The following is a 52,030-nucleotide window of genomic DNA, read 5'->3' on the forward strand; positions in this document are numbered from 1 at the left end:
TCATCGCCCTCAAATGGGCCGTGCGCGAGATGGAGGAGCGCTACAAGAAGATGTCCAAGATCGCCGTGCGCAACATCGACGGCTACAACGCGCGCATGGCGGAGGCCCGGGCCAAGGGCGAGGTGATCACCCGCGAGGTCCATACCGGCTTCAATCGCGAGACCGGCCAGGCCGTCTACGAGAGGGAGGAGATGGACCTGTCGGCGCTGCCCTACATCGTGATCGTGGTCGACGAGATGGCCGACCTGATGATGGTGGCGGGCAAGGACATCGAGGGCGCGATCCAGCGCCTGGCGCAGATGGCGCGCGCGGCCGGCATCCACCTGATCATGGCGACCCAGCGTCCCTCGGTCGACGTGATCACGGGCACGATCAAGGCCAACTTCCCGACCCGGATCTCCTTCCAGGTGACGAGCAAGATCGACAGCCGCACGATCCTGGGCGAGATGGGCGCCGAGCAGCTGCTGGGCCAGGGCGACATGCTGTTCATGGCCGGCGGCGGGCGCACGACGCGCGTGCACGGGCCGTTCTGCTCCGACTCGGAGGTCGAGAGCGTGGTCGCCCACCTCAAGCGCCAGGGCCGGCCGTCCTACCTCGAGGCCGTCACGGCCGACGACGGCAGCGGCGACGAGAAGCCCGCCAAGGGCTCGAAGGCCGACAAGGCCGACCGGGCCGACCGGGCCGAGAAGGCCCAGGCCACCGAGATCGAGGACATCGACGCCCCGATCTTCGATGCGGGGGCCTATGCGGGCAGCGGCGGCATCGATCCCGGCGCCGAGCTCTACGACCAGGCGGTGCAGGTGGTGATGCGGGACCGCAAGGCCTCAACCTCCTACATCCAGCGCCGCCTGCAGATCGGCTACAACCGCGCCGCCTCCATCATGGAGCGGATGGAGATCGAGGGCATCGTCGGCCCGGCCAACCACGCCGGCAAGCGCGAGATCCTGATGGAGGGCGGCCACGCCGCCTCCGGCATGATGGACTACGACGACTGAGCCGGATGGCACGGGTGGGGCGGTTGCCGTCCCACCCGTCGCATATTCGCCACAGGGCGGGCTTCTAAGCGGGCACCACCCGCACTCGACCCGCACGCCTTCGCATCGCCTCAAGGGAGCGTCCCGATGATCGGCCGCCGTCACCGCCTCGCCGCCGGTCCGCTGCTCGTCCTGGCGGCCAGCCTCGCGCAGCCGCAGCCCGCCGCCGCCCAGGTCTCCTCGTTCCTCGACGGCCTGTTCGGCCGCAAGGAGCAGCCGGCCCCCGCGCCCGAGCCGGAGCCCGCCCCGGAGGCCGCGCCCCCGGCCGCCGCCCCGAAGAAGCCCGTCGCCCAGGCGCCGAAGACCACGAAGCCGTCCGCCAAGGCCGACGCGAAAGCCCCCAAGGGCGAGGCCAAAGGTGCGGACGGGAAGGCTGCCGACGGCAAGGCTGCGGATGGGAAGACTTCTGACGGGAAGGCCGCGAAGGTCGCGGCCGTGGGTGCGCCCGCCGCCGCCGCCGTCGCGGGCGAGGCCGACGACGCCACCGTGATCGCGCAGGCCAATGCCTACTTCAACGGCATGACCACGCTCACCGGCAACTTCGTCCAGGTCGGCCCGGACGGGCGCCGCATCGGCGGCAAGCTGACGCTCGCCAAGCCCGGTCGCCTGCGCTTCGACTACGACCAGCCCTCCCCCCTGGAGATCGTGGCCGACGGCACCTCGGTGGCGGTCAAGGACCGCAAGCTCGGCACCCAGGACCTCTACTTCATCTCGCAGACGCCCCTGAAATTCCTGCTCCGCGAAAAGATCGACCTCGCCCGCGACCTCTCCGTCACCGACGTGGCGAACGATCCGGGCGGCCTGCGGATCTCCCTGGAGGACCGCTCGACGCTGGGCGGCACCTCGCGGATCCAGCTGTTCTTCGACCCCGAGGTGAAGACCCTGAGCCAGTGGCGGATCACCGACCCGCAGGGCTACCAGACCACGGTGCAGCTCGCGAACCTGCAGAAGGGCCGCCCGGTCGAGGGCAGCCTGTTCTTCATCAATTACGGACGCAGCGAGGACAAGGCGGCCGAGCGCCAGATCCGCGCGCAGTAGCGCCGCGTCGGACGTCCGGGGCGGCGCCGCGCTTGTCCCGCCGGTGCCGAAGCGGCTAAGCGTCGGGCTCGCATCGTACGAGCCGAGCCCATGCACGACATCCGCGCCATCCGCGACAATCCGGACGCCTTCGACGAGGCCCTGCGCCGCCGCGGGCTGGCGCCGCTCGCCGCGGACCTCATCGCCCTGGACGACGCGCGCAAATCCGCGATCTCGGCCGCGCAAGCCAACCAGGAGCGCCGCAACGCGCTCGCCAAGGAGATCGGCGGCGCCAAGAAGGCCAAGGACGAGGCCAGGGCCCAGGACCTCATGGCCGAGGTCGCCCGCCTGAAGGACGAGGCCCCGGCCCTGGAGGCCGCCCAGGCCGAGGCGGGCAAGACCCTCGACGACCGTCTCGCCGCGATCCCGAATCGCCCGAACCCGGACGTGCCGGAGGGTGCCGACGAGCACGGCAACGTCGAATACCGGCGCTTCGAGGCCCACCGCCCGCAACTCGCCACCGGTAAACAGCACTTCGAACTCGGCGAAGCCTCCGGCCTGATGGATTTCGAGGCCGCCGCCCGGATGTCCGGGGCCCGCTTCGTGGTGCTCAAGGGCCAGCTCGCCCGCCTGGAGCGGGCGCTCGGGCAGTTCATGCTCGACCTGCACACCGGCGAGCACGGCTACACCGAGGTGGCGCCGCCGATCCTGGTGCGCGACGAGGCGATGTTCGGCACGGCGCAGCTGCCGAAGTTCCGGGACGACCAGTTCCAGTCCGGCGAGCACTGGCTCATCCCCACGGCGGAAGTCCCCCTCACCAACCTCGTGCGCGAGAGCATTCTTCGCGAAGAGGAGCTTCCCCTCCGCTTCACCGCCCTCACCCCGTGCTTCCGGGCGGAGGCCGGCTCGGCGGGCCGCGACACCCGCGGCATGCTGCGCCAGCACCAGTTCAACAAGGTCGAGCTCGTCTCGATCACCACGCCGGAGCAGTCGGCCACGGAGCACGAGCGCATGCTGGGCTCGGCCGAGGCCGTGCTGAAGAAGCTCGACCTGCCCTACCGGATCATGACGCTCTGCACCGGCGACATGGGCTTCGCCTCCCAGAAGACCTACGACATCGAGGTCTGGATGCCGGGCCAGGAGACCTTCCGCGAGATCTCGTCCTGCTCGGTCTGCGGCGACTTCCAGGCGCGGCGGATGAACGCGCGCGTCCGCGCCCGGGATGGCAAGGCGGTGAATTTCGTCCACACCCTCAACGGGTCCGGCGTGGCCGTGGGCCGCGCGCTCATCGCCGTCATGGAAAACTACCAGAACCCGGATGGCAGCGTCACGGTGCCGTCGGTGCTGAAGGCCTATATGGGCGGGATCGAGCGGATCGAGGGGTTCAAGAGCTGATGCGCATTCTCGTCACCAACGACGACGGCATCCACGCGCCGGGGCTCGAGACCCTGGAGGGGATCGCCCGGGCCATCTCGGACGACGTCTGGGTGGTGGCGCCGGAGACCGACCAGTCCGGCGTCTCGCACTCCCTCTCGCTGAACGACCCCCTGCGCCTGCGCCAGGTCGCCGAGAAGCGCTTCGCCGTGAAGGGCACGCCGTCCGACTGCGTGATCATGGGCGTGCGCCACATCCTCAAGGAGCACGGTCCCGACCTGGTGCTCTCGGGGGTCAACCGCGGCCAGAACGTCGCCGAGGACGTGACCTACTCGGGCACCATCGCGGCGGCCATGGAGGGGACGATCCTCAACGTGCGCTCCATCGCGCTGAGCCAGGCCTACGGGGCCGGCGGGCGCGGCGCCATCAAGTGGCACTGCGCCGCCGAGCACGGGCCCGGGGTGGTCCGCAAGATCCTCGACATCGGCATCGAGCCCGGCATCGTCGTCAACGTGAACTTCCCCGACTGCGAGCCCGAGGAGGTCCTGGGCACGGCGGTGACGGCCCAGGGGTTCCGCAACCAGGCCCTGCTCCAGATCGATGCGCGCCAGGACGGGCGCGGCAATCCCTATTTCTGGCTCGCCTTCGCCAAGGCCACCTTCCAGCCCGGCCACGGCACCGACCTCAAGGCCATCGCGGAGAAGCGCATCTCGGTCACGCCCCTGCGCCTCGACCTCACCGACGAGCCGAGCCTGACCCGCTTCGCGCAGGGCTTCGCGCCGTAGGGCCGGTCACCGCGGAACCGATCGAGGTCCAGCCATGATGCACGAGGGCTCGATCGAGGATGCCGCCTTCGTCATGGCCCTGCGGGGCCGCGGCGTGCGCGACACCGACACCCTGCGGGCGATGGAGCGGGTGCCGCGCGAGCGCTTCGCCCCGGCCCGGCACCGCGACCTCGCCCGGCGCGACCTCGCCCTGCCGCTGGCCTGCGGCCAGACCATGACGGCCCCGACCACGGTGGCGGCGATGCTGAAGGCGCTGGCCCTGCGCCCGGGCGCCCGCATCCTCGAGATCGGCACCGGCTCGGGCTACGTCACCGCCCTGCTGCTGCGCCTCGGGGCGGCCCATGTTCACAGCGTCGAGCGCTACGCCACCCTGGCGGACGAGGCCCGCGACAACCTCGTGCCGGAGGACCGGCCGCTCGCCGAGATCGCCGTCGGGGACGGGCTGCACCCGGCGACCCTGCGGGGGGCGGAGCCCTTCGACCGCATCCTCCTCAACGGCACGGTGTCGGCGATTCCGGATCACCTCGGCGACCTGCTCGGCCCCGGCGGCCGCCTCGTCGCCCCGGTCGGCCGGCCCGAGGCGGCGGGCCTCGTGACCTGGACGCGGGGGCCGGACGGCACCCTGGACGCGCGCCCCGGCGCGGCCGTCCGGCTGGCGCCGCTCACCCCGGGGCGCGCCCGCGTCCTGTAGAGCGAAAGGTTCCCGCGAGAGCCCGGCGCCGGCGCAAACGTGGTGAATCGGAACGGTTGCTTAACCTGAATCGGGTTTGAATGACGTCATCAAGTTGCGTCAGGCAAACAGGTGCGTCGATGCGGGTTCGCGGGACTGGTCGAGGGTTGAGGACGCTGTCGCGTTTCGCGCTCATCGGCGTGATTGGAGGCGGTGTGGCCGCCTGTTCTTCGGATGCGTCCCGATTGGGCGATCCCTTCGGCAATCCATTTGCCTCGAACCTGTCGAGCGAGCCCGCCGCGACGGGCAGCCTGCCCGACGGCGAGATCGCCCCGGCACCGGTGGTGCGCACCAGCCGCATCCAGTCCCAGGCCCTCGGGGCTCCGGGCGCGGCCACCTCGGCGGCGGCCATGTCGCCCCGCCCGATGGCGGCGGCCCCCGTCCCGGCCCGGCCCCAGACCACCCGCCTCGCCTCCACCGAGCCGGTCTCGGGCGGCATGACGGCCTCCGCGGTCTCGGGCATGAACCCCGATGCGGCCCGCATGAGCACCCGCGCGGTGCCCGCCGCGCCGGCCCCGAAGATGATCGACCGGGCCGCCGAGAAGCGGGCCGCCGACGCCCGCCGCGAGGCGGAGGCCCGCGAGGCCGCCGAGGCCAAGGTGGAGGCCAAGCGCCAGGCCGAGGCCGCCAAGCTCGCCGAAGCCCGCAAGGTCGTGGAAGCCGCCAAGGCGAACGAGACCAAGGCTGTCGAGGCCCGCAAGGCCTCGGAGAAGGCGGCCAACGCCGCCAAGCTCGCCGAGACCAAGGCCGCCGACGCCCGCAAGGCCCATCTCCGTCCCGGCCAGGCCGTCGCCAAGGCCGAGGACAAGGCGGTCCGCAAGATCGAGATCAAGGAAGCCAAGGCCGAGGTGAAGGCCGAGGCGAAGGTGGACGCCGCCAAGGACGCGGCCAGGAAGGCCGAGGCGGCCCGCAAGACGGCCGAGGCCGAGGCGGCCAAGCTGGCCAAGGCCGACGCCGCCAAGGAGGCGGCCCGCAAGGTCGCCGAGGCGAAGGCCGCGGAGGCCGCCGCCAAGGAAGCCAGCAAGGAAGCCAGCAAGGCGCCCGTGAAGGTCGCCGCGGTCGAGGCCCCCAAGGCCGAGCCCGCCAGCACCGGGTCCGTCGCGGCCGCCGCGGAGCAGTCGTTCCGCTGGCCCGCCAAGGGCCGGGTGATCTCGGGCTACGGCACCTCCGGCAACGAGGGCATCAACATCTCGGTGCCCGAGGGCACCGCGGTGAAGGCGGCCGAGGACGGCACCGTGGCCTATGCGGGCTCCGACGTGAAGGGCTACGGCAAGCTCGTCCTGGTGCGCCACTCCAACGGCTACGTCTCGGCCTATGCCCATAACGGCGAGCTCGACGTCCGCCCCGGCGAGAAGGTGAAGCGCGGCCAGACCATCGCGAAGTCCGGCGCCTCCGGCAACGTGACCTCGCCCCAGCTCCACTTCGAGATCCGCAAGGGCGCGACCCCGGTCGACCCGATGCCCCACCTCGCCAGCAACTGACCCTGCGGTCGGAAGCCCGCGATCCCGAAACGGCGGCCCCTCGGGGCCGCCGTTCTCGTTCGGGGGGGCGGTCGGCGACGGCCTCAGCGGCCGGTGCGCACCCGGGTCCAGCTCCGGGTGACGAAGCGCTGGGTGCGGTCGTCCCAGGCGGTGTTGCTGGCCAGGCGCTGCATCGTCGCCTCGTCCGGGTAGATGCCCGGATTGGCCAGGATCTCGGGCTTGATGAACTTCCGGGCCGCGGCGTTGCCGCTGGCGTAGGAGACGAAGTTGGTGTTGGCCGCCGCCACCTCGGGCCGCATCATGTAGTCGAGGAACTGGTGGGCCTCGGCGGGATGGGGGGCGTCCTTCGGGATCGCGAAGGCGTCGAACCACATCAGCGCGCCCTCGCGGGGAATGACGTAGCCGATCTCGACCCCGTTCTTGGCCTCCTCGGCCCGCTTGCGGGCCTGCATGATGTCGCCGGAATAGCCGACCGCCAGGCAGAGGTCGCCGTTGGCGAGCCCGTTGATGTATTCCGAGGAGTGGAACTTGCGCACCGAGCCGCGGACCTTGAACAGGGCGTCGGTGACCTGGGTGATGTCGTCCCAGCGCTTGGAATCCGGCTTGAAGCCGTAGAACGGCAGCAGGCTCGGGATCAGGTCCTCGGGGGAATCGAGCAGCATCACCCCGCAATCCTTGAGCTTGGCCATCAGGCCCGGATTGAGGACGAGGCTCCAGGTGTTGAGGGGCTGGCTCGCCCCCAGGCGCTCGCGCACCTGGGCCAGGTTCACGCCGATGCCGGTGGTGCCCCACATGTAGTCCACGGCGTAGGTGTTGCCGGGGTCGTAGGTGGCGAGCCGCGCCGCGATCTCGGGCCAGGCATGGACCAGGTTGAAGATCCGGGCCTTGTCGAGGGGCTGGAACACGCCCGCCCGGATCAGCCGCTGCAGGAACGGCCCGGAGGGCGCCACCACGTCGTAGCCCGAGCGCCCGGCCAGCAGCTTGGTCTCGAGGATCTCGTTGTTGTCGTAGGTGTCGTACACGACCTTGATGCCGGTCTCCCGGGTGAAGGCCTCGAGCATCTTCGGGTCGATGTAGTCCGACCAGTTGTAGATGTTGACCACGCGCTCGCCCTGCGGCGCGGGCGTCTCGGCCCGCGCCCCGGGCAGGCCGAGCGCCAGGGCGGCGAACGCCCCGGCGACCAGCCCCCCGGACAGGAGCGCGCGGCGGCTGCCGGCTCGGATCATGCCTGTCCTTTCGCAGCCACCACCACGATCTCGACGCGGTATTCGGGGGCGGCGAGCTTGGCCTCCACGGTGGCGCGGGCCGGCGGGTTGTCCTGGGGCACCCAGGCGTCCCACGCGGCGTTCATCTCGGAGAACGTGGCGATGTCGGCCAGGTAGATGGTGGCGGTGAGGATGCGGCTCTTGTCGGTGCCGGCCGCCGCCAGCAGGCGGTCGATCTCGCCCAGGATCTCCTGGGTCTGTGCGGTGACGCCGGCGCCCACCACCGTGCCGGCCACCTGGCCCGCGAGGAAGACCATGTCGCCGTAGGTGACGGCCTGGCTCATGCGGGGACCGGATTCGAAGCGCTGGATCGTCATGGCGGGGATACGTGCCTCTCGCGTGTCGGCCGCGGGATGCCTCGAGGCACCCCTGGGATGCCCCCTTGGCATCCCGGCTCGGGGCAAGCGTTGTGCCGCGTCGGGGACCCGAACGTAAAGGCCCCCCGGCGCCCGGCGCACGCGGCGATCCGGCCGCGCCGGATCGGCTTCGCCGGCGCCGCGACAAAGTCGCTGCGTGCAGCGCAACCCATCCCACCGGTGCGGCGTTCTCACCCCATGCGCTAAGGCCAAGGCTAGAAAGCCGGTCGCTACCGCCAGTGACGTCCGACCCAGAGGGTTCGGCCAAGTTCGAGGATCAGCTCATGGGTATCATCTGGACCATCATCATCGGCTTTCTGGCCGGTGTCATCGCCAAGTTCATCATGCCGGGCAGCAACGAGCCGGGCGGCTTCATCCTGACCACGATCCTCGGCATCGTCGGCGCCTTCGTCGCCACGTTCCTCGGCCAGGCGCTCGGCTGGTACGGTCCGAACCAGGGTGCGGGCCTGATCGGCGCCGTCGTCGGCGCGATCGTCGTGCTGGCGATCTACGGCTTCATCCAGGGCCGTCGCTCGACCACCTCCCTGTAAAATCCACGCCACGCCTGCGCTCACAGCGCAGGCGCAACGGTGAAAGGGGCGCCTCAGCGAGGCGCCCCTTTTTCGTGTCCGGTTGGGCGCGAGGCCGGTCAGGCCTCGGTCACGGCCTTGACGGCGCAGTGACCGGTGGCGCCGCGGATGGCGAGGCCAGCGCCGACCACCAGGGCCGCGAGGCTGAGCCACTTGTTCGGGCGCGGCTGCGCGGCCGCCGCGGCGATGCCGAGGCCGAGCACCACCGAGACGGCGCGCTCCGTGGTGGTGAGGTTCGGGGTGCCGCTGAAGATATCTTGGATCATCGCGTTGGCCATGCGGGCGTCTCCTGTGCTGCGTCGCGGGGCGAACGCGGCGGGGGAACGGGCGTTCCACCGCGCGGGTGTGGCGCGGCACCGGGCCGCCGACCGCGCCGGCCGCCCCGCCGGGATCCGGCGCGCGATCCCTGTGTATATCGGAAGTTGTGATCGGGGCGGGATCTTGTTCCTGCGTGCAGAGGGCGTGAAACCGGCTGGGCCGTCACAGAATACGGCTCGGGGGGACGACATGAGCACCATGAGCACCAGGATCACGGGCACGCGGACACTCACCGCCGCGATGCTGATCGCGGTGAGCGTCGGGGCTTGCGGCAGCATCACGCGCGGCACGACGGAGAAGATGGCCTTTCTCACGGAGCCCTCCGGCGCGACGATGACGAGCACCAAGGGCTATGCCTGCCCGGCGACCCCGTGCTCCCTCGAGGTGGATCGCTCGGACGCGTTCGACGTGACCTTCGCCAAGCCCGGCTTTCAGCCCGCGCTCATCCCGGTCCGCACCCAGGTGGTGGGTGCGGGCGCTGCCGGGATGGCGGGCAACGTGCTCGCCGGCGGGGTGATCGGCATCGGCGTCGATGCCTATACGGGGGCGGCCCTGGACCATACCCCGAACCCGGTCAGTGCCGTGCTGGTGCCGGAGGCCCGGCCGGGGGCCCCGCACGCCCGCCGTCGCCGCGCCCCCGACGCCTAGGCGGTGGTCGCGCGACCGTCCGAGGCGAGAAGACAGGCAAGCAGAGCCGGGCCGGCGTCAGGTTCTCGACGCGTCCGCGACCCGCGCGATCCCGATGGCCGCGACGGCGGGAAACCGTTGCCGCGCCCCTAGTGGGCATTGGGCAGGCGCACCGTCACGCCGGCCTTCGCCGCCGGGGCTTCCGGGCCGGGCGGCGCCCCGCCCCAGCGGGTGGCCTCGATGCGCACCGTGCCCCATCCGGTGGCGACCGTGATCGACAGCGGCAGCAGCAGCGTCCCGTCGAGGATCGGGGCGAAGCGCACCTGCATGTCGTCGTTGGCGGCCATGCGGCGGACGTTGCTCCCGCCGGAGCGGTGGCCTGAGATCGGCACCCAGCGCACCCGGCAGTCGAGGGCGGGGCCGCGATAGGCGCCCTCCGTCACCGTCGCGAGGCGGCCCCGCGACAGCACGAGGTCGGCCCGGCTCGCCCCGTCGAAGACCGGGATGCGCCGGTCGCACAGGGCGACGTCCAGGGGGGCGGCCCCGAGGGGAATCGTCAGCATGGTCAGGGGGTCGACCACGCCGACCTTGTCCTCCGGCGCCACCGGGACCCGGTCCTCGCGCGGGGTCGGGGGCGGCGCGACGCTGGCGCTGCGCACGCGCCCGCCGGCAAGGTCGAGGGCCACAGCGATCGGCTTGCCGCCGTAGCGGCTGTCGATCCGGAAGGTGGCGGTCACCGCGCCGGCCCGGGTCGCCGATCCGGCGACGGTGGCCTTGCCGGCCCCGTCGAAGAAGACGCCGGCGAGGCCGCGCAGGCCCGCCTCGAGCTCCAGGGCGTAGCGCTCGCCCGACCGCTCGACCGCGAGGCTCGCCTCGCCCGCCGGCAGGTTCAGGAAGCTCAGGCCGTAGGCCGCCGTGAAGCGGGCCGCGGGTGCCTCCCCCGCGGCCTGCGCGCCGGCCCCCAGCACGGCGGTCGCCAGGGACAGGGCGATCAGGGCCCGGATCTGTCTGTGCCTGCGAGCGGACACGGCCATCGCCTCATCGCGCCCCGAACGGCGCTCAAGCTGTCATATCGGCGTCGGAAGCCCGTAGTATGCGCGCTTCGGCACCTCGCGCGCAGGCTCAACCCCGCGCGACTCACCCATCCCCTCGCGTGCCGCCAGAACACGCGCCCTTGCCGGACACGCTCCCCTTGCCGGACAAGACTGCCTTGCCGGACACGCCCCCCTTGCCGGACACGCCCCCCTTGCCGGACACGACTGCGTTGGATCGACCCGCCCGATACGCCCTCTACTTCACGCCCGCCCCCGGCTCGGCCCTGGCCGCCTTCGGTGACGCGATCCTGGGTTCCGGCCCGGCGCCCGGCCCGGAGGCGCTCCGGGCGATCCTGGCCGCCCACACCGCCGAGCCGCGCACCTACGGGTTCCACGCCACCCTGAAGGCGCCGATGCGCCTCGCCCCCGGCGCCACCGAGGCCGATCTCCTGGCGGCGGCCGAGGCCCTAGCGGCGCACCGGAGCCCCCTGCCCGTCGGCCCCCTGCGGGTCACCGCCCTCGGGGCCTTCGCCGCCCTGGTGCCGGAAGCGCCCCCGGCCGCCCTCGGCCTCCTGGCCGCCGAGTGCGTCGCGGCCCTCGATCCCCTGCGCGCGCCCCTCACCGAGGCCGAGCGGGCCCGCCGCCGCCCCGAGCGTCTCGATCCCCGCGGCCGGGCGCTGCTGGAGCGCTGGGGCTACCCGCACGTCTTCGAGGCCTTCCGCTTCCACATGACGCTCACCGGCCCCCTCGGGCCGGAGGACGGGGCGACCGCCCTGCCCCTCCTGGCCGCGGCGGCCGCGGGCCTGCCCGACCTGGCGGTCGATGCGGTGAGCGTGGTGGTCCAGGACGGCGCGGCGCCGTTCCGCCTGCTGCGCCGCCTCCCCTTCTCCGCCTGACATCCCTTCTCCGCCCGACATTCCTTGCCCGCCCGACAGGATCCCGCGATGGCCTCCGATCGCCTCGGCCTCGAACCGGCCGTCCACCCGACCGCCCAGACCTCGGGGGGCCGCCTCGGCCGCTACACCGAGGTCGGTGCGCGCACCCGCCTCCGCGAGACCAGCCTCGACGATTACTCGTACATCGTCGAGGACGGGCAGGCGGACGACACCACCATCGGCAAGTTCTGCTCCATCGCCTCCCACGTGCGGATCAACCCCGGCAACCACCCGATGGAGCGGGCCTCGCAATCCCACATCACCTACCGGGCCAGCGCCTACTGGCCGGGGGAAGCGGACGAGGCGGCCTTCTTCGCCCGGCGCCGGGCCCTGCCGGTCAGCATCGGCCACGACGTCTGGATCGGGCACGGCGCCGTCATCCTGCCCGGGCGCCGCATCGGCACCGGGGCGGTGGTGGGCGCGGGCACCATCCTGACCCGCGACGTGGCGCCCTACACGATCGTGGTCGGCAATCCGGGCCGGGTGGTGCGCCGCCGGTTCCCGGAGGCGATCGCCGAGCGCCTGCAGGCGCTGGCCTGGTGGGACTGGGACCATGCGCGCCTGCGCCGGGCCCTGCCGGATTTCCGTGCCCTGTCGATCGACGCGTTCCTGGAGCGCTACGAAGCAGAGGCATAAGAGTTCCGGCTATCGGTTAGCCGAACAACTGTCATGATGCTGTCGTGCCCCGCGGGTTTACCGGCGCTCATCGTGAAGCGCCGGGTACCCGCATGCTGATCCTCGAAGATCTGACGCGCCGTTACGGCGACCGCCGTGCCGTGGAGCGCGTCTCCCTCGCCATCCCCCGCGGCCGCTTCGTGGGCGTGATCGGGCGCTCGGGCGCCGGCAAGTCGACCCTGCTGCGGATGATCAACCGCCTGGCCGAGCCGACGGGTGGCCGCATCCTGTTCGACGGCCTCGACGTCACGGCCCTGCGCGGCCGCGAGCTGCGGCGCTGGCGGACGCGCTGCGCCATGATCTTCCAGCAGTTCCACCTCGTCGGCCGCCTCGACGTGCTGAGCAACGTGCTGATGGGCCGGCTCTCCGAGGTGCCCCGGCACCGCGCGCTGCTCAAGCTCTGGTCCGAGCGCGAGCGCGCCCTGGCCCTGGCCGCCCTCGACGGGTTCGGCATGGGCGACTTCGCCGGGCACCGGGCCGACCAGCTCTCCGGCGGCCAGCAGCAGCGCGTCGCCATCGCGCGGGCGATGATGCAGGCCCCCGACCTGATCCTCGCCGACGAGCCCGTGGCCTCCCTCGATCCGCGCAACACCCGCATTGTCATGGACGCCCTGGCCGAGGCCAACCGGCGCCACGGCATCACGGTCCTGTGCAACCTGCATTCCCTGGATCTGGCCCGCCGCTACTGCGACCGCCTCGTCGGCCTCGCCGACGGCCGCCTCGTGTTCGACGGCGCCCCCGCCGACCTCACCGAGGCGGTGGCCCGCCAGCTCTACGGGCTGGAGGCCGGTGAGGTCCTCGATGCCCCCGAGCCGGTGCGGCCCCCGACCTATCCCGCCGCCCTGGTTGCCTGATCCGCCGGCTCGATCCTCCGCCCTGATCCTTCGCCCCGATCCTTCGCCCTGATCTTTCGGCCCGATCCTGCGGCCCGATTTCCCACCCCCACCGGGAGTTTCCCATGCTGACCCGTCGATCCCTCGCCGGCGCCGTCGCGCTCGCCCTCCTCGCCCTCCCGGCCGCGGCCCAGGACTGGAAGGCCGCCTATCCGGCCCTGACCCTGGCGGTGATCCCGGCCGAGAACGCATCGGGCACCACCGATCGCTACGCGCCGATGACCGCCTACCTGTCGAAGGCCCTCGGCGTTCCGGTGACGCTGCGCATCGCCAACGACTACGCCGCCGTGATCGAGAGCCAGCGGGCCGGCAACGCCCAGCTCGCCTTCTACGGCCCCGCCTCCTTCGCCCGCGCGGTGATGACCGGGGTCAAGGTCGAGCCCATCGTCAACCAGCGCCACGACACCGGCGCCTCGGGCTACTACTCGGTGATCTACGTGCGCGCCGACAGCCCGTACAAGACGATCGAGGACCTGAAGGGCAAGAACCTTGCCCTGGTCGACCCGAACTCCACCTCCGGCAACCAGGCGCCGCGCTACTTCCTGCACAAGGCCGGCCACCCGGTCGACACCTACTTCGGCAAGACCGTCTATGCCGGCAGCCACGAGAACGCCGTCCTGGCCCTGGTGCAGGGCACCGTGGACGCGGCGGCCAACCTCTACAACACCGACACCGACACCATGGTCACCCGCATGGCCGCCAAGGGCATGCTGAAGAAGCCCGACGGGACGCCCCTGACGCAGGCGGATTTCCGGGTGGTGTTCAAGTCCGACTTCCTGCCCGAGGGGCCCTTCGCCATGCTGGCGAGCCTGCCCGACGCCCTCAAGGCGAAGATCCGCGAGGCCCTGGTGGCGATGCCCACGGCCGACAAGGCGGCCTTCGACCGGCTCTCGGACGGCAAGGATCTGGGCCTCACCCCCGTGACTCTGAAGGACTACCAGCCGATCATCGACATGCTGAAGTTCAACGACGACCAGCGCCGCAAATCTTGATCCCGCCCCTCCTGACCTGCCCCGTCCCGGGACGCGGGCGCGCGGGCGTGCCGGTGACGACCGATGCCTGAGCGGATCACGCCCCTGCCTCCGGACCGGGCCGCCGCCCTGGCGGGGGCCTACGAGGCCGCCATCGCCGCGACCCGGCGCCGGACCTGGGCCGGCCTCGCCGGGCTCGTGGTCCTCACCGGCCTCGCCGCCTGGGCCGCGGAGGTGCGCCCCTGGGTGCTGGCGACCCATCTCGGCCGCTTCACCGACTACATCGTCCAGATCCTGCCGCCCCTGACCCTGGCGAACCTGCCGGGGGACCTGGCGGACTGGTACTGGGGCGGGCCGAAATGGCTCGGGCTCCTGGGCGAGACCCTGCTGATGGCCTATCTCGGCACCCTCCTGGGGGGCATCGGCGGCTTCCTCCTGTGCTTCTCCGCCGCCGCCAACGTGGCGGGCAGCCGGACGGCCTGCATCCTCGTGCGGCGCGGGCTGGAGGTCTGCCGCACCGTGCCGGAGATCGTGTTCGCGCTGATCTTCGTCATCGCCTTCGGCCTGGGGCCGATGGTGGGCGTGCTGGCCCTGGCGATCCACACCACGGGGGCGCTGGGCAAGCTGTTCGCCGAGGTGGTCGAGAACATCGACATGAAGCCGGTGGAGAGCCTCACCGCCGCCGGGGCCGGGCGGATCGAGATCCTGCGCTTCGCCGTGCTGCCGCAGGTGCTGTCGAACTTCGCCTCCTACGGGCTGCTGCGCTTCGAGATCAACGTGCGCGGCGCCGGCGTGATGGGCTTCGTCGGGGCCGGCGGCATCGGGCAGGAGCTCCTCGTGGCCATCCGGAACTTCTACTACGCCGACGTCAGCGCCATCCTGGTCCTGATCATCCTCACCGTGATGGCGATCGACCTCGGCACCGAGCGCCTGCGCCACGGGCTGCTCGGAGGCCTGCGATGACCGGCCCCGACCTCGGCCCGGCCGAGATCGCCGCCCTGCGCCGGCGCTTTCCCGACAGCTTCCGGCCGGCCTGGCGGGGGCGCCTCCTGGGGGGGCTCGCCCTCGCCGGCCTCCTCGCCCTGGCGGGCTACGCCCTGGTCCGCCTCGACGTCTCCCCGGCGCGCCTCCTCGCCGGCCTCGGCCGCCTCGGCGAGTTCAGCCTGCTGATGCTGCCGCCGGAGACCGGCGGCCGGGCCTGGGCCTTCCTGCAGGCGCTGGCCGAGACTCTCGGCATCGCCTTCATCGGCACGCTGACGGCCGCGCTCCTGGCCTTCCCGGTGGCGTTCCTCGCCGCCCGCAACGTCGTGCCGAACCCCTTCGTGCACTTCGCCGTCCGGCGCGGCCTCGACGTGATGCGCTCCGTCGACGTGCTGATCTGGGCCCTGATCTGGATCAACGTCGTCGGGCTCGGCCCCTTCGCCGGGGCCCTCGCCATCGCGTGCGCGGATGTCGGAGCGCTCGGCAAGCTGTTCTCCGAGGCGGTGGAGACCGCCGACGCCAAGGCCGGCGAGGGCGTCGCCTCCTCCGGCGGCACCGCGCTGCACCGCGTCCGCTTCGGCCTGATCCCGGCGGTGCTGCCGGTGCTCGGCAGCCAGGTGCTGTACTTCTTCGAATCGAACACCCGCTCGGCCACCATCATCGGCATCGTCGGCGCGGGCGGCATCGGCCAGTATCTCAGCGAGCTGATCCGCGTTCTCGAACTGCGCCAGGTCGCCTTCCTGATCCTGATGATCCTGGTCACGGTGGCCCTCATCGACGCCGTTTCGGGGCGCCTGCGCCGGGCCCTGATCGGCGGGGCCGCGCGCTAGGGCGCCGGCGCGGCTACTTCGCCGCGTGGAGGGTCGGCGGGCCGAGATGCTGGAGGTAGTCGACCTTGCCGAGGCCGACGCCGGCGCTGCGCAGGATTCCGTAGGCCGTGGTGACGTGGAAGAAGAAGTTCGGAAGCGCGAAGCCGGTGAGGTAGGCCTGGCCGCTGAAGCGGTATCCCATGCCGTTCGGGAATTTCAGCTCCACCGTGCGCTCCGCGCCCGCGGCCAGGGCGGCCGGATCGACGCCCTCGACGAAGGCGATCGTCCGGGCGCAGCGGGCCTGGAGTTCGGCGAAGGTCGCCTCGACGTCGGGCATCGCCGGCGCCTCGATCCCGGCGAGCCGGGCCACCGCGTTCTTCGCGCTGTCGGACGCCATCTGGTACTGGGCCGGCAGCGGCTTCATGTCCGGCGCCAGCCTCCGGCCGATCAGCGCGGCCTCCGGCTGCTCCGAGGCCGCCTTGTCGAGCCACGCGCTCATGGCGCGCAGGGCGTTGACGAAGACCGGGACGCTGACGTCGTGGAGGGGGATGCTCATCCGGCCTGCGTAAGGCCCCCGTCCCCGAAGCGGGGTGAGACGGCGCACATGGCGCGCGGCCGTCATCGGCCCGGGGCGGTCACTTGCGCAGCGGCACGCCCTTCGTGGTGAAGCGCGGTGCCCCCGGATGGCGCGCAGGGTGCGGCTGGCCGCGCCCCTTGCCCGCCGCAGGGCCGGTTCCGGAGGGCTGCGAGACCGGAATCAGCTGGTCCGGCCGCGGCCCGATGAGATCCGCCCGGCCCATCGCCCGCAGCGCCTCGCGCAGCAGCGGCCAGTTCTCGGGGTCGTGATAGCGCAGGAACGCCTTGTGCAGCCGGCGCTGCCGCATCCCCTTGATCGCGTCGACCGGCTCGCTGCCGCCGCGCCGCACGCCCTGCAGCGGGTTGATCTCGGTGTGGTACATGGTCGTGGCGGTCGCCATGGGCGAGGGCAGGAACGTCTGGACCTGGTCGGCCCGGTAGTCGTTCTTCTTCAGCCACAGGGCGAGGTTCAGCATGTCCGCGTCGGTCGTGCCCGGATGCGCCGCGATGAAGTACGGGATCAGGTAGTACTTCTTGCCGGCCTTCTGGGCGGCGGCGTCGAACATCTCCTTGAAGCGGTCGTAGGTGCCGATGCCCGGCTTCATCATCAGGTCGAGGGGCCCGCGCTCGGTGTGCTCGGGGGCGATCTTGAGGCGGCCGCCGACGTGGTGGGTCACCAGCTCCTCGACGTATTCGGGGCTTCGGACCGCGAGGTCGTAGCGCACGCCGGAGGCGACCATCACCTTCTTGACGCCCTTCACCTCGCGGACCTTGCGATAGAGCCGGATCAGGTCGTCGTGCGAGGTGTTCAGGTTCGGGCAGATGTCGGGGAAGACGCAGGAGGGCAGCCGGCAGGCCGCCTCGATCTTCGGGTCCTTGCAGGCCATCCGGTACATGTTGGCCGTGGGCCCACCCACGTCGGAGATCACGCCCGTGAAGCCCGGGGTCTTGTCGCGGATGTGCTCGATCTCGCGCAGGATCGAGCCTTCCGAGCGGTTCTGGATGACGCGGCCCTCGTGCTCGGTAATGGAGCAGAAGGTGCAGCCGCCGAAGCAGCCGCGCATGATCGTCACCGAGAACTTGATCATGTCCCAGGCGGGGATCTTCGCGTCGCCGTAGGACGGATGGGGGGCGCGGGCGTAGGGCAGATCGTAGACCGCATCCATCTCCGCGCTGGAGAGCGGGATCGGCGGCGGGTTCAGCCACAGGTCGCGGTCGCCGTGGCGCTGGACCAGGGGACGCGCGTTGCCGGGGTTGGCCTCCCGGTGCAGCACACGGCTTGCGCGGGCATAGGCCTCCTTGTCGTCCTTGACCTCGTCGTAGGCGGGGAGCCGGATCACGGTCTCGCCGGGACGGCGGCTCGCGGCCTCGTCGGCCGAATCGAGGTCGTCGGCGGGCAGTTCGGTGTAGCCCTCGGGCACGCGGCGGAACAGGGCGACGCCCCGGACCGAATGGAGATCCTGCGGCACCTCGCCGGCCGCGAGGCGGTTGGCCACCTCGACCACGGCGCGCTCGGCATTGCCGTAGAGGAGCAGGTCGGCCTTCGCATCCGCCAGGATCGAGCGGCGCACCTTGTCGGACCAGTAATCGTAGTGGGCGATGCGGCGCAGGGAGGCCTCGATGCCGCCGAGGATGATCGGCACGTCCTTGTAGGCCTCGCGGCAGCGCTGCGTGTAGACGATGGTGCAGCGGTCCGGCCGGGCGCCGCCTTCGCCGCCGGCCGTATAGGCGTCGTCGCTGCGCAGGCGCCGGTCCGCCGTGTAGCGGTTCACCATCGAATCGAGATTGCCGCCGGTGACGCCGAAGAACAGCGTCGGCCGGCCCAGCGCCTTGAACGGCTCCGCCGATTGCCAGTCGGGCTGCGCGATGATGCCGACCCGGAAGCCCTGCGCCTCGAGCAGCCGGCCGATGATGGCCATGCCGAAGCTCGGATGATCCACGTAGGCGTCACCCGTCACCAGGACGATGTCGCAGGCGTCCCACCCGAGCGCGTCCATCTCGGCGCGACTCATGGGCAGGAACGGCGCCGCCGTCCTGTTCAGCGGCGGCGTGCAGGCGAGGGGAGCCACGGATCGACTCACGGAAGCTTGGAGGTCCATGGGGCCCGTGCATAGACCGACCGGGCCGCGAGCTCAACGAAGCGCGCGGGGACCGGATGCCGCGACAGCATCCGGGCGGCGGCGAGGGGCTGTCCGTCCGCCTTGCCGCTTCCCTTGCCCTCCGCCTTGCCGCGTCCCTTGCCGCCTCCCTTGCCGCGTCCCGCGCCCGCCCCTTGCCGCCGGCGCCTCGCCCGCCCCGGCGGGGGGCCTCACTCCACCACCAGCTCCACCCGGTCGGCGGCGAAGAGGCTGCGGGTGGCCTGGATGCGTGTGCCGGCGCCGTCCACGTTCACGCTCGACAGGGCGATCAGGGTGCGGCCGGGGGCGATGTCCAGGCGCTCCGCCTCCTCGGGGCTGGCCGGGCGGGCGCCGATCCGGGTCGAGAGCCGGGTGTAGTCGGCCACGCCGAAGCCCGCATAGGCGCGGGTGAGCGAGCCGCTGGCGGCGTAGGCGGCGTCGAAGCCGGCGAAGCGCGGCAGGGGCAGGCAGGTCCGGGCCGTCGAGATCGGGGCGCCGTCGGCCCGGTGCACGGTGAGGAGTTCGAGGATCGGCGCGCCCGGGGCGATCCCGAGGGCCTCGGCCCAGTCGGCATCCGCCGGGACGGTGGCGGCCGTGATCAGGTCGCCCCAGGCCTCGCGCCCGGTGCGCGAGACGATCTCGGAGAAGCGGGTGCGCGGGCCGATCGGGTAGGCAATCGGCCCCTGCTCCACGAAGCTGCCCCGGCCCTGCGTGGTCCGCACCAGCCCGCCCTCGGCCAGCACGCCGAGCGCCCGGCGCACCGTGTGCCGGTTCACGCCGAAGCGCGCTGCCAGGGCCGATTCGGCCGGCAGCTGCGCCCCGGCGGCCGGGGTCCCGCTGCGGATCTCGCCTGCCAGAGTGTCCGCGATCTGCCGCCAGGCGGCGAGGCCGCCCCCGCGCTGGAGCGCCGTCACGCGGGTGTCGCCCGCCTCGGTCATGGATGTCTCGCGTGGGTGGCCTGCATCACGTCCTCGATAGCCTTTGGATAGCCCTTCGATAGCCCTTGCGCCCGCCCATCCACTTGTCTATACATATAGACAGGTTTGGAGACCGATCGATGCCGAGCGCCAGCCAAACACCACCTGAGCCCGGGATGCCAGACCTCGCCGCGCGCCGGCAGGCGATGGCGTGGGCCGGTGCGGCGACCGCCGACGAATTGCGGGACGCCCTGGCGCAGGCCGGCGCCCTCCCGGAGGCGGAGGACCTGCGGGCCCCCGAGACGGGCCTGGTCATGGTTCGCGGCCGGATCGGCGGCGACGGCCGGGCCTTCAATGCCGGCGAGGCCACGGTGACCCGGGCGGCGGTGCGCCTGCCCGGCGGCGAGACCGGCTTCGCCTATCACCTCGGCCGCGACCGGGCCCGCGCCCGCCTCGCCGCCATCCTGGATGCCCACTGGCAGCGCCCGGAGGCGCGCCCGGTCCTCGCGGCGGCCCTGGCCGAGATCGCCGGCCGCCGGGCGGACGCGGCGCAGCAGGCCGCCCGCAAGGCAGCGGCCACCCGGGTGACCTTCTTCACCCTGGCGCGGGGAGAGGATTGATGGCGCCCACGCTCGCCCACGGCTTCGCCGACCCCGTCCACGCGGGCCAGGCCGTGTTCCGCGCTGCCATGGAGGCCCTGAGCCGGCCCGGCCGGATCCGCCCCCTGGTCACCGCCCTGGTGCCCCCCGCCCCCCTCACCCCCGAACTCACGGCCCTGGCCCTGGCGCTCACCGACGCCGACACGCCGGTCTGGCTCGATGCACCCCTGCGGGCGGACCCGGCGGTCGCCGGCTTCCTGCGCTTCCACACCGGGGCGCCCCTCGTCGCGAACCCCGGACAGGCGGCCTTCGCGCTGATCGCCGATCCGGCCCGCTGCCCGCCCTTCACGGATTTCGCGCCGGGCACCCCCGCCTACCCGGATGCCTCCGCCACGCTGATCCTGGCCGTCGACACCCTCTCGGACGCGGATGGGGGGGACTTCGCGGGACAGGCTTGCGCGAGACAGGTTTTCGCCGGGCCTGGCATCCGCGGCACGGCGCCGTTCGCCGCCGGGCCCCTGCCCGCCGACTGGACCGCGCGCTGGGCCGCGAACCATGCGGGCTTCCCGCTCGGGATCGATTGTCTCTTCGTGGCGCCGGGCCGCCTGGCCGGGCTGCCCCGCTCGGCCCGGCCCGTCGACGCTGAAACCGTGCCGGGGTCGGACGGGTCTGGGGGTTCGGAGGCACTGCCATGTACGTCGCGGTAAAGGGCGGCGAGGCCGCCATCGACAACGCCCACCGGCTCCTGGCCGAGGTCCGGCGCGGCGACCCGGCCGTGCCCGAGCTCACCGTGGCGCAGATCCGCGAGCAGATGCGCCTCCTCGTCGACCGGGTGATGACCGAGGGCTCCCTCTACGACCCGGACCTCGCCGCCCTCGCCCTGAAGCAGGCCCGGGGGGACGTGGTCGAGGCGGTGTTCCTGGTGCGGGCCTACCGCACCACCCTGCCGCGCTTCGGCGCCACCGAGCCGGTCGACACCGGCGCGATGACGCTGGCGCGGCGCATCTCCGCCACCTTCAAGGACCTGCCCGGCGGACAGGTGCTCGGCCCGACCTTCGACTACACCCACCGCCTCGTGGATTTCGGCCTGGCCGACGCAGGCTCCCCCGACCCCGCCGCCGAGGCCGAGCCGGAGGCCGATGCCGCCGCCTGCCCGCGGGTCACCGATCTCCTGGGCCAGGCCGGCCTGCTCGAACCCTCCCCCCCGGACGAAGGCGCCCCCGTCGGCGACCTCACCCGCGAGCCGGTGGACTACCCGGCCGACCGCGCGGTGCGGCTCCAGGGGCTGGCCCGGGGCGACGAGGGCTTCCTCCTGGCCCTCGGCTACTCGACCCAGCGCGGCTACGGCCGCACCCATCCCTTCGTCGGCGAGATCCGGGTCGGGGCGGTGGAGCTCGCCTTCACGCCGGAGGAACTGGGCTTTCCCGTCAGCCTCGGCACGGTCGCGCTGACCGAGTGCCAGATGATCAACCAGTTCCACGGCCACGGCGCGGTGCCGCCGCAATTCACCCGGGGCTACGGCCTCGTCTTCGGCCAGGGCGAGCGCAAGGCCATGGCGATGGCGCTGGTCGACCGCTCGCTCCGGGCCGCCGAACTCGGCGAGCCCGTGGCGGTGCCGGCCCAGGACCAGGAATTCGTCCTCGCCCATTGCGACAGCCTGCAGGCGACCGGCTTCGTCGAGCACATGAAGCTGCCGCACTACGTCGACTTCCAGGCCGAGCTCGAACTGGTGCGGCGCCTGCGGGCTGAGCACGCCGCCCGGGCGGCCGCGCCGGCGCCCGCTTCCGACGAATCCCCCCTACGGGAGGCCGCCGAATGAACCCGCCAAATCCTGCCGTCGCCCGCGCGACCGTCACCGTCTCGGCCGGCGCCGGCTACAACTTCGCCTATCTCGACGAGGGCACGAAGCGGATGATCCGCCGGGCCATCCTCAAGGCCATCGCGATCCCGGGCTACCAGGTGCCCTTCGCCGCCCGCGAGATGCCGATGCCCTACGGCTGGGGCACCGGCGGGGTGCAGGTCACCGCCGCGATCCTCGGCGCCGCCGACGTGCTCAAGGTGATCGACCAGGGGGCGGACGACACCACCAACGCGGTCTCGATCCGGCGCTTCTTCACCGCCACCGCCGGAATCGCCACCACGACGCGGACGGCCGAGGCCACGGTGATCCAGACCCGCCACCGCATCCCGGAGGCGCCGCTCGCCGACGGGCAGGTCCTCGTCTACCAGGTGCCGATCCCCGAGCCCCTGCGCTTCCTCGAACCGCGCGAGACCGAGACGCGCCAGCTCCACGCGCTGGCCGAGTACGGCCTGATGCACGTCAAGCTCTACGAGGACATCGCCCGGCACGGCCACATCGCCACCACCTACGCCTACCCGGTAGAAGTGGCCGGCCGCTACGTGATGGACCCCTCCCCGACCCCGAAATTCGACAACCCCAAGATGGACGACTGCCCCGCCCTCCAGCTCTTCGGGGCCGGCCGCGAGAAGCGCATCTACGCGATCCCACCCTACACCCGGGTGCGCAGCCTCGACTTCGAGGACCATCCCTTCCGGGTCCAGCGCTTCGATCGCCCCTGCGCCCTCTGCGGCGCCGAGGACGTCTACCTCGACGAGGTCGTCCTCGACGATGCCGGCGGCCGGATGTTCGTCTGCTCGGACACCGACCATTGCGAAACCCGCCTTGCCGAGCCCCGTCTTGCCGAAACCCGCCTTGGCGAGACCCGCCTTGCCGACGGCCACACCGGGGAGGCCGCGTGATGGAACCGCTCCTGAGCGTCGCGGGCCTGACCAAGCGCTACGGCGGCCGCCTCGCCTGCGACGGCATCGGCTTCACCCTCGACCCCGGCGAGGTCCTGGCGGTGGTCGGCGAATCGGGCTCCGGCAAGTCGACCCTGCTCTCGCTCATCGCCGGCGAGGTCGCGGCCGATGCGGGGTCGGTCGCCTACCGCATGCGCGACGGGGCCACGCGCGACCTCGACACCCTGAGCCTGGTCGAGCGGCGCGCGCTGATGCGCACCGACTGGGGGTTCGTGCGCCAGGACGCGACCCAGGGCCTGCGCATGGCGGTCTCGGCCGGAGGCAATGTCGGCGAGCGCCTGATGGGGGTCGGCGACCGCCATTACGGCCGCATCCGCGCCACCGCCCTCGACTGGCTCGCCCGCGTCGAGATCGCCGCGGACCGGATCGACGACCCGCCCACCCGGTTCTCCGGCGGCATGCGCCAGCGCCTGCAGATCGCCCGCAACCTCGTCACCGCGCCCCGCCTCGTGCTGATGGACGAGCCGACCTCGGGCCTCGACGTCTCGGTCCAGGCCCGGCTCCTCGACATGATCCGGGGCCTGGTGGCCGAGCTCGGCCTCGCGGTCATCATCGTCACCCACGACCTCGCCGTGGCGCGCCTGCTCTCGCACCGCGTCCTCGTGATGCGGGCCGGCCGGGTGATCGAGACCGGCCTGACCGACCAGGTCCTCGACGACCCGCAGGCCGCCTATACCCAGCTCCTCGTCTCCTCGGTGCTCGCCGCATGACGCCCGCTCCCACCCCGTCTTCTCTCCCCCTCCTCGTCTTCGAAGACGTGGCCAAGAGCTTCACCCTGCACCTGCGCGGCGGGGCCGTGCTGCCGGTGATCGCCGGCGCCATCCTGGCGGTCCACCCGGGCGAGTGCGTCGTGCTCGGCGGGGCCTCCGGCGCGGGCAAGTCCTCCCTGCTGAAGATGGCCTACGGCAACTACCGCTGCGCCGCCGGGGCGATCCGGGTCCGCGACGGGGACCGCAGCGTCGACCTCGCCACGGCCGCGCCGCGGGAGATCCTGGGGCTGCGCCGCACCACCCTCGCCTACGTCTCGCAGTTTCTGCGGGTCATCCCCCGGGTCGGCGCCCGCGCCGTGGTGGAGGCCGCCGGGATCGAGGGCGGCCTCGCCCCCGCGGCGGCCCGGACCCGGGCGGCCGACCTGCTGGCCCGGCTCAACCTGCCCGAGCGCCTGTGGGCGCTCCCGCCCGCCACCTTCTCGGGGGGCGAGCAGCAGCGGGTGAACATCGCCCGGGGCCTCATCGCCGACCGGCCGATCCTGCTCATGGACGAGCCCACCGCCTCCCTCGACGCGCAGAACCGCGCCGTGGTGGTGGACCTCATCGCCGAGAAGCGGGCCGCCGGCACCGCCATCCTCGGCATCTTCCACGATGCGGACGTGCGCCAGGCGGTGGCGACGCGCATCGTCGACGTCTCGGCCTTTCACGGAGCGCTGGCGGCATGACACCGGATCGGGAACAGGCGAGCATGCGGAACCAGGCCAGCGTACGGGATCAGGCAAGCATGCGGGACCAGGCAAGCCTGCAAGATCAGGCAAGCCGCACGGATCGGGTCGAGATCCTCGAGAACGCGCGCCTGGTCCTGCCCGACCGGGTCGAGGATGGCTGGCTCGCCGTGGTCGACGGGCGCATCGCCGAGATCGGCACCGGGCGTGCCCCCGGGCGCGGCCTCGACTGCGCCGGCGACATCCTCATCCCGGGCCTCGTCGAGCTCCACACCGACCACCTGGAGAGCCACTACGCCCCGCGCCCCGGCGTGCGCTGGCATCCCCTCGGGGCGGTGCTGGCCTACGACGCGCAGATCGCGGCGTCCGGCATCACCACGGTGTTCGATTCGCTGCGCGCCGGCACCGATCCGGACGGCAGCGGCCTCGGCACCGAGCTGGAGCTGCTCGCCGCCGCCCTGGCGGAGGCGCAGGAGGCCGGCCTGTTCCGGGCCGAGCACCGCACCCACCTGCGCTGCGAGATTCCCTCCCCCGACGTGGTCGAGACCGTGCGCGCCTTCGCCGGGCGCTACGCCATCGGCCTGCTGTCGCTGATGGACCACACGCCGGGCCAGCGCCAGTTCCGTGACGTCGACAAGTACTACGTGTATGCCGGGCGCGGCGGCCGCTCCCTGGAGGAGATAAAGCGCAGCACCGCCCGCAAGATGCGCGACGGCCATGCCCTCAACGCCGTGAACCGGCCCGCCCTGGTGGCACTCGCCCACGCCCACGGCATCCCTCTGGCCAGCCACGACGACACCACCCTGGCGGACGTCGCGCTCTCGCGGGAGGAATCCGTGGTGCTCGCCGAATTCCCCACCACCCTGGAGGCGGCCGAGGCCTCGCACGCGGCCGGCATCACCGTGATGATGGGGGCGCCCAACCTGATCCGGGGCGGCTCGCATTCCGGCAACGTCGCGGCTCACACCCTGGCGGAGGCCGGGACCCTCAGCATCCTGTCCTCGGACTACGTGCCGGCGAGCCTGCTGATGGCGGCTTTCGGCTTGCCCGAGCGCGTCCCCGGCATCACCCTGCCAGAGGCCCTTGCCACCGTGACGGCCAACCCTGCCCGCGCCACCGGCCTGACCGATCGCGGACGGCTCGCGCCGGGCCTGCGCGCCGATCTCGTCCGCGTCCGCCTCGCCCGGGGCGTGCCGGTGGTACGCCAGGTCTGGCGCGCCGGCGAGCGGGTGGTGTGATGCCGGGCGGCTTCGTTCTCGTGGTCGGCCCGAGCGGCGCCGGGAAGGATACCCTGCTGCGGCTCGCGCGCGATACGCTCGGCCCGGACCCGCGCTTCGTCTTCCCACGTCGCCTCGTCACCCGGGCTCCCTCGGCCCACGAGGACAATGTCGCCCTCACGGAGGAGGCCTTTACCGCGGGCGCCGCCGCTGGCGCCTTCGCCCTGCATTGGCGGGCGCACGGTCTCGGCTACGCGATTCCCGGCGAGACCCGGGACCAGGCGCAGGCGGGACGGGTGGTGATCTGCAACGTTTCCCGGCGCATCGTGGCGCAGGCTCGCGAGACCCTGCCGCATGTCGGCGTCGTCGCCATCACGGCGGCTCCCGCGGTGCTCGCCCAACGCCTCGCCGCCCGCGCCCGGCCCGAGGATGGCGACCTGCGCACCCGCCTCGACCGCGTCGTCCCAATTGCCGCCGAGTACACGATCTGGAACGATCGCGATCCGGACAGCGCCGCCGCCGTGTTGGTCGCGCACCTACGGGAGCGAGCGGCCTGAGCCTCGGCCGATCGCAGCTTCAGTCTTGCTCTCAAAACGAAGAAGAGCGCGGCCCTGACGCGACCGCGCTCTTCTTCGTTTTGATCGGTTCGGCCGAGCGCTGACGCACCCGGCCGGAACTGGTCGCTTACGCCTCCTGGCGGGGTCCGCGGGCGCGGTCCTGCTCGGCGTTGCGCTCGGCCTTGAGCTTCTCGGTGATGTCCTCGCCGGTCTCTTGGTCGACGACCTTCATCGAGAGGCGGATCTTGCCGCGATCGTCCTGACCGAGGAACTTCACCTTGACCTTCTGGCCCTCCTTAACGACGTCCGTCACCTTGGCGACCCGCTGGGCGGCGAGCTCCGAGATGTGGACGAGGCCGTCCTTGGCGCCGAAGAAGTTCACGAAAGCGCCGAACTCCATCGTCTTCACGACCGTGCCATCGTAGATCATGCCCGGCTCGGCCTCGGCCACGATCGAGCGGATCCAGTTGTAGGCGGCCTTGATGGCCTTGCCGTCGCTGGACGCGATCTTCACCGTGCCGGTGTCGTCGATGTTGATCTTGGCGCCGGTCTTCTCGACGATCTCGCGGATCACCTTGCCGCCGGTGCCGATCACTTCCCGGATCTTGTCGGTGGGGATCTGCATCGTCTCGATGCGCGGCGCGTACTCGCCGAGCTCGGGACGGGCGTCGGTCAGGGCCTTCGCCATCTCGCCGAGGATGTGGACACGGCCTTCCTGCGCCTGGTGCAGGGCGACCTTCATGATCTCCTCGGTGATGCCGGCGATCTTGATGTCCATCTGCAGCGAGGTGATGCCGGACTCGGTGCCCGCGACCTTGAAGTCCATATCGCCGAGGTGATCCTCGTCGCCGAGGATGTCGGACAGCACGGCGTAGCGCTCACCCTCAAGGATGAGGCCCATGGCGATGCCCGCCACCGGACGGCGCAGCGGCACGCCGGCATCCATCAGCGACAGCGAGGCGCCGCAGACGGAGGCCATCGAGGAGGAGCCGTTCGACTCGGTGATCTCGGACACGACGCGGATCGTGTACGGGAACTCGTGGGCCGGCGGCAGCACGGGATGCACGGCGCGCCAGGCGAGCTTGCCGTGGCCGATCTCGCGACGGCCCGGGGAGCCCATGCGGCCGGTCTCGCCCACCGAGTAGGGAGGGAAGTTGTAGTGCAGTAGGAAGGTCTCCTTGTAGGTGCCTTCCAGTGCGTCGATGAACTGCTCGTCCTCGCCGGTGCCGAGGGTGGCGACCACGAGGGCCTGGGTCTCGCCGCGCGTGAACAGCGAGGAGCCATGGGCGCGGGGCAGCACCCCGACCTGGGACTCGATCGGTCGCACGGTGCGGACGTCACGGCCGTCGATACGCGAGCCGGTGTCGAGGATGTTCCAGCGCACGACCTTCGACTGCGCTTCCTTGAACGCGGCCTTGACCTTCTCGGCCGGGAAGCGCGCCTCGCCCTCGGCGGGGCAGAGCGCGGCCATCACCTTCGCCTTCACAGCATCGACGGCGGCGTAGCGCTCCTGCTTGACGGTGTTCTTGTAGGCGGCGCGCAGGTCGGCCTCGCAAACCTCGAGCACGGCGGCTTCCACGTCGCCGTTCTCGGGGGCGGAGAAGTTGCGGGGCTCCTTGGCGGCCTTCTCGGCGAGGCGGATGATCGCCTCGATGACCGGCTGGAAGTGCTTGTGGCCGAACATCACGGCGCCGAGCATGACCTCCTCGTCGAGCTCCTTGGCCTCGGACTCGACCATCAGGACGGCGTCCTGGGTGCCGGCGACGACGAGGTCGAGGGTCGAGGCCTCGAGGTCGGCCACGTGCGGGTTTAGGGTGTACTGGCCATTGGTGTAGCCGACGCGGGCGGCACCGATCGGACCCATGAAGGGCACGCCCGACAGGGTCAGGGCGGCGGAGGCCGCGACCATCGCGAGGATGTCGGGATCGTTCTCGAGGTCGTGGGTCAGGACGGTGACGACGACCTGGGTGTCGTTGCGCCAGCCCTCGATGAAGAGGGGGCGGATCGGACGGTCGATGAGGCGGGAGACCAGGGTCTCCTTCTCGGACGGACGGCCCTCGCGCTTGAAGTACCCGCCGGGGATGCGGCCGGCGGCGTAGGCACGCTCCTGGTAGTTCACCGTGAGCGGCAGGAAGTCGATGCCGGCCTTGGGCTCCTTGGCGGACACGACGGTGGCGAGCACCGAGGTCTCGCCGTAGGTCGCCATCACGGCGCCGTCGGCTTGGCGGGCGACCTTACCCGTCTCGAGGACGAGCTTGCGGTCGCCCCACATCAGCTCTTCGCGTTGGATATCGAACATAGTGTCTAGCCTTCCTGCGATCGGGCGAACCCGGCGCCGTCAGGGGCAAGATGGCGGGGGGCGCCGCACGCCGTGCCCCCCGCGATCCTGTCCCCGACGCATCCGCCTTCAAGTCGCCCGGGTCTTCGGGTGGCCGGACCCATTCCGGCCGCCCGAACTGTCAAAACGCGGCCCCGGGCCGGGCCCGGAACCGCATGAGAGTGCTGTGCTTAGCGGCGGATGCCGAGACGCTCGATGAGGCTGCGGTAGCGGGCCTCGTCCTTGCGCTTGACGTAGTCGAGCAGCGAGCGGCGCTGCGAGACCATCTTCAGAAGGCCGCGGCGGGAATGGTTGTCCTTGCCGTGGGTCTTGAAGTGGCCGGTCAGGTTGGTGATCCGCTCGGTCAGGATCGCCACCTGGACCTCCGGAGAACCGGTGTCCTTGCCGCCGGTCGCGTATTCCTTGATGAGCGCGGTCTTGCGCTCTGCCGTGATCGACATCGTAGTGCCTTTCGGTACGGGTTTTCGGAAGGGGCGGCCTCGTCGCGAGGGCCGCGCCACGCTCGTGGAAGGCCGGTGCCGGGATGTCGTCCAGCACGGTCAGACCCACAAGCAGCTTGTGCCCCGGCCCCGTTCGCACGGGTCGGAGCGGCGCGGACCATACACGAAACCCGCTCCGACGCCAGCCCTCGGGGTGTCGCGGTCCCGTACGGGGACGTTGGAAGAGGGAAGCGCTCAGGCCGCGGCGGCCTCGCATCCGGCCACCGCGCGGATGTCCCTTGCGAGCGCCTCGATCCGTGCCGGATCCGAATCCCAGGCGAACATGAAGCGCGCGCCTCCACCGATGAAGGTGTAGAAGCGCCAGCCCCGGGTGCGCAGGGCCTCGAGGTGCTCGGGTGCAGCGCGCAGGAAGACCGCGTTGGCCGCCACCGGGAACATCAGCGCGAAGGCGCTTACGTCCGCCACGGCGGCAGCGAGGCGTTGCGCGCAGGCATTGGCATGGGCGGCGTGGCGCAGCCAGGCACCGCCCTCCAGCACGCCGACCCAGGGCGCCGAGAGGAAGCGCATCTTCGAGGCGAGTTGGCCCGCCTGCTTGCAGCGATAGCCAAAATCCTCCGCCAGGGCGGCATCGAAGAACAGGATCGCCTCGCCCGCCGCCATGCCGTTCTTGGTGCCGCCGAAGCACAGGAGATCGACGCCGGCCTTCCAGGTCATGTCGGCGGGGCTGCAGCCGAGGCTGGCGCAGGCATTGGCAAAGCGCGCTCCGTCCATGTGGAGGCGCAGGCCCAGATCTCGGCATGTGGCGGCGATCGCCCGGATCTCGGCGAGGCTGTAGAGCTGGCCCGTCTCGGTGGGCTGGGTGATCGTGACCACGCGAGGCTTCGGAAAGTGGATGTCCGAGCGACCGGTGGCGACGCTTCGAATCAAGGCCGGGTCCAGCTTGCCGTCGGGGCTCGCCACCACGAGCAGCTTCGAGCCGTTGGAGAAGAACTCGGGCGCGCCGCACTCGTCCGTCTCGACATGGGCCGAGGCCGAGCAGATGACGCTGTGGTAGGACTGGCAGAGGGAGGCCAGGGCCAGGGCGTTGGCAGCCGTCCCGTTGAAGGCGAAAAAGACGTCGGCGGCGTCGGTCTCGAACAGGGTCCTGAAGGCATCGGCGGCCCGCTTCGTCCACGGGTCCTCGCCGTAGGCCGGCACCGAGCCGCGATTGGCCGCGTCCATGGCGGCCCAGGCCTCGGGGCAGATGCCGGCGTAGTTGTCGCTCGCGAATTGCTGGGGCTCGGGGGGCATCGGTCGCTCTCGTCTGGTCAAGGTCCGCATCAGGAGTGCAGCGACTGACCGGATAGAGATATGGCGAAGCCCGTTCGGTTGCCGGTCCGGCCACATCCCCGCCGATTGCCGGAGGGTGCCACCTTGCCCGGGAGAGCAGGTTGGCGTCAGGGATCGCCCCGACTCTTGATGCTGTTCAAGATCTACCAGAGGGGACCGGCGCTGACAACACGGCCAGGTTGCTGCCTGGCGCGAGAGCTGATCCTGGCGAGAAAGTCTGGACTGGTGTTCGGCACGCAGGCCTTGGTGCGGGAGAAGGCCTTGGCGCAGGAGAAGGCCTTGGCGCGGGACTTGCCCCGATTGGCACACGATCCACCGTCATGCGAAGGTCCGGACGATGACGGGCAACCGCCTCACCGCGCGAAAATCCATCGCCGACATCCTGGCGGCCGACGCCGATGGCGATGGGACCTCGCGCCTGCCGCGTTCGCTCTCGGCTTTCGACCTCGTCGCCCTCGGGGTCGGGGCGACCATCGGGGCGGGCATCTTCGTCCTCACCGGTACGGCGGCGGCCAATTATGCCGGTCCGGGCCTGACCCTGTCCTTCGTGCTCGGCGGCATCGCCTGTGGGTTCGTCGCGCTCTGCTATGCCGAACTCGCCGCGATGGTGCCGGTCCCGGGGAGCACCTACACCTACGCCTACGCAACCCTAGGGGAGGTCTGCGCCTGGATCATCGGCTGGGACCTCGTCCTCGAGTACGCCATGAGCGCTGCGACCGTGGCGGTGGGCTGGTCGGGCTATGCCCGCTCGCTCCTCGCCGATGTCGGCCTGCATCTTCCTCCATTCCTCTCGGCGGCGCCCTTCACCCCCCTGCCCGGCGGGGTCGACGCAGGGTTCGACCTGCCGGCGGCGGCCATCATCGGCCTGCTGACCCTGCTCCTCGTGCGCGGCAACCGCGAATCGGCTCGGGTGAACGTCCTAATGGTGGCGATCAAGGTTGCGATCATCCTGGCCTTCATCGGCGTCGGTGCGGCCCACGTGAATGTGGGCCTGTGGTCTCCCCTGGTGCCGGAGAACACCGGCACCTTCGGTGCGTTCGGCTGGAGCGGCGTGCTGCGCGGGGCCGGCGTGGTGTTCTTCGCCTTCATCGGCTTCGAGACGATCTCGACCGCGGCGGGCGAGACGCGCCGTCCCCAACGCGACGCACCGATCGGGCTCCTCGGGTCGCTGGCAATCAGCACGGTGCTCTACGTGGCGGTGGCGGCGGTACTCACCGGCCTCGTCCCCTATCGGGCCCTCGACGTGCCCGACCCCATCGCCAAGGCGGTGGAAGCGATCGGCTTCGGGGCTTTCGCGGTTGCGATCAAGTTCGGGGCGATCCTCGGCCTGACCACGGCGGCGCTCGCTGCCCTCTACGGGCAGGCCCGGATCTTCTATGCCATGGCGCGCGACGGACTGCTGCCGCCGGCCTTCGCGCGGGTGCATCCCCGCTTCCGGACGCCGGCTACCAGTCAGATCACCATCGGTGCCGTGACGGCCCTGGTGGCGGGGCTGGTTCCGATCGACCTTCTGGGCGAACTGGTGAGCATCGGCACACTCTTCGCCTTCGTGGTCATCTGCACCGCCGTCCTGGTGCTGCGCCGGACGGATCCTGGGCGCCCTCGCCCCTTCCGGGTGCCGGGCATGCCGGTGGTGCCGATCCTCGGCATCCTATCCTGCCTCGGGCTGATGCTCGGCCTGCCCGGGGACACCTGGCTGCGGCTCGCCCTATGGCTCGTCGTGGGGCTGGCGATCTATGTCGGCTACGGTCGACGGGCGGCTCGGCTCCGCCGGATGAGCGCGCCGGGACTGCCTGCAGTCCCGGCGCGCTGAATCTTAGGAGTAGTGACGCGGGCTCGGACGGCCGGAATAGCGCCGGCGCAGATAAGAGACGAGCTTCGGGAGCAGGAAGGCGACGAGGAGCTTGCGCATGGGGAAACCTCCGGTTGGGGTGGGCGGCCTGGAAGCCGCCGCGTCGGAAACCCAATGCGGGGTCGCGCCAGGGCGTTCCGCCGAAGCCGGCTGAATCAATCTCTGCGATCGGCGCTCGCCAGGCGGATCCTGCGCCCTCAGCGCGTGATCACCGCGTGCACGCAGTAGCCGCGGAAGCGCTGGTGCACCCGCGCCTCGGCGTCCAGGGTGGTGGCCACGGCCGCCACCGCCTGCGGCAGGGTTGCGCGCGGCGTCACCGCGAAGGCCGCGAGCCATCGGTTGAGGAGGCTGCGGGCGGGGCGGGGCAGGCCCGCCTGATCGCCGAAATCCACCACATGGAGACGTCCGCCCGGTGCGAGGTGTCCGGCGGCCTCGGCCAGCACCCGCTCCCAGGGCGGGATCATCGACAGGGCGTAGGAGATTACGATCCGGTCGAAGCTTGCCCGCCCGAACAGGGCCTCCGGGTCGAAGGCCGTCGCATCCCCGCGCGCGAGGCGAATGCGGGACTCGAGCCCGGCGCGTGCGACGCTGCGGGCGGCCGTGGCGAGCATCGCCGCCGAGACGTCGAGGCCGTGGCAGGCGGCCTCCGGGTAGGTTCGGGCGATGCGCACGAGATTGCGTCCGGTGCCGCAGCCGATCTCCAGCACCGTACCGCCCGCCGGAACGGCGAGGTCCGCGATCGCCCGGTCGCGCCCGAGGAGATAGAATTTGCGGCTGGCGTCGTAGAGGTGGCGCTGGCGCCGGTACATCCGGTCCATCGCCTGCGCGGCATCGCTCACGCGGCCCGCCGACGGTAGAGATGGAAGCCGCCGTAGATGGCGGAGCGGTCGCGGGCCTGTCCTGCGCGGCTCTCGGTCTCGGCATAGTCCCAGGCGGAGAGGATCCCGTCCGGCACCCGGCCCGGCAGGCAGCGCTCGTCGGCGGCCGTGCGGAAGATGACCCGTGCGCCCGGCCGGGCGGTGCGGGTGATCTCGGTCCACAGGGCGGTCAGGTCGGCGTCGCTCATCCAATCCTGCGCGTCGAGGAGCACGTAGGCATCCGCGCTCCTGTCCGGGCTGGCCGCCAGGAACGCCGTCATCGACTGCTGGCGGTAGCTCACGCGTCCGGCCCGGGCCCGCAGGGTCTCGAAGTGGCGCGGCTGCAGGTAGGGCGGCAGGGCCGCGTCCGGACCCGGGGCGTAGCCCCGGCCGAAGGCCTGCCAGGCAAAGTAGTTGTCGGCGAGGTCGAAGTCGCAGGCGAGGCGCTCCAGGCGGTGGCGTAGGACGTCGACCATGCCGCCCGGGTGGTCCTGGGCGAGGGCCTGGTACTGGGCCGGGGGGATCCCGAGGCCGTAGAGGGAGGCCGGGCGCCGGATCAGCCAGCGCACGAGGCGCTTCTCGAACAGCGGCGCCACGTGTGCCGCGAACAGGCTGCGCTGTTCGGCGCGGTCGCGGGCCTTGAGGACGGCGGAGAGGTCGCAGCCGTAGAGCCGGGCCAGCCGATGCCCGGTCCCGATGAAGCGCCCGAGCAGGCCGTGGCGGAAAACGTTCTCGGAGAAGGCTGCGATGCGCCGGCGCCCGTCCAGGCGACGGGCCTCCCAATACGCGCGCGCGGTGGCGTCCAGATGGGGCGCGATTCGCGCATCGTAGGCGGCGATGTTGCCGGCCGTGTCGGCACGCCCGAAGAAGCGCAAGTAGGCTGCCGAATCGGGCAGCCGCATCAGGGCCGCGAGCTTGAGGCGCCCCAGGGCGATGTGCGCGCCGTTCAGATCGACCGCGCTGATCCGCGCCGGATCGGCGGTGAGGTAGGACAGGACGTTGCAGCTGCCCGACGCGATGGCGACGACGTGGTCCTCCGGCCCCAGCGCCAGGGCTTCCAGATCGACCGCCGGATCCTCCCAGATCTGGGGATAGACCAGCCCGCTGAAGGCCAGGGTGAACAGCCGTTCGGACAAGCCGGCGCGGGACAGGGCGCGGCTGCGATGCACGGCCTGGGTCAGGCCGAGGCTGGTTTCGCGGCGGACCGCCCGTGCTGCGGGATTCATGCGGGCTCTCGGACTGTCCATCGGGGATGATGGACGCCGCCCCTACGCCTCGCGCATGACCGGCCGGTGACAGCCCTTAGAGTTCCAGGGTCAGCGTCACCGGCGCATGGTCGGAGGGGCGGTCCCAGCCCCGGACGTGGCGGGCGACCGTCATGTCGCGCACCGTGCCGGCGAGGTCGGAGGAGACCCAGGCATGGTCGAGGCGCCGGCCCTTGTCGGCCGCCGCCCAGTCGGGAGAGCGGTAGCTCCACCACGTGTAGATCTTCGTCGGCTCCGGCACCAGCAGGCGGGCGGCATCGACCCAGCCGGCCTCGCCCCGCAGGGTCTCGAGCCGCTCGGTCTCGATAGGGGTGTGGCTCACCACATCGAGGAGCTGCTTGTGCGACCAGACGTCGTGCTCCAGCGGCGCCACGTTGAGGTCGCCGACCAGGATCGCCGGGCCCGTGACCCGCCGCCCACCCCAGGCGCGCAGTTCGTCGAGGAAGTCGAGCTTGTGCGCGAATTTCGGATTGAGGCCGCGGTCGGGGACGTCGCCGCCCGCCGGCACGTAGAAATCGTGCAGCACGATCCCGGCCGCCTTCCCGGCTTCGGGCCCCAGGACCGCCGAGATGTGACGCGCGTCCTGGCGCTCGCAGAACGCCATCACGTCGCGCGTGAGGAGGGGAAAGCGCGAGAGGATCGCGACGCCGTTATAGCCCTTCTGGCCGGCGAACACGACGTTCTCGTAGCCGGAGCCCCGCAGGGCCTTCAGCGGAAACGCGTCGTCCGGGCACTTCGTCTCCTGCAGGCAGAGCACGTCCGGCTGGGCCTCGGCGAGGAAGCGCAGGACCGAATCGATGCGCAGGCGCACCGAGTTGATGTTCCAAGTGGTGACGGTGAGGCGCACGGCGTTCGGCTCGCGTGAAACTGGAAAATGTTTAAAGGATCGTGCGCGCGTCGGCGCGGCGGGCCGGCATAGACCGGATCGCCGCCGCCGTCGCCGGGGAAATGCCGCGCCTGGGGCTCCTGATCCGCGAGGGATCGCACCCGGGGCGAGATCGAGGGATCGTCACGTGTCGCGCATCCGTTCCGCGCTCTTCAACGCCTACTGGGCCGCCTGGACCGCCCTGTTCATCCTGCCGCTGGCAGTGCTCGCCCTGCTGGGCGCGCCGGCACGGCCGATCCGGGCCTTCACCCGCCTGTGGTCCCGGGGCATCCTGTTCGGCCTCGCCCGCATCGTCGGGCTCACCTATGTCGAGGAGGGCCGCGCCCGCATTCCGGCCGAGCCCTGCCTCATCGTGGCCAACCACCAGTCGGCCTGGGAAACCCTAGCCTTCCTCGTTCTGGTGCCCAACGTCGCCATCGTGGCCAAGCGCGAGTTGGTGGCGATCCCCATCGTCGGCTGGTTCCTGCGCCGCTCGCCGATGATCATCATCGACCGGGCCAACGGCACCCAGGCCCTGCGGGTGATGATCGACGAGAGCCGCGCGGCGATCGCGCAGGGGCGTTCGGTGCTGATGTTTCCGGAAGGCACCCGCGGCGGCATCGCTGAGCCGGTCCAGTTCAAGCGCGGGGTCGAGCTGCTCTACGCCAAGCTCGGCCTGCCCGTGCTGCCGGTGGCGGTGAATTCCGGCCTGTACTGGCCCCATGGCGGCGCCCGCCACAGCCCCGGCGCCGTGACTGTGAGCTACCTTCCGCCCCTGCCCCCGGGGCTGAGCGGCGCTGAGTTCATGCGTGGGACGCAGGGGGCGATCGACGCCGAGCTGAACCGCTGGCGTGATCCTGCCGCGCCCGTCGCCTCGGCCGTGACGGCCGAGGCCCCGTAGGGGCGGCGTTTTACGGGTCGAGCCCCTCGGCCTTGCGCTGGGCGGCTCGACGGCGCTCGACGCGGGCCACCGAGAAGATCGAGGCCTCGTAGAGCAGCAGCATCGGGATTGCGAGCGAGAGCTGCGAGATCACGTCCGGCGGCGTCAGCACGGCGGCGGCCACGAACACCAGGACGATGGCGTAGCGGCGCTTCTCGCGCAGGAACGCCGTGTCGATCACGCCGATCTGCCCGAGCAGGGTCAGGATCACCGGCAGCTGGAAGGCGATGCCGAAGGCAAAGATGAGCGTCATGATGAGCGAAAGGTACTCGTCCACCTTCGGCAGGAGTGCGATCGTCGCCTCGCCGGGCTGGCCGATCTGCTGCAGCGAGACCGAGAACTGGATCAGCAGCGGCATCGCCAGGAAGAACACCACCAGGGCGCCGAGGATGAAGAAGATCGGCGTGGCGATGAGGTACGGCAGGAAGGCCTGGCGCTCGTTGCGATAGAGGCCCGGGGCCACGAAGGCGTAGATCTGCGTAGCGATGACCGGGAAGGCCAGGAAGCCGGCCCCGAACACGCTGAGTTTGATGTTGGTGAACACCTGCTCGAGGAAGTGCGTCGCGATCAGCTTCGCGTTCTCGACACCCACCACGGAGACGTAGGGGTAGACCAGGATGTTGTAGATGTGCCGCGAGAAGAAGAAGCACCCGAAGAACATCACGACGAACGCAGCCAGCGACTTGATCAGCCGCGACCGCAACTCGATGAGATGATCGAGGAGCGGGGCCCGCGAGGCTTCGATCTCGGCTTCGTCGGTCTCGTTGATCATCGGCCGGAATCAAGCTGGGGTTTGGCCGGCGTCTCGGAGTGAGGCGACGCGCTGGGAGCTGGGTCGGGGGAGCCGGGCGGCGGTTCGGCGGTCCAGGCGTGGGTCGCAGCCGGACCGGGCGCCCCCGAAGACGGGTGCGGCGGCAGGTCGGGCAGCGCTTCCACGGGGGCTGGCACGGGGTTTGGCATGTCTCGAACGGGCTCGGACGACGAAGTCTCGCGCTCGGCCAGCTGGTCGGCGACGTTGGCGAGGCCCTGGGTCGGCGAAGGGGTCGTCTTTGTCTCGGTCCGACCGTCGACGGCCCCCTTCAACTCGTCGCGGATGGTCTGCACCGGGTTGAATGTCGGCCCCATCGTGCTCGCCGAGCGCTTGACCCCATCCACCTCGCGGCGGATTTCGTCGAACTCCGCCTCACGGATCGCCTCGTTGAACTGCGACTGGAACTCGCCGGCCATGCGGCGCATCTTGCCGGTGATCTGCCCCACCGTACGCAGGGCCTTCGGCAGATCCTTCGGGCCGATGACGATGAGGGCGACGCCGCCGATCAGCATCACCTCGCCCCAACTCATGTCAAACATGGTGTCGACTGTCCCGCGACCGTGCGCCGTCCATCAACAGCGCGCCGCCCATGGCAGGTCGTGGCGCCCTGCGCCAGACCCGCGATCGGCCGCAGCGCCCGATTCTCGCGTAGGGGATCAGACGACCTTGCGGTCGGCCGACACCGTATTGGCGGTGGCGGGCTCCCCCTGATGGGGCAACGTCCGCACCGGCTCGCCCGCGCTCGGCGGCGGCACGGCCGTGGTGGTCGGCGTCTCGTCCTCGGCCATGCCCTTCTTGAAGGCCTTGATGCCCTTGGCGACATCGCCCATCAGGTCGGAGATCTTGCCGCGACCGAACAGCAGCATCACGATGCCGGCGACGATGATCCAGTGCCAGATACTCATGCTGCCCATGGCAACCTCCCGCGCCGCAGCTCAAACACCGCGCTGCGCCGTCTCGTGTGTCGGTTGAGGGCGAACCTAAGGATCGGGTACCCCGAGCACAAGAAGTGCGGGTGACTCTCGCTCCGTTCCGATCGCCGCATCGCGGGCATGCAAGTTTCCGGCCCGCCGCCGGTTCATAGACCAGCCACGCGCCGTTGTCGCCTCATCCGGCGCGCGGTGCGCAGGATGGCGGGAGAGTGGGAATTCATGCGGCCATCGACAGGGCCGCCGCAAACCGGGCCCGGGCCTCTTGCACGTCGAAGGTGTCGGTCCCGGCGGGCAGGCGGGCCAGGGCAGCCTCGGCCCGACGCAGGGCCGCGCCGGCCAGGGCAGGCGCACCCTCGGCGACGCCCTGCATCTCGTCCGGATCGCCGTTGCAGTGCAGGCCGATATCGACGCCGGCAGCGAAGCAGGCCTCGGTCCGGCCCCGGAACGTGCCCTGGAGGGCGTGCATCGAGAGGTCGTCGGTCATCAACAGCCCGTCGAAGCCGATGGCGCCGCGGATGATGTCGCGAATCACGATGGCCGACTGCGTCGCCGGGTGGGCGGCATCGAGGGCGGTGAGCACCACATGGGCACTCATGGCCATCGGCAGGTCGGCGAGCGCCCGGAAGGGTACGAAATCCTGGGCGCTCAGGGTAGCGAGGTCGGCCTCCACCACCGGCAGGCCCTTGTGGCTGTCGCAGCCGGCGCGGCCATGCCCGGGAATGTGCTTCATGACAGGCAGCACGCCGCCCTGCATCAGGCCCTCCGCAACGGCCCGGCCGATCTCGGCCACGCGGTCGGGCGTGGTGTCGTAGGCGCGGTCGCCGATCACGTCATGGGCTCCGGCCACCGGCACGTCGAGGACAGGGGCGCAGTCGACGTTGATGCCGACGCTGGCAAGGTCATGGGCCATCAGCCGGGCGCCCAGATGCGCGATCGCCGCGGCCGAGCCGTTGAGCCCGCCGAAACGACGCCCCGCCGGATAGGCCGGCCAATGCGGCGGTCCCATGCGCTGAACCCGGCCGCCCTCTTGGTCGATGAGGATCGGGGCGTCCGCGCGGCCGACCGTCTCCCGGAGGGCGTCGGTGAGGGCGCGGACCTCGTCGGGCGTCCCGATGTTGCGCTTGAACAGGATGAAGCCCCAGGGCGCCACGTCCCGGAAGAAGGCGGCCTCCTGCGCCGAGAGGGTCTTGCCGGCGCAACCAAGGATCAGGGCACGGGAGGTCATGATCGGGGACGCATCCTCGGTGGATTGGCTCGGGGAGTGGACTGGCGGGATGGGACGGCCGCCGGAAGGGCTCGGCGACGAATCGACCCCACGCCAATCGGGGCAGGATGCGGCCGGAAAACGTCGAACGGAATGGGGGGTGCACGGGAGAACGCACGCGTGGCCTGGTGGCCACAGGGTGCGATGGGCTCCCGGAAGGCGCCGCGCTCGCCGCCCGGCCGGGCGACCGGGCGCGCGCCGGCGCCCGGTCATTTCAGGGGCCCGGATTGGACCTCAGTTCTTGGCCACGAAGCACTGGCCGCCCGCGCCCTGGAGCTGGGTGCACAGGCTGGTCGCCTCGGTCTTGCCGAGGGGCCCGACACGGACGCGGTAGATCGTCTTGCCGTTGACCTCGGCCTGACGGATCAGGGCCGGCTGGCCGGAGAGCTGGCTGTACTTGCCCTGCATCTGGCGGAAGGCGGCCTGGGCCTCGCTCTCGCTGGTGCGGACGCCGAGCTGGACGGCGTAGCCGCCACCGCCCGCGGAGGGTGCTGCCGCGACGGGCGGCGGGGCGGCGATGGCGGAGGTCGCCTCGGGGGCTACGGCGGCCACGCGCTGGGGCGCCTTGACGCGGGGGGCGGGGGCCGGCGCAGGCTCTGGCGGGGCCGCGGCGGGCGCTTCGGCCACCGGGGTCGTCGCGACCGGAGGCGGCAGCCGGGTCGCGCGCTGGCGCAGGGACGGGCTGGCGCTGGCGCCGTCGCTGGTGGCGCCCGGTAGGGTCATGGTGGGGATCACCGACGGTGTCGTGGCTTCGGCGGACGCCTCGCGCTGGGGCGGCGGTGGGGGCGTATCGGGCTTCACCGAGACCGTACGGACCCGACGGGGCTCACCGAGCGAATCGCCGAGGCCGCCTTGCTGGGCCGGCTGCGGGGCCGCTGCCGGAGCGGCGCTGCCCGGGGTCGCCCCGCCTTCGCCGTTCCCGAGGGCCGCCCGGGCGGCCTGGGCCACGTCGAGGGGCTGCTCCTCGCGGTTGACGATGCGGATCTGGCCATCCTTGGCGGTGCGCTCGTAGATCTGCTTGTTCTGGTCCGGGATCTCGACCCCATCGGATTTCTGCGGTGCGATTTTCAGGGGCGCGGTGTCGGCCAGGATGGTGGGGACGCCGCCGCTGCTGCCGGACTGGCCGTGCAGGCCGCGCCAGGCCAGGGCACCGGTGACGCAGAGGGCGAGGACGCTGAGGCCGGCGCCCACCGATACCAGGCGGTTGCGCTTGCGCGGCCGCTCCAGGGAGCGGACCCGGTCATCGGCGTCGTTGGGGGCGAATTCGGCCGCGTCGGGGTCCGGATAGGCGCCCTGCGAATCGGCATAGGCGCCGTGATCGACGGAGGCGAGATACTGGTCGAAGGCGTCCGTGGGCGAGGCCGGCTGCTGAGCCGCCTGGTGCGCGGGCGCCTGGGCATGAACGGGTGTGTGAGCCTGGACCTGGGCGGAGCGGGCCTGGACCGGACCGTCGCCGAAGCTCGGCTCGATGCGGCCCCGCGCGGCCGCATCGACGCGGGAATCGCGGGCCTGGAGCAGGGCGCGGAACGGATCGTCCTGCCCGACGATGCGGGCCAGTTCGGCCAGGGGGTCGGCCTTGGCCGCAGCCGGAGCCTGGACAGGCGCAACACCCTGGACGGGCACTTGGGCCGGCGCCGGAGGCTGCTGCAGATCCCGCGCAAAGGCGTCGAAATCGACCGTCGCCCGCGAAGCGTTCGTCGTCATGGCAGCATCCCTCTTCACGCCGAGATCACCTCACCGCATTTCGTCCGGCGCGGTGACGCCCAACACCGCGAGGCCGGAGGCGACAACGCCCCGCAACGCCTCAACGAGGGCCAATCGAGCCCGTGTGGAGTTTCGGTCGTCAGGATTAATAAACCGTAATTGCGGCAAGTCTTTGCCTTTGTTCCACAAACCGTGCAGCGACGAGGCCAGTTCATAGAGGTAGAACGCCACCCGATGCGGTTCATGGGCGCCGGCCGCCGCCTCGAGGACGCGCGGGTACTGCGCGATCAGCCGCATGATCTCGACCTCGCTCGGATCGGTGAGGCGCGACAGGTCGGCCTCGCCCAGGAGGCCGGCCCGGGACAAATCCTCGCCCGGCATCGCCTGCGCGGCCTGGCGGAACACCGACACGCAGCGCGCGTGGGCGTATTGCACGTAGAAGACCGGGTTTTCCTTCGACTGCTCCACCACCTTGGCGAGGTCGAAGTCGAGGGTCGCGTCGTTCTTCCGGTAGAGCATCATGAAGCGCACCGGATCGCGCCCGACCTCGTCGACCACCTCGCGCAGGGTGATGAACTCGCCGGAGCGCTTCGACATCTTCACGGGCTCGCCCGCGCGCAGCAGCCGCACCAGCTGGCACAGCTTCACGTCGAGGGTGGCGCGGCCGTCGCTGACCGCCTTCACGGCGGCCTGCATGCGCTTGACGTAGCCGCCGTGATCGGCGCCGAGCACGTCGATGAGGTCGGTGGCGCCCCGGGCGATCTTGGTCCGGTGATAGGCGATGTCGGAGGCGAAGTAGGTGAAGGAGCCGTCCGACTTCAGCAGCGGCCGGTCGACGTCGTCGCCGAACTCCACGGTACGGAACAGGGTCTGCTCGCGATCCTCCCAGTCCTCGGGCAGCTGTCCCTTGGGCGGCGGCAGGCGCCCCTCGTAGACGAGACCCTTCTGGCGAAGCTCCGCCAGCAGGACGGGCACCTCCCCCTTGAGGGTGGCTTCGGAGAAGAACACGTCGTGATGGATGCCGAGCCGGGCGAGGTCGTCGCGGATCAGGTCCATCATCGCCGCGATGGCGAAGGCCCGCACCGTCGGCAGCCACTCCGCCTCCGGCTGGTCGAGGAGGGCACGGCCATGGAGCTCGGCCAGCCGGGCGCCCACCGGCACGAGGTAGTCGCCCGGATAGAGTCCCTCCGGCACCGGGCCGACCGGCTCGCCCAACGCTTCGCGGTAGCGCAGGAAGGCCGAGCGGGCGAGCACGTCGACCTGCGCGCCGGCATCGTTGATGTAGTATTCGCGCGTCACGTCGCGCCCGGCCGCCACCAGCAGGTTGGCCAGGGCGTCGCCGAACACCGCCCCGCGCCCGTGGCCCACATGCATCGGGCCGGTGGGATTGGCCGAGACGTACTCGATGTTGACCCGGCCCCCCGGCATGGCGCCGCGCCCGTAGGCCTCGCCCGCGGTGAGGGCCGCCCGGACGACGGCGTGGAAGGTACCCTGGGCCAGCCGGAGGTTGATGAAGCCGGGGCCGGCGACGCTCGCCTCCGTCACGTCGGGGTCGGCGCGCAGGGCTGCGGCGAGGGTTTCGCCCAGGGCCTTCGGGTTGGTCTTCGCCTCCTTGGCCAGCACCAGCGCGGCGTTGGTGGCCAGGTCGCCATGGCTCGCATCGCGCGGCGGCTCCACCACCACTCGGGCGAGGTCGAGCCCCTCGGGCAGCTGCCCGGATTGGATGAGGGCCTGCACGGCGCCGCGCACGCGGGCCTCGAAGGTGGCGAAGATGTTCATGGTGCCGTAAAATTCCATGTCCGGGGCTCGGCGGGGACGTCCGTCCCGCGGGGAACGCTCCGCCCCCTCGCCCAGGCCGCGGCATAGCAAGGGCGCTCCCGGGTGTCACGGCGGCCCCGCCCGCTCCGCTTCGTGAAGGACCTCTCTGCAAGCACGGTTACCGGCCGGTTGGCGGAACCGCGCCGTTTCGCGCCATCGCCGAGACGGCGCATTCGGCCTGTCGCGCGAGAGCCGCAATCCCGCCGGCGAATCGATAAAATTGCGCGGATCGGCTTCAGCGCGGAACAGGTCCCACGGCGGCACCCTAGCGGCATAGGACGTGAGGACGCCGCCATGGACCGGACGAAGACGATTGCGCTGATCCTGCTCGCGGTGCTGGCCGTCCTGACGAGCGGTCCGTCGTCGGCCCAGACCCTGGCGGCCCTGCCTACGCCCTCACCCGCCGCCCTGACCCTGGCCGAGGCCCGTCCGCTGCCGGCTTGGGCCGCCTTCTGCCAGCTATATGCCGCCGAATGCGCGATCGACGCGAACGAGCCCAACCGCATCGCGCTCACCCCGGCCATCTGGAACACCGTCGTCGCGGTCAACCGTCGCGTGAACAAGTCCCTGCACGCCGTGACGGACCAGGAGCATTGGGGCGTACCGGATCGCTGGGACCTCGCCGAGGACGGTTCGGGCGATTGCGAGGATTACCAGCTGCTCAAGCGCAAGCTCCTGGCCGAGGGCGGCCTGCCGCGCCGGGCGATGCGGATGACGGTCGTCATCGACGAGAAGGGCGAGGGCCACGCGGTGCTGACCCTGGTCACCGACCGCGGCGACTTCATCCTCGACAACAAGACCAGCGAGATCCTGGCTTGGTACCGGACGGGCTACGTCTTCATCAAGCGGGAGTCTGCAGATACGGTGGCATGGGTTTCGCTTGGTGGGGTCACCTCGCCCGTCACCACCGCCAACCGCTGAGCATCTCGGCGGAGACCGAACGGGCTCGAGAGCACCGGCCGTTCCGGTGGCGCGGCACGATCCGTCGGCATCCTCACGTCGCACGAACCTGTGTGGAACCAATGCGCCCCAGTGCGCGTTAACGCGGGTTTAACTTTCCGATTGAGCCCGGATCGTTCCCGTGTAAACCTTATCGCTCCACCAGGGGATGGCAGGGCGACCGGCATGCGGCACGCGAGACTGCGAAGCGTCGAGGGACTGCCGCACGGGCCGCGCGGAAGACTTTGGCGACGCTTCGCCCGCACGCTGCAGTTCGGCCTCGTCGGGACCATCCTGCTCATCGGTGGCGCCAGCACCGAGGCCCAGACCGTCGCGGCCTTGCCCGATGCCTCGGCCCTCGAGGAAGGCGTCCCGGCCCGCCCCGTCGCCGCCTGGACCGCCTTCTGCGCCCGGATGCCCGCCGAATGCGCCGTCGACACGACGCAGCCCGCCGTTATCGCCCTTACGCCGCGCATCCGCGACCTGCTCAACCGGGTCAACCGACGGGTCAATGCCCGGATCAAGCCGATCACCGACCTCGCCCATTGGGGGGTCGTCGACCGCTGGGATTATCCCGACGACGGCTTCGGCGACTGCGAGGACTACCAGCTCCTCAAGCGCCGGATGCTCGTGGAGCGCGGCCTTCCGCGCCGGGCCCTGCGGATGACCGTGGTCATCGACGAGATCGGCGAGGGCCACGCGGTGCTGATGGTCCGCACCGATCGCGGCGACCTGATCCTCGACAACAAGACCAACGCGGTCCTGTCCGGCCCCCGCACCGGCTACACCTTCATCAAGCGCGAGGGGCAGGACGGTTTGGCCTGGGTCACCCTGAATGGCGGGGCGTCCCCGGTGGCCACCGCCAATCGCTGAGGGCGGATCCCGCCATCGCTGTACGCGCGAAAGGCCGCCTCCAGGGCGGCCTTTCGTGTATCGGCGGTCCAGATGTTGGCCGGGACCTCGGAACAGGAAGGCGTGTGCTCAGACGCCCGCGATCAGGTGAGCGAGGTCAAGGGCGACGCGGCCCGACATCAGGCTCCAGCCGCAGGCGATCATCGTGGCGATCATCACAAAGGGGATCGGGCGGCGCTCCAGTCGGCGGCCGCGGACGGTGTTGCGCAGAATGATGAAGGGCGCGCCGAAGGCCAGCATCGGCAGGGCCGCCACGGCCGTCACGCCGCCGCGCTCAAGCAGGCTGAAGCTCGCGCGACGCTCCGTGAACAGTTCGAAGGCGCTGGCGAGCAGGCCCGAGAGGGCGAGGCCGACGCAGAGGGTCTGCAGGGAGTCGAGGGCCGAGGGGCTGAGGGTCATGACGCGAACGCTCCACCATCGAGAGGCGATGTGGCGTCCACTGTGCCGCGTCGTTTACGAAACGTTAAGGGTTTCCTGCCGTCAGGGTTAAATCCACGCACAGGCCGGTGCGACCTGCAGGGCCCCGCGGCAGGTGGGAGCCCTCAGTCTTCGAGGTCGATGTCCAGGATCGCCATGGCGAAGTTGAACGAGCGGTCGCCGTCCTCGTCGTCGACCGAGACCACGCCCAGGAACTCCTCGCCGATATAGACCTCCGCCGAATCGTCCTTTTTGGGACGGGGAACGAGGCGGATGTTGGTGTTGGCGAAGGTCCGGCGGAGGTAATCCTGCACCTTCACAATGTCGGTCTTGTTCACGCTGATCGCCTCTCGCGTTCGAGTCGTTTTCCGGCTCATCGCCAGTCGCGCGCGGCGGCCTCGTGAGCCTGCCGGCGGCGGCCGGGGCCGGGCTGGCCCCCGCTTGCCACGCCATCGGGGGATGGGCAAGCGGGGCTCCGAGCCGATATCGGCATGCCGGGGGCGCCGTTAGATGCCCTCGGCCATGTGGATGAACTGATCCATGGCGACGAGCTGGTCCATGGCCCGCGACGGCTCGGCGCAGCCGGCGGTGCCGACAACGCGGGCGGGAACACCGACCACGGTGGTGTTGGCCGGCACCGGGCGCAGCACCACCGAACCGGCAGCGATGCGGGCGCAGGCCCCGACCTCAATGTTGCCCAGGATTTTGGCACCGGCGCCGATCATCACGCCGTGGCGGATCTTGGGGTGACGGTCGCTGCCCTGCTTGCCGGTGCCCCCCAGGGTAACGGCGTGGAGGATCGAGACATCGTCCTCGATCACCGCCGTGGAGCCGACCACGAGGCCGGTGGCATGGTCGAGGAAGATGCCGCGCCCGATCCGGGCCTGCGGATGGATGTCGGTCTGGAACACCTCCGAGGACCGGCTCTGGAGGTAGAGTGCGAGGTCGCGCCGTCCCGCCGTCCAGTACCAGTGGGCGAGGCGATGCGCCTGGATCGCGTGGAAGCCCTTGAAGTACAACACCGGTTCGATGGCCCGGCTGGTGGCGGGGTCCCGATCGAGCACCGCGGCGATGTCGGCGCGAAAATCCTGGCCGAGGCTCGGCTCGGCGGTGATCGCCTCGAAGAAGCCGTGGGCGATGAGCTCGGCCGGCAGGGAGGCGTGTCCGAGGCGGGCCGCCACGCGGTGCGCCACGGCGCCCTCCAGCGAGGTATGATTGAGGACCGTCGCCACGATGAATGAGGCGAGTTGCGGCTCCTCGCGGACGATCGCCTCGGCCTCGGCCCGCAGGCGCGCCCAGATCGGATCGCACACCGCCAGCGGTTCTGCGCCTTTCGCGGCGATGGGGAAGGGGCTGGCGGACATCGGGTCCTCCTCTGGGCCGGGCGCGTCGCGGCGGGCCGGCGTATACCGCGAGTCGACGTGGAGGTCGTGCCGCGTCGGCGGGATCCTGCCCCGCCCCGCGCCGCTCCAGTAGGGTATGTCTGTCGTCACGCGGGCCGGCAGAACAAAACCGCTCCGGACCGCATGTCCCATAGCTTGGTGTGCATCGCACGCCCGATCAAGGCCGCGCGGCGACCGACCCGATCGCGCGGGCCGCGACCGTCAGGCGCTGCGGCGGTGATCGAGGGTGCCGAAGCGCGCCTCGATGGCTTCGGCGAGGCGGTCGACCATGACGTCGACGGGCACGTCGGAGGTGTCGACGACCGACGAGGCGCGGGCGTAGAGGGGCTCGCGGCTGGCCAGGACGGCGCGCAGTTCCTGCATGGCCGAGGGGTGGTCGCCGGTGGTGGTGAGTTCGCCCTGGTCGCGCACGCGCTGCATGTGCTCCTCGGGCCGGGCCCGCAGCCAGATCGTGAAGAAGGCCTGGAGCAGCAGGTCGTAGGTCAGAGGTTCCGCGACGATGCCGCCGCTGGTCGCCAGCACGAGGGGCCCGGGATGCTCGGTGAGCCGGCGCAGGGCCGCCTGCTCCAGGCGGCGATAGCCCTCCTGTCCGTAGATCGCGAAGATCTCCTTCACCGAGAGTGCGTTCTCGCGCTCGATCTCGGCGTTGAGTTCGACGAAGGTCCAGCCCAGGCGATCGGCGACCCGGCGGCCGAGGGTCGATTTCCCGGCGCCGCGCAGGCCGATCACCGCGACGCGCGGCTGTGGCGCCTCGCCGCTGGCCGAGGACTGGCCCGACAGGATGCCCTTGGCCAGGGCGATCTGCTCCGGCGACGCGTTGCCGAGGAGATCGCGGATCACGTGCCAGTCCGGCAGGGTCTCCTGCCCGGCGATCAGGTCGTCGAGGCGCACGCCCATGGCGTTGGCGACCCGGCGCAACAGGATGATCGAGACGTTGCCCTGCCCGCTCTCGAGCTGCGCGATGTAGCGCTCCGACAGACCGGAGGTCTGCGAGAGGAGCTTGCGCGACAGGCCCCGCACGGTCCGGGCATGACGAACCCGCCGGCCGAGATCAGCCAGGAAGGTCGATTCTTGTTCTACCGCGCCGGCCATGCCGTCGTCCGTTTCCTCGGTTCGCGGTCGGGCCGAAGCCCACACGCAGGTTGCCACAACAGGCGGTCGATCCCGGAGCTAGGCTCACGGATGTGGAAATATTATGCCCAGATTCGGCGTTTCGAATGTGTTAAAAAGCAACAATCCGAAGATCCGACGTCGGAACAACGCTCCTGGGTCGTTGCGATGATCGTGCCGAACCACGCCGAAGCCCGGCGCTTCGCATTGCACCATGTGAGGCGAGGCGCGCTCCGACGCAAGCGGTCACGGCCACCAGAACGGGGGAAACCCGGAGAATCAGCCGGGGGATGTTCCTCGAAACCGTGACGGCAGGGCCGGACCGGCACCCGGCTTGTGCGCAAACGCCGCGTGGGGGGAGCGTGCGAGCGGAGACGGCCTACTGCGCGGCGGGCGGCAGGGCCGAGGCCTCGAGCACGGTGCCGGCCACCGGCGCCTTCTTCGCCACCACCGGCCGGTTGACCGCGGCGAGGGCCAGCGCAGACGGACGGCGCGGCGGCAGCGGAACCTCGATCGCCTCCGTGAAGACGGCGTCGACCTGGGCGGCCGCCTGGGTCATGCCCGGGACGATGCCGGGATGGGGGCTGATGGCCGCCGCGGAGGCTGGGGCCGCGGCGTCGGCCGGTGCCAGGGCCGCGACCTCGACCGCGCCGAGTCCGGCGAGGGCGGCGGGCCTGCGCGGCGGCAGCGGCACCGCGACGGTCTCGGTGGGAACGCCATTTGCGGTGGGGCTGGGCGCGTAGGCGAGCGCGGTGTTCGCGGCGATGACGGCGGGGCTGTCGGCGCGGGCGAAGGCGTTGGAGAAGGCCTCGCCGGATCTCGGCGTCTCGAGATCGTCGGGGACGCTGGTCTCGATGCCGAGGCGCTTGGCGGCGTAATAGTAGCCTCGATTGTAGAAATTATAGGCCTGGGCGATGTCCCCCTTGGCGGCCCGGTAGGCGCCGGCGAGGTAGGCGATGCCGTAGCGGAGGTTCACCCGCGGGTCGAACAGGCCCGCCGCATCCCCCTGGTAGCCGAGGCCCCGGGCGGTCGCATGCTTGATCTGCATGAGCCCGAGGGCGCTGCCGCCCTTCGCGTTCGGGTTGTAGTTGCTCTCGCGCTTGACGACCTGATGGACGAAGCTCGACGGCACCCCGTTGGCCTTGGCCTGCTGCTCGATCAGCGCATCGATGTTGTCCCGTGCCGCCGTGCCCTGGGCCAGGGCCGCGCCGGGCGGGAGCATCCCGCACGGCATGGCGACCGCGGCGACGGCGAGGAGCAGGAAGCGCTGGTTCATCGGAGACCCGGATCGTCCTTGTTCTTGGACGGTCAAGGTCCGGGCGAATTGAGGCCGGAAAGCGGCTCGGGCGGGTCGAGCGTGACCGTTTCCCCATGTGCTGTGTCGCACATGGCACAGTCGCCGCAGCCCGGTCTGGATTGTGTCTGAAGCGATTCGCCAATGTTGCCAAGGGCCTCGCGGTGCCGTGCGGCCGGCGGGGCAAAGGCTGCCTCAGCGTCGCAAAATGAATTCGTCGATGGCTTTTGCGAAGCCGTCCGCGTCGTTCGTGGCCGTGACGGCCCGCGCCGCGGCCTGGACCGCCGGCGCGGCGTTGCCCATCGCCACCGAGAATCCGCTGCGGGCGAACATCGGCACGTCGTTGGCGGCGTCACCGAGGGTTGCGATCCGGGATCTGTCGATCCCGAGGTGCCGGCTCATGGCATCGACGAAGGCGGCCTTGCCGGAGCCGGGGGGCGTCACGTCGAGATAATAGGCCTGGGAGCGATGGACGTCCGCCCGTCCCGCCAACGCCGCGGCGGTCTCCGCCTCACAGGCCTCCAGCTGCGCCGCATCGGCACTGACGCCGACGATCTTGGCGGCCTGGTCCAGGAGCGGTTCGAGATCCGCGACCACGTTCGGCTCGGCCTGCAGGGTCCGGCGCTCGAGGTCGGTATAGGGCCCGTGCGGATCGGTGAGGTTCCACTGCCCACGGGCGAACACCCAGGTGTCGAGACCGGCCTCGGCGAAGCGCCGCACGGCCGCGCGGGCGGCCTCGGCCGGGATCAGCGTCTCGGACAGGAGGCTGAGATCGGGGGCGACCAGGGTGCTGCCGTTGAAGGCCCCCATCGGCAGGGTGAGCCCGAGTTCGGCCACCAGCGACTTCAGGCCCACGGGCGGTCGGCTCGACGCGATGGTGAAGGCGATGCCCGCCGCCTCCAGCCGCCGCACGGCCGCCCGGGTCGCGGGCGTCAGGCTCTTGTCGGTGGTCACCAGGGTGCCGTCCACGTCCGAGATCACCAGGGCAATCGCGGCGGGGGTCGGTTCGGAGGACAGGGGCATGGAATCCGGAGGGGGCTCAGGGTTGCGGGGCACCCTCCCCCAATCCCAACCGGGCCACGATCGTTGCGACGATGGCCTCGGGGGGCGCATCGACGCCCACCGCCACCGCGTTCTCCTCGGGGGCCGGCGGCTCCAGGATGGCGAACTGGGTGTCGAGAAGGCCTGCCGGCATGAAGTGCCCCTGCCGGCGCGCGAGGCGCCCCTCGATCAGGGTGCGGTCGCCCTCCAGGTAGACGATCCGGACTTCCGCGCGGCCGCGCACCAGCACGTCGCGATAAGCCCGCCGCAGGGCCGAGCAGACCACCACGCCGGTCGCCCGCTGCTGCAGCTGCGTGTCGATCCAGGCGCCGATCGCCGCGAGCCAGGGGGCGCGGTCGTCGTCGTCAAGGGGGTGTCCTGCCCGCATCTTGGCCACGTGCTCGGGGCTATGGAAGCTGTCGCCGTCGACGAAGGTCCAGCCGAGGCGCTCGGCGAGGCAGGACGCCACCGTGCTCTTGCCCGATCCCGAGACGCCCATCACCACGAGGACCATGGGCCTGCCGCCCGGTGCGGGAGTCTGGCCTGATGACATCGTGCATCCCTTCCTGGTGGCCGCCTCGGATAAGGCGGCCACGGCCTCATAGCAGGCCGTGGCGCCTGGAGGCTGTGCGGAAACATGCCCGGCGAGGGCGGGTTTCCCCGCTCTCAGGAGGCGAGCGGGGTGCTCGGACAGGCGCCGGGCGAACCGGGATTTGGCAAGGCGGGACTTGGAAAGGCGGGATTTGGCGAGGCGGGATCGGTCGAGACGGGACCGGGCAGAGCGGGATCGAGCGCCCGCTCGCGCAGCCGTTGCGGGCCCAGGGTCATCGCGAAGAAATCGTAGTACCCGCGCCGGTCGTTGGCGAGGAGGAACTGGAAGTGCATCCGGAACGGACGCCAGCGCACCTTCCGGTAGGTCTCGGTGCTGATGATCTCGCGGAACCGGGCCGAGCGCACCAGGGGGTTGGCGACCGTCCGGCCCTGAAGGTCGAGCGTCAGGTGCACCACCGGGTTGAAGCCGGGGAAGTTCATCCAGTCCTGGGGGGCCTGGAAGTCGGCCCAGACGAGGCGCTGCGAGGTCACCAGACTGGCGATCTCGCAGCGCAGCCCCTTCGCCATGCCCTGCATCGCCACCAGGGGCAGGCCGGACCCCAGGGTGACGAGGGCGAGCGTGGTCGCTCCGGTGCCGAGATGCGGATCGCGGGCGAGCACCCGGGCGGTCACCTCCACCGCGCTCAGGGCTCCCGAGGAATGGCCGAGGATCAGGATCTCGTCGAGCGGGTCGCTGGCCGCCAGGGCGGTGCAGCGCGCGAGGACATGCCCGGCGAAGGCCTCCAGCCGGCGCTCGTAATCCGGCCGTCGGCCCTGTCCGTGCTGCCAGTTGAAGACCCAGTCGTTCAGGAGCTGCCAGAAGAAGATCCGGTTGAGAAAAGCTTCCATCGCCTTGATCCAGGCGAGGCCGATGAGGAGGCCTGCCGGCAGCGTCACCCAGAGCGGCCACCCGAGGCTGTGCCCGAAGGCCGTCCCCAGATGGGCATGCACGAAGGCGGCGATGGCCAGGGTGCACAGGGCGAGGAGCAAGACCATCACCAGCGGATAGAGGATGACGTTGCCGTACTTCCAGTTCAGCCGGTAGAATCGCAGCATCAGGCCGGAGACGATGGTCTGGAGCGTCCCGAAGACCAGGAGGGCGACGCTGACCGGACGCCGGCGCCGGAAGTCGTCGCGGACGATGTCGTCCCAGAGGAGCACGTCGTAGGTGGTCTCGGCGCCCTGCGTGGCGGGCTGGCCGGCCACGCGCCAGCTCTGAACCAGCCCGTCGGCGCTGAGATTCGCGCCGGAGACCGTGCGTTTCGGCTCTCCGAAGCGCTTGGCGTAGCGGGCCAACTCGCGCACGAACAGCATTCGATAGCGGCTGCTGCCCTCAGGATCGTAACCCGGAAGATAAAAGACATGCCGTCGTCGGACCGGCCCCGGAACACCCTGGGCTAGTCCAGGAGGTGTGTAGTCGAACGACGTTGTCATCGGATCCGATTCGGCCGAAACCCAGGTTTGGCAAATCAAGAGTTGCCGTCCCGACGAGAGCGCACATCGCGTTGCTCCTTTCAAGTATCGTGTCGGACACGATTTTTTGGGATAGACGTGGGTAGTGGGGACGACGGGCGGGTGACGGGCGCTCACCGCGAGACTGTGTCCCGGCCGCCACGGACAGCGACCCGGCGATGGTCTAGGCAGCCCATGAGAGAAACCGACAGGCGATCCTGCATGCGCGCACTGCCTTTGGCCCTCTGCACCGTTCTGGGCACCGCCCTGACGGTGTCGGGCTGCTCGTCGCTCCTCCCTGCGGCCGGACCGACGACGGGTGCGGTGGTGGAGGGGGCCGACA

General features: G+C 71.1%; 53 protein-coding genes and 1 riboswitch. Of the genes, 26 read left to right on the forward strand and 27 right to left on the reverse strand.

The window, feature by feature from the left end; all coding sequences use genetic code 11:
• From CRT23_RS22330 to CRT23_RS22355, 6 genes are all read left to right on the forward strand, one after another.
• A partial coding sequence (locus CRT23_RS22330; protein ID WP_280951999.1) for an FtsK/SpoIIIE domain-containing protein occupies nt 1-995 on the forward strand: 995 nt, incomplete at its 5' end.
• 126 nt (nt 996-1,121) lie between these two features.
• On the forward strand, nt 1,122-2,072 hold the full coding sequence (locus tag CRT23_RS22335) for an outer-membrane lipoprotein carrier protein LolA (RefSeq protein WP_103711855.1): 951 nt from the start codon (nt 1,122-1,124) through the stop codon (nt 2,070-2,072).
• A gap of 90 nt (nt 2,073-2,162) precedes the next feature.
• Complete coding sequence (gene serS, locus CRT23_RS22340) at nt 2,163-3,446, forward strand: serine--tRNA ligase (protein ID WP_103711856.1); 1,284 nt, start codon at nt 2,163-2,165, stop codon at nt 3,444-3,446.
• Nucleotides 3,446-4,210 carry a 5'/3'-nucleotidase SurE gene (surE, locus tag CRT23_RS22345; RefSeq protein ID WP_055950831.1) on the forward strand — a complete coding sequence of 255 codons (765 nt, stop codon included), beginning with the start codon at nt 3,446-3,448 and terminating at the stop codon, nt 4,208-4,210. Before serS ends, surE begins: the two co-directional genes overlap by 1 nt.
• Nucleotides 4,211-4,244: 34 nt before the next feature.
• Nucleotides 4,245-4,901, forward strand: a complete 657-nt coding sequence (locus CRT23_RS22350) for a protein-L-isoaspartate O-methyltransferase (protein WP_103711857.1) — start codon at nt 4,245-4,247, stop codon at nt 4,899-4,901.
• Between the two features lie 119 nt (nt 4,902-5,020).
• Nucleotides 5,021-6,421, forward strand: coding sequence for a peptidoglycan DD-metalloendopeptidase family protein (locus tag CRT23_RS22355; protein WP_103711858.1), 1,401 nt, complete (start codon nt 5,021-5,023; stop codon nt 6,419-6,421).
• An 83-nt stretch (nt 6,422-6,504) separates the two neighbouring features.
• Here CRT23_RS22355 and CRT23_RS22360 read toward each other — a convergent pair whose 3' ends face one another.
• Nucleotides 6,505-7,647 (reverse strand): polyamine ABC transporter substrate-binding protein, encoded by a 1,143-nt coding sequence (locus CRT23_RS22360; protein WP_103711859.1) that lies wholly within the window; start codon nt 7,645-7,647, stop codon nt 6,505-6,507.
• Nucleotides 7,644-8,003 carry a RidA family protein gene (locus CRT23_RS22365; protein WP_055950818.1) on the reverse strand — a complete coding sequence of 120 codons (360 nt, stop codon included), beginning with the start codon at nt 8,001-8,003 and terminating at the stop codon, nt 7,644-7,646. Before CRT23_RS22365 ends, CRT23_RS22360 begins: the two co-directional genes overlap by 4 nt.
• 323 nt (nt 8,004-8,326) lie before the next feature.
• Here CRT23_RS22365 and CRT23_RS22370 point away from each other — a divergent pair, with 323 nt between their 5' ends.
• Entirely contained in the window at nt 8,327-8,593 is a 267-nt protein-coding gene (locus CRT23_RS22370; RefSeq protein ID WP_055950814.1) for a GlsB/YeaQ/YmgE family stress response membrane protein, read from the forward strand.
• A 98-nt stretch (nt 8,594-8,691) separates the two neighbouring features.
• On the opposite strand, the gene CRT23_RS22375 is transcribed toward CRT23_RS22370, so the two are convergent.
• A complete protein-coding gene (locus CRT23_RS22375) occupies nt 8,692-8,910 on the reverse strand; it encodes a DUF2892 domain-containing protein (RefSeq protein ID WP_055950811.1) in 219 nt (72 codons plus the stop codon).
• 238 nt (nt 8,911-9,148) lie between these two features.
• On the opposite strand from CRT23_RS22375, the gene CRT23_RS22380 reads away from it, so the two are divergent.
• Nucleotides 9,149-9,598 carry a translation initiation factor 2 gene (locus CRT23_RS22380; protein ID WP_245436487.1) on the forward strand — a complete coding sequence of 150 codons (450 nt, stop codon included), beginning with the start codon at nt 9,149-9,151 and terminating at the stop codon, nt 9,596-9,598.
• 128 nt (nt 9,599-9,726) lie between these two features.
• Here the strand turns inward: CRT23_RS22380 and CRT23_RS22385 are convergent, their stop codons facing one another.
• On the reverse strand, nt 9,727-10,611 hold the full coding sequence (locus tag CRT23_RS22385) for a DUF3108 domain-containing protein (protein ID WP_103711860.1): 885 nt from the start codon (nt 10,609-10,611) through the stop codon (nt 9,727-9,729).
• A gap of 230 nt (nt 10,612-10,841) precedes the next feature.
• Here CRT23_RS22385 and CRT23_RS22390 point away from each other — a divergent pair, with 230 nt between their 5' ends.
• The 6 genes from CRT23_RS22390 to phnE (CRT23_RS22415) all read left to right on the forward strand — a co-directional run bounded on the left by CRT23_RS22390 (nt 10,842) and on the right by phnE (CRT23_RS22415) (nt 15,896).
• A complete protein-coding gene (locus CRT23_RS22390) occupies nt 10,842-11,507 on the forward strand; it encodes a DUF1045 domain-containing protein (RefSeq protein ID WP_103711861.1) in 666 nt (221 codons plus the stop codon).
• 48 nt (nt 11,508-11,555) lie between these two features.
• On the forward strand, nt 11,556-12,182 hold the full coding sequence (locus CRT23_RS22395) for a DapH/DapD/GlmU-related protein (protein ID WP_103711862.1): 627 nt from the start codon (nt 11,556-11,558) through the stop codon (nt 12,180-12,182).
• Nucleotides 12,183-12,274: 92 nt separating this feature from the next.
• Nucleotides 12,275-13,075, forward strand: coding sequence for a phosphonate ABC transporter ATP-binding protein (gene phnC / locus CRT23_RS22400; protein WP_055950797.1), 801 nt, complete (start codon nt 12,275-12,277; stop codon nt 13,073-13,075).
• 104 nt (nt 13,076-13,179) lie between these two features.
• Nucleotides 13,180-14,106 carry a phosphonate ABC transporter substrate-binding protein gene (gene phnD / locus CRT23_RS22405; RefSeq protein WP_103711863.1) on the forward strand — a complete coding sequence of 309 codons (927 nt, stop codon included), beginning with the start codon at nt 13,180-13,182 and terminating at the stop codon, nt 14,104-14,106.
• A gap of 63 nt (nt 14,107-14,169) precedes the next feature.
• Nucleotides 14,170-15,048 carry a phosphonate ABC transporter, permease protein PhnE gene (gene phnE, locus CRT23_RS22410; protein WP_055950791.1) on the forward strand — a complete coding sequence of 293 codons (879 nt, stop codon included), beginning with the start codon at nt 14,170-14,172 and terminating at the stop codon, nt 15,046-15,048.
• Complete coding sequence (gene phnE / locus CRT23_RS22415) at nt 15,045-15,896, forward strand: phosphonate ABC transporter, permease protein PhnE (RefSeq protein ID WP_103711864.1); 852 nt, start codon at nt 15,045-15,047, stop codon at nt 15,894-15,896. Before phnE (CRT23_RS22410) ends, phnE (CRT23_RS22415) begins: the two co-directional genes overlap by 4 nt.
• 13 nt (nt 15,897-15,909) lie before the next feature.
• Here phnE (CRT23_RS22415) and CRT23_RS22420 read toward each other — a convergent pair whose 3' ends face one another.
• From CRT23_RS22420 to phnF, 3 genes are all read right to left on the reverse strand, one after another.
• The gene (locus CRT23_RS22420; protein ID WP_055950785.1) at nt 15,910-16,431 is read right to left on the reverse strand and encodes a DUF1993 domain-containing protein; all 522 of its coding nucleotides are present in this window, start codon (nt 16,429-16,431) and stop codon (nt 15,910-15,912) included.
• 79 nt (nt 16,432-16,510) lie between these two features.
• A complete protein-coding gene (locus CRT23_RS22425; protein ID WP_103711865.1) occupies nt 16,511-18,550 on the reverse strand; it encodes a YgiQ family radical SAM protein in 2,040 nt (679 codons plus the stop codon).
• 209 nt (nt 18,551-18,759) lie between these two features.
• Nucleotides 18,760-19,506, reverse strand: a complete 747-nt coding sequence (gene phnF / locus CRT23_RS22435; protein ID WP_103711866.1) for a phosphonate metabolism transcriptional regulator PhnF — start codon at nt 19,504-19,506, stop codon at nt 18,760-18,762.
• Between the two features lie 155 nt (nt 19,507-19,661).
• Here phnF and phnG point away from each other — a divergent pair, with 155 nt between their 5' ends.
• The 8 genes from phnG to phnN are packed head-to-tail and all read left to right on the forward strand — an operon-like array spanning nt 19,662 to nt 26,113.
• The gene (gene phnG, locus CRT23_RS22440) at nt 19,662-20,105 is read left to right on the forward strand and encodes a phosphonate C-P lyase system protein PhnG (protein ID WP_103711867.1); all 444 of its coding nucleotides are present in this window, start codon (nt 19,662-19,664) and stop codon (nt 20,103-20,105) included.
• A complete protein-coding gene (gene phnH, locus CRT23_RS22445; protein WP_103711868.1) occupies nt 20,105-20,791 on the forward strand; it encodes a phosphonate C-P lyase system protein PhnH in 687 nt (228 codons plus the stop codon). Before phnG ends, phnH begins: the two co-directional genes overlap by 1 nt.
• On the forward strand, nt 20,776-21,903 hold the full coding sequence (locus CRT23_RS22450) for a carbon-phosphorus lyase complex subunit PhnI (RefSeq protein WP_055950776.1): 1,128 nt from the start codon (nt 20,776-20,778) through the stop codon (nt 21,901-21,903). Before phnH ends, CRT23_RS22450 begins: the two co-directional genes overlap by 16 nt.
• Complete coding sequence (locus CRT23_RS22455; protein ID WP_103711869.1) at nt 21,900-22,844, forward strand: alpha-D-ribose 1-methylphosphonate 5-phosphate C-P-lyase PhnJ; 945 nt, start codon at nt 21,900-21,902, stop codon at nt 22,842-22,844. The genes CRT23_RS22450 and CRT23_RS22455 overlap by 4 nt, the downstream gene beginning before the upstream one ends.
• Nucleotides 22,844-23,614: a phosphonate C-P lyase system protein PhnK gene (phnK, locus tag CRT23_RS22460; RefSeq protein WP_055950770.1), complete on the forward strand. Its 771-nt coding sequence runs from the start codon at nt 22,844-22,846 to the stop codon at nt 23,612-23,614. The genes CRT23_RS22455 and phnK overlap by 1 nt, the downstream gene beginning before the upstream one ends.
• Nucleotides 23,611-24,339, forward strand: a complete 729-nt coding sequence (gene phnL, locus CRT23_RS22465) for a phosphonate C-P lyase system protein PhnL (protein ID WP_103711870.1) — start codon at nt 23,611-23,613, stop codon at nt 24,337-24,339. Before phnK ends, phnL begins: the two co-directional genes overlap by 4 nt.
• A 59-nt stretch (nt 24,340-24,398) precedes the next feature.
• Nucleotides 24,399-25,577, forward strand: coding sequence for an alpha-D-ribose 1-methylphosphonate 5-triphosphate diphosphatase (locus CRT23_RS22470; protein WP_103711871.1), 1,179 nt, complete (start codon nt 24,399-24,401; stop codon nt 25,575-25,577).
• Entirely contained in the window at nt 25,577-26,113 is a 537-nt protein-coding gene (gene phnN / locus CRT23_RS22475) for a phosphonate metabolism protein/1,5-bisphosphokinase (PRPP-forming) PhnN (protein ID WP_181017432.1), read from the forward strand. Before CRT23_RS22470 ends, phnN begins: the two co-directional genes overlap by 1 nt.
• A gap of 127 nt (nt 26,114-26,240) precedes the next feature.
• Here the strand turns inward: phnN and pnp are convergent, their stop codons facing one another.
• The 3 genes from pnp to CRT23_RS22490 all read right to left on the reverse strand — a co-directional run bounded on the left by pnp (nt 26,241) and on the right by CRT23_RS22490 (nt 30,181).
• A complete protein-coding gene (pnp, locus tag CRT23_RS22480; protein WP_103711873.1) occupies nt 26,241-28,412 on the reverse strand; it encodes a polyribonucleotide nucleotidyltransferase in 2,172 nt (723 codons plus the stop codon).
• A gap of 209 nt (nt 28,413-28,621) precedes the next feature.
• Entirely contained in the window at nt 28,622-28,891 is a 270-nt protein-coding gene (rpsO, locus tag CRT23_RS22485) for a 30S ribosomal protein S15 (RefSeq protein ID WP_055950756.1), read from the reverse strand.
• Nucleotides 28,892-29,125: 234 nt separating this feature from the next.
• Nucleotides 29,126-30,181, reverse strand: a complete 1,056-nt coding sequence (locus tag CRT23_RS22490) for a low specificity L-threonine aldolase (RefSeq protein ID WP_103711874.1) — start codon at nt 30,179-30,181, stop codon at nt 29,126-29,128.
• A gap of 64 nt (nt 30,182-30,245) precedes the next feature.
• Nucleotides 30,246-30,358: riboswitch (SAM-I-IV-variant riboswitch) on the reverse strand.
• Between the two features lie 199 nt (nt 30,359-30,557).
• On the opposite strand from CRT23_RS22490, the gene CRT23_RS22495 reads away from it, so the two are divergent.
• Entirely contained in the window at nt 30,558-32,033 is a 1,476-nt protein-coding gene (locus CRT23_RS22495; RefSeq protein ID WP_103711875.1) for an amino acid permease, read from the forward strand.
• A 236-nt stretch (nt 32,034-32,269) separates the two neighbouring features.
• Here the strand turns inward: CRT23_RS22495 and CRT23_RS22500 are convergent, their stop codons facing one another.
• The 3 genes from CRT23_RS22500 to CRT23_RS22510 all read right to left on the reverse strand — a co-directional run bounded on the left by CRT23_RS22500 (nt 32,270) and on the right by CRT23_RS22510 (nt 35,041).
• On the reverse strand, nt 32,270-32,881 hold the full coding sequence (locus CRT23_RS22500) for a class I SAM-dependent methyltransferase (RefSeq protein WP_103711883.1): 612 nt from the start codon (nt 32,879-32,881) through the stop codon (nt 32,270-32,272).
• A 26-nt stretch (nt 32,882-32,907) separates the two neighbouring features.
• The gene (locus CRT23_RS22505) at nt 32,908-34,155 is read right to left on the reverse strand and encodes a DUF3419 family protein (RefSeq protein WP_103711876.1); all 1,248 of its coding nucleotides are present in this window, start codon (nt 34,153-34,155) and stop codon (nt 32,908-32,910) included.
• A gap of 76 nt (nt 34,156-34,231) precedes the next feature.
• Nucleotides 34,232-35,041 carry an exodeoxyribonuclease III gene (locus CRT23_RS22510; RefSeq protein ID WP_055950739.1) on the reverse strand — a complete coding sequence of 270 codons (810 nt, stop codon included), beginning with the start codon at nt 35,039-35,041 and terminating at the stop codon, nt 34,232-34,234.
• Nucleotides 35,042-35,207: 166 nt separating this feature from the next.
• On the opposite strand from CRT23_RS22510, the gene CRT23_RS22515 reads away from it, so the two are divergent.
• Nucleotides 35,208-35,960 (forward strand): lysophospholipid acyltransferase family protein, encoded by a 753-nt coding sequence (locus CRT23_RS22515; RefSeq protein WP_055950736.1) that lies wholly within the window; start codon nt 35,208-35,210, stop codon nt 35,958-35,960.
• Between the two features lie 10 nt (nt 35,961-35,970).
• On the opposite strand, the gene tatC is transcribed toward CRT23_RS22515, so the two are convergent.
• From tatC to argS, 6 genes are all read right to left on the reverse strand, one after another.
• Entirely contained in the window at nt 35,971-36,771 is an 801-nt protein-coding gene (tatC, locus tag CRT23_RS22520; RefSeq protein WP_055950733.1) for a twin-arginine translocase subunit TatC, read from the reverse strand.
• The gene (gene tatB, locus CRT23_RS22525) at nt 36,768-37,349 is read right to left on the reverse strand and encodes a Sec-independent protein translocase protein TatB (RefSeq protein WP_055950730.1); all 582 of its coding nucleotides are present in this window, start codon (nt 37,347-37,349) and stop codon (nt 36,768-36,770) included. The genes tatC and tatB overlap by 4 nt, the downstream gene beginning before the upstream one ends.
• A 117-nt stretch (nt 37,350-37,466) precedes the next feature.
• Complete coding sequence (locus CRT23_RS22530; protein ID WP_055950728.1) at nt 37,467-37,724, reverse strand: twin-arginine translocase TatA/TatE family subunit; 258 nt, start codon at nt 37,722-37,724, stop codon at nt 37,467-37,469.
• Between the two features lie 235 nt (nt 37,725-37,959).
• Nucleotides 37,960-38,967 (reverse strand): beta-N-acetylhexosaminidase, encoded by a 1,008-nt coding sequence (gene nagZ, locus CRT23_RS22535; RefSeq protein ID WP_103711877.1) that lies wholly within the window; start codon nt 38,965-38,967, stop codon nt 37,960-37,962.
• A gap of 273 nt (nt 38,968-39,240) precedes the next feature.
• Nucleotides 39,241-40,710, reverse strand: coding sequence for an SPOR domain-containing protein (locus CRT23_RS22540; protein ID WP_103711878.1), 1,470 nt, complete (start codon nt 40,708-40,710; stop codon nt 39,241-39,243).
• A gap of 30 nt (nt 40,711-40,740) precedes the next feature.
• Nucleotides 40,741-42,489: an arginine--tRNA ligase gene (argS, locus tag CRT23_RS22545; protein WP_103711884.1), complete on the reverse strand. Its 1,749-nt coding sequence runs from the start codon at nt 42,487-42,489 to the stop codon at nt 40,741-40,743.
• Nucleotides 42,490-42,822: 333 nt separating this feature from the next.
• On the opposite strand from argS, the gene CRT23_RS22550 reads away from it, so the two are divergent.
• The gene (locus CRT23_RS22550) at nt 42,823-43,449 is read left to right on the forward strand and encodes a transglutaminase-like cysteine peptidase (RefSeq protein WP_103711879.1); all 627 of its coding nucleotides are present in this window, start codon (nt 42,823-42,825) and stop codon (nt 43,447-43,449) included.
• A 204-nt stretch (nt 43,450-43,653) separates the two neighbouring features.
• A complete protein-coding gene (locus tag CRT23_RS22555) occupies nt 43,654-44,340 on the forward strand; it encodes a transglutaminase-like cysteine peptidase (RefSeq protein ID WP_055950716.1) in 687 nt (228 codons plus the stop codon).
• 108 nt (nt 44,341-44,448) lie between these two features.
• Here CRT23_RS22555 and CRT23_RS22560 read toward each other — a convergent pair whose 3' ends face one another.
• The 8 genes from CRT23_RS22560 to CRT23_RS22595 form a co-directional block, all read right to left on the reverse strand.
• Nucleotides 44,449-44,778: a hypothetical protein gene (locus CRT23_RS22560; RefSeq protein WP_055950713.1), complete on the reverse strand. Its 330-nt coding sequence runs from the start codon at nt 44,776-44,778 to the stop codon at nt 44,449-44,451.
• 143 nt (nt 44,779-44,921) lie between these two features.
• Entirely contained in the window at nt 44,922-45,134 is a 213-nt protein-coding gene (locus tag CRT23_RS22565; protein WP_055950709.1) for a DUF3126 family protein, read from the reverse strand.
• A gap of 168 nt (nt 45,135-45,302) precedes the next feature.
• Complete coding sequence (gene cysE, locus CRT23_RS22570) at nt 45,303-46,160, reverse strand: serine O-acetyltransferase (protein WP_055950704.1); 858 nt, start codon at nt 46,158-46,160, stop codon at nt 45,303-45,305.
• 240 nt (nt 46,161-46,400) lie between these two features.
• Complete coding sequence (locus CRT23_RS22575; protein WP_280952001.1) at nt 46,401-47,336, reverse strand: helix-turn-helix transcriptional regulator; 936 nt, start codon at nt 47,334-47,336, stop codon at nt 46,401-46,403.
• Between the two features lie 352 nt (nt 47,337-47,688).
• A complete protein-coding gene (locus tag CRT23_RS22580; RefSeq protein ID WP_245436490.1) occupies nt 47,689-48,543 on the reverse strand; it encodes a transglycosylase SLT domain-containing protein in 855 nt (284 codons plus the stop codon).
• 255 nt (nt 48,544-48,798) lie between these two features.
• Nucleotides 48,799-49,626 carry a Cof-type HAD-IIB family hydrolase gene (locus CRT23_RS22585; protein WP_055950694.1) on the reverse strand — a complete coding sequence of 276 codons (828 nt, stop codon included), beginning with the start codon at nt 49,624-49,626 and terminating at the stop codon, nt 48,799-48,801.
• Between the two features lie 16 nt (nt 49,627-49,642).
• Nucleotides 49,643-50,197 carry a gluconokinase gene (locus CRT23_RS22590; protein ID WP_055950691.1) on the reverse strand — a complete coding sequence of 185 codons (555 nt, stop codon included), beginning with the start codon at nt 50,195-50,197 and terminating at the stop codon, nt 49,643-49,645.
• Between the two features lie 113 nt (nt 50,198-50,310).
• Nucleotides 50,311-51,669: an alpha/beta hydrolase gene (locus tag CRT23_RS22595; protein WP_245436488.1), complete on the reverse strand. Its 1,359-nt coding sequence runs from the start codon at nt 51,667-51,669 to the stop codon at nt 50,311-50,313.
• Nucleotides 51,670-52,030: the final 361 nt, after the last annotated feature.

The organism is Methylobacterium sp. V23, from assembly GCF_002917135.1.
In the GTDB taxonomy this organism is placed as follows: domain Bacteria; phylum Pseudomonadota; class Alphaproteobacteria; order Rhizobiales; family Beijerinckiaceae; genus Methylobacterium.

Coding starts and splice junctions, on each gene's coding strand:
- CRT23_RS22335 (WP_103711855.1), top strand. CDS start 1,122: ATGATCGGCCGCCGTCACCGCCTCGCCGCCGGTCCGCTGCTCGTCCTG.
- serS (WP_103711856.1), top strand. CDS start 2,163: ATGCACGACATCCGCGCCATCCGCGACAATCCGGACGCCTTCGACGAG.
- surE (WP_055950831.1), top strand. CDS start 3,446: ATGCGCATTCTCGTCACCAACGACGACGGCATCCACGCGCCGGGGCTC.
- CRT23_RS22350 (WP_103711857.1), top strand. CDS start 4,245: ATGATGCACGAGGGCTCGATCGAGGATGCCGCCTTCGTCATGGCCCTG.
- CRT23_RS22355 (WP_103711858.1), top strand. CDS start 5,021: ATGCGGGTTCGCGGGACTGGTCGAGGGTTGAGGACGCTGTCGCGTTTC.
- CRT23_RS22360 (WP_103711859.1), bottom strand. CDS start 7,647: ATGATCCGAGCCGGCAGCCGCCGCGCGCTCCTGTCCGGGGGGCTGGTC.
- CRT23_RS22365 (WP_055950818.1), bottom strand. CDS start 8,003: ATGACGATCCAGCGCTTCGAATCCGGTCCCCGCATGAGCCAGGCCGTC.
- CRT23_RS22370 (WP_055950814.1), top strand. CDS start 8,327: ATGGGTATCATCTGGACCATCATCATCGGCTTTCTGGCCGGTGTCATC.
- CRT23_RS22375 (WP_055950811.1), bottom strand. CDS start 8,910: ATGGCCAACGCGATGATCCAAGATATCTTCAGCGGCACCCCGAACCTC.
- CRT23_RS22380 (WP_245436487.1), top strand. CDS start 9,149: ATGAGCACCAGGATCACGGGCACGCGGACACTCACCGCCGCGATGCTG.
- CRT23_RS22385 (WP_103711860.1), bottom strand. CDS start 10,611: ATGGCCGTGTCCGCTCGCAGGCACAGACAGATCCGGGCCCTGATCGCC.
- CRT23_RS22395 (WP_103711862.1), top strand. CDS start 11,556: ATGGCCTCCGATCGCCTCGGCCTCGAACCGGCCGTCCACCCGACCGCC.
- phnC (WP_055950797.1), top strand. CDS start 12,275: ATGCTGATCCTCGAAGATCTGACGCGCCGTTACGGCGACCGCCGTGCC.
- phnD (WP_103711863.1), top strand. CDS start 13,180: ATGCTGACCCGTCGATCCCTCGCCGGCGCCGTCGCGCTCGCCCTCCTC.
- phnE (WP_055950791.1), top strand. CDS start 14,170: ATGCCTGAGCGGATCACGCCCCTGCCTCCGGACCGGGCCGCCGCCCTG.
- phnE (WP_103711864.1), top strand. CDS start 15,045: ATGACCGGCCCCGACCTCGGCCCGGCCGAGATCGCCGCCCTGCGCCGG.
- CRT23_RS22420 (WP_055950785.1), bottom strand. CDS start 16,431: ATGAGCATCCCCCTCCACGACGTCAGCGTCCCGGTCTTCGTCAACGCC.
- CRT23_RS22425 (WP_103711865.1), bottom strand. CDS start 18,550: ATGGACCTCCAAGCTTCCGTGAGTCGATCCGTGGCTCCCCTCGCCTGC.
- phnF (WP_103711866.1), bottom strand. CDS start 19,506: ATGACCGAGGCGGGCGACACCCGCGTGACGGCGCTCCAGCGCGGGGGC.
- phnG (WP_103711867.1), top strand. CDS start 19,662: ATGCCAGACCTCGCCGCGCGCCGGCAGGCGATGGCGTGGGCCGGTGCG.
- phnH (WP_103711868.1), top strand. CDS start 20,105: ATGGCGCCCACGCTCGCCCACGGCTTCGCCGACCCCGTCCACGCGGGC.
- CRT23_RS22450 (WP_055950776.1), top strand. CDS start 20,776: ATGTACGTCGCGGTAAAGGGCGGCGAGGCCGCCATCGACAACGCCCAC.
- CRT23_RS22455 (WP_103711869.1), top strand. CDS start 21,900: ATGAACCCGCCAAATCCTGCCGTCGCCCGCGCGACCGTCACCGTCTCG.
- phnK (WP_055950770.1), top strand. CDS start 22,844: ATGGAACCGCTCCTGAGCGTCGCGGGCCTGACCAAGCGCTACGGCGGC.
- phnL (WP_103711870.1), top strand. CDS start 23,611: ATGACGCCCGCTCCCACCCCGTCTTCTCTCCCCCTCCTCGTCTTCGAA.
- CRT23_RS22470 (WP_103711871.1), top strand. CDS start 24,399: ATGCGGGACCAGGCAAGCCTGCAAGATCAGGCAAGCCGCACGGATCGG.
- phnN (WP_181017432.1), top strand. CDS start 25,577: ATGCCGGGCGGCTTCGTTCTCGTGGTCGGCCCGAGCGGCGCCGGGAAG.
- pnp (WP_103711873.1), bottom strand. CDS start 28,412: ATGTTCGATATCCAACGCGAAGAGCTGATGTGGGGCGACCGCAAGCTC.
- rpsO (WP_055950756.1), bottom strand. CDS start 28,891: ATGTCGATCACGGCAGAGCGCAAGACCGCGCTCATCAAGGAATACGCG.
- CRT23_RS22490 (WP_103711874.1), bottom strand. CDS start 30,181: ATGCCCCCCGAGCCCCAGCAATTCGCGAGCGACAACTACGCCGGCATC.
- CRT23_RS22495 (WP_103711875.1), top strand. CDS start 30,558: ATGACGGGCAACCGCCTCACCGCGCGAAAATCCATCGCCGACATCCTG.
- CRT23_RS22500 (WP_103711883.1), bottom strand. CDS start 32,881: ATGTACCGGCGCCAGCGCCACCTCTACGACGCCAGCCGCAAATTCTAT.
- CRT23_RS22505 (WP_103711876.1), bottom strand. CDS start 34,155: ATGAATCCCGCAGCACGGGCGGTCCGCCGCGAAACCAGCCTCGGCCTG.
- tatC (WP_055950733.1), bottom strand. CDS start 36,771: ATGATCAACGAGACCGACGAAGCCGAGATCGAAGCCTCGCGGGCCCCG.
- tatB (WP_055950730.1), bottom strand. CDS start 37,349: ATGTTTGACATGAGTTGGGGCGAGGTGATGCTGATCGGCGGCGTCGCC.
- CRT23_RS22530 (WP_055950728.1), bottom strand. CDS start 37,724: ATGGGCAGCATGAGTATCTGGCACTGGATCATCGTCGCCGGCATCGTG.
- nagZ (WP_103711877.1), bottom strand. CDS start 38,967: ATGACCTCCCGTGCCCTGATCCTTGGTTGCGCCGGCAAGACCCTCTCG.
- CRT23_RS22540 (WP_103711878.1), bottom strand. CDS start 40,710: ATGACGACGAACGCTTCGCGGGCGACGGTCGATTTCGACGCCTTTGCG.
- argS (WP_103711884.1), bottom strand. CDS start 42,489: ATGAACATCTTCGCCACCTTCGAGGCCCGCGTGCGCGGCGCCGTGCAG.
- CRT23_RS22550 (WP_103711879.1), top strand. CDS start 42,823: ATGGACCGGACGAAGACGATTGCGCTGATCCTGCTCGCGGTGCTGGCC.
- CRT23_RS22555 (WP_055950716.1), top strand. CDS start 43,654: ATGCGGCACGCGAGACTGCGAAGCGTCGAGGGACTGCCGCACGGGCCG.
- CRT23_RS22560 (WP_055950713.1), bottom strand. CDS start 44,778: ATGACCCTCAGCCCCTCGGCCCTCGACTCCCTGCAGACCCTCTGCGTC.
- cysE (WP_055950704.1), bottom strand. CDS start 46,160: ATGTCCGCCAGCCCCTTCCCCATCGCCGCGAAAGGCGCAGAACCGCTG.
- CRT23_RS22580 (WP_245436490.1), bottom strand. CDS start 48,543: ATGCCGTGCGGGATGCTCCCGCCCGGCGCGGCCCTGGCCCAGGGCACG.
- CRT23_RS22585 (WP_055950694.1), bottom strand. CDS start 49,626: ATGCCCCTGTCCTCCGAACCGACCCCCGCCGCGATTGCCCTGGTGATC.
- CRT23_RS22590 (WP_055950691.1), bottom strand. CDS start 50,197: ATGTCATCAGGCCAGACTCCCGCACCGGGCGGCAGGCCCATGGTCCTC.
- CRT23_RS22595 (WP_245436488.1), bottom strand. CDS start 51,669: ATGACAACGTCGTTCGACTACACACCTCCTGGACTAGCCCAGGGTGTT.